This window comes from Pseudoalteromonas sp. DY56-GL79, from assembly GCF_041414765.1.
In the GTDB taxonomy this organism is placed as follows: domain Bacteria; phylum Pseudomonadota; class Gammaproteobacteria; order Enterobacterales; family Alteromonadaceae; genus Pseudoalteromonas; species Pseudoalteromonas piscicida.
In genome coordinates, this window is record NZ_JANHZS010000026.1 from 57672 (window position 1) to 98167 (window position 40496).

A 40496-nucleotide genomic window follows, 5' to 3' on the forward strand; every position below is an offset into this window, starting at 1 on the left:
CACTTTGTAAGCCCTTTTTGGTCTTTATAAAAACACGAGTAAATTCGTCACGCTTAACATGGCGCCAATTATGTCTTTGTTGCAATACTATCCAATCACTGGCATGAGGCTTTAGTTGCGTTCTAATTTCTAACGGTAAATGAGCGGTTGTGGTATGGGGTGGCAAGACTTCCAGCTCATCGATTTGTTGGTCAATCAACCAATTATGTTTTTCTTCAACTATTTTCATCCTTGTTCACCAGAGTTAGTTTTTTATACCATCCTTTCGTATTAAAAAAGACTAACATTTAACCACCTAATTGGTAAATAAAATTTAATAAAATCGTAAATAAAACGTCTTATGGCGGTAAGTTTTCAACACCTAGGTCTTTGCTATATCAGCCGCAAAAGTAATGTGTGAGTTAGCCAAACTTTTTACATCATTTGTCACCCATAAATGATAGGATCGCCGCAATTGTCAGTAATGAGTCAAATTTATGCTTTCGTGTAACAACATCACTATGCAGTTTGGTGCAAAACCACTGTTTGAGAATATTTCCGTTAAGTTTGGTGACGGCAACCGCTATGGCCTAATAGGCGCTAACGGCTGCGGTAAATCCACCTTTATGAAAATCCTAAGCAAAGAGCTAGAGCCAAGTGCAGGTAACGTAAACTACGATCCAAACGAGCGTATCGCTAAGCTAAATCAGGATCAATTTGCCTACGAGCAATATACGGTTGTAGACACAGTGATCATGGGTCATAAAGAGCTGTGGGAAATCAAGCAAGAGCGCGATCGCATTTACTCATTACCTGAAATGAGCGAAGAAGACGGCATGCGTGTTGCCGACCTTGAAACGCAATTTGCTGAAATGGATGGCTATTCCGCAGAAGCAAAAGCGGGTGAATTACTCCTCGGTGTGGGTATTCCAACCGAGCAACATTATGGCTTGATGTCAGAAGTTGCTCCGGGCTGGAAACTGCGTGTACTACTTGCACAGGTATTATTTGCAGAGCCAGATATCATGCTCTTAGACGAACCAACCAACAACTTGGATATCTATACTATCAAGTGGTTGGAAGACGTATTGAATCAGCGTGATTGTACTATGATCATCATCTCGCACGACCGCCACTTCTTAAACTCAGTGTGTACACACATGGCGGATATCGACTATGGCGATCTGCGTATTTACTCAGGTAATTACGATGAATACATGTTTGCTGCGACGCAAGCTCGCGAGCGCCTGTTGTCAGACAATGCCAAGAAAAAGGCGCAAATCGCTGAGCTACAGCAGTTCGTTTCGCGCTTCTCTGCAAACGCCTCAAAAGCGAAGCAAGCGACATCTCGTGCTAAGCAAATTGACAAGATCCAACTGGAAGAAGTTAAAGCATCAAGTCGTCAAAATCCATTTATTCGCTTTGAGCAGGAAAAGCCGCTATTCCGTAACGCACTTGAGCTTATCTCGCTATCACAAGGTTATGACGACACCCTATTCTCTGATCTAAGTGGCCTTGTTGAAGTCGGCGAGAAAGTTGCCATCATCGGTGAAAATGGTGCCGGTAAAACGACACTACTCAACACCTTAGCAGGTCGTAAAGCGCCACAAGCAGGTGAGTATAAATGGTCAGAAAACGCCAATATTGGTTACTATGCGCAAGACCATGCTGACGAATTTGAAAAAGATCTGGATCTTTTCCAATGGATGGAACAGTGGCAACAGCCTGGCGATGATGAGCAAGTCGTACGCGGCTTCCTTGGCCGTATGCTGTTCTCTCAAAACGACATCAAAAAGTCAGTTAAGGTGATCTCAGGTGGTGAACAAGGCCGTATGCTATTTGGTAAAATCATGATGCATAAGCCAAATATCCTACTAATGGACGAACCAACGAACCACATGGATATGGAATCAATTGAGTCTCTCAACTTGGCACTTGAACAATACGAAGGCACGTTATTCTTCGTATCGCACGACCGTCAGTTTGTCTCATCACTTGCAACGCGCATTTGGGAAATTAAAGACGGTAAGATCACCGACTTCCATGGTACGTACGACGAGTACCTCGCGAAGAAAGCCGCTGAAGCCGTATAGGATTAGACTGTTAAGGGCCAATGATTGGCCCTTTTTATTTTCTTAAAAACAGCAGATCATTCCCCCCTCACTCACCAGCACAAAAAATAGACAAACCTGCAATTTTGCTGTTAGGATTGTTCTCGCAAAAATTGGAATAATAAAAGGGTCGGCTATGGAACGTTTACAGAATATGTATTCAATAATGTTGCTGTCTAAGCTGAAAGCAAGCTTTCCAGAATCGTGCGATATCAATCACCACACTTTTTCACTCCCACACGCAGATCAACAACTACTTGAAGATGTTGTGACTACTCACCTCAATGAAGGGCTTATCCAAGCGGATGGCCGTGATCAGTATAGTTTGACGACAAAAGCGATTGCACTGTTTGGCGAAGACAAATAACGAAAAAAATAACTTAATAACAAAGAAATAAGCGCACCGAAGTGCGCTTCCAAGTTATTAACCTGAGATCAGGTTAACTAGGGACTGTGATGCTATCGTTAGCATCTGTAACCAAAGTGACTTGGTTACCTATGAAATCTACGTCTAAATCCGACAATACCAGCCAACAACATAAGGCCGGCAAACATTGAACCGCCAGATGAATCAGAGTCAGTTGAAGGCTTATCAGGCACTTGATCAATCAAGGTATTTGCTTTTGGACTTAAGCCTTGAGCTGATTTGGGGTCATCATCCAGCACAGTAATTGCGTTTATGGTTACAAAGTTAGCTGCCCCCGGCTCACTATTGCTATCTTTACACTGTTCATCAGTGAAGTTAACTAATGGCACATTACCACAACGAGGAATTTTTGCTATCGCTGCTAATATTTCCATGCCATCACCAGTCACTTGACCAAAAACTGTGAAGCCACCGTTGTCAACGTCCAAATTTTTACTGTTATCTACCAAATTAAAGAACCATTGACTTGTCGCACTGTCAGGTCTATTTGCTACCTTTGCCATTGCAATGGTGCCTTTTACGTTAGACCACTTTGGTTCATTTTTTACAGCATCGTAAGTAGCGATGGCGTCAAGAGGCACGTCTCCTTCATATTTGAAGCCGCCGCCTTGCACAACAAAATCTGGAATAACGCGGTGAATAACCGTATCAGAATAACGCCCGTTATCTACGTATTTCAAAAAGTTTTCCACGGTTTTAGGCGTGCTTTCATCAAATAGATTGACCTGAAAGCTACCATGAGAAGTTTGAAATTCGACAATCGTTGCATTAGCAGCGAAGCTTCCCAACAAAGTTGAAGCGAGCAATAGAGAGTTTAGCTTGAACATACTTTTCCACTTGGTTATTTTAATTCTCTTTGCAAACTAGAATAAAAATTTATTTATAAGTCGGCTAGCAATTCATTGCCAGTGGTAACAATTAAGAACATTTGCAGACTTAGATTTACAAAAACTGGTTAGGAACCCACCACACCTTGAGCAAGTTTTAGTCAAACAAACGAATTTCACCGCATAACTCCTCGGAGTAGACGGTTTATACATGCAACACTTCGTCATTTTTTATATGATGCGCCCGATTATAATTCTAAATCCAGGACAACAAGTATATGAGTAATTCCTCTGAAGCGACGATGGAGATGAATACCATCAGCGATGGGCGCTGGACCCAACACGACACCCATTGGGTGTTAAGTTTATTTGGCACTGCGGTCGGCGCAGGTATTTTATTCTTGCCAATTAACATTGGTATTGGTGGTTTTTGGCCACTACTAATCATGACCGTGCTTGCCTTCCCTATGACCTTTTTAGCACACCGAGGATTGGCCCGGTTCGTCCTTTCATCAAAGCAAAAAGATGCCGATTTTACGGATGTAGTAGAAGAGCACTTCGGCGCAGGGGCTGGCCGTTTAATTTCCTTACTTTACTTTTTCTCTATTTTTCCTATTTTGCTTATTTATGGTGTTGGCCTAACCAATACCGTCGACAGCTTTATCGTCAATCAACTTGGCTTTGAGTCACCGTCTCGTATTTTACTCTCTGGCGTGCTCGTTGCCGGGATGATTGCCATCATGTTAGGCGGCGAAAAGCTGCTACTGCGTGCTTTTGCTATTTTGGTTTACCCGCTGGTTGGGGTATTACTGTTTTTGTCACTCTATTTAGTGCCTAACTGGCAAATGCCAGTGGTAAGCACGCCTGATGTTGCGAGCTTAACCGAATTGCTTTGGCTATCCGTTCCTATCGTAGTATTTTCATTTAGCCATGCAGCCGCCATTTCTAGCTTTGCTAACGTGCAGCGTCGTCACTACAAAAGTGAGGCAGTTCAAAAATCAGAAGCGATCCTTCGTACGACCTCCATTATGTTGATAGTGTTTGTTTTGCTATTCGTATTCTCCTGCGTATTCTCTTTAACACCAGAACAAATGGAAGAAGCAAAATCGGCGAACGTGTCTGTTTTATCCTATTTAGCTAACGTGTATAACAATCCATTTATTGAAATGCTTGGCCCTCTTGTGGCATTTATCGCGATTACTTCGTCTTTCCTAGGTCACTTCCTTGGTGCACGTGAAAGCTTTAACGGCCTTGCAACCAAGCAAACGAGCATGAGCTACAAGCTTGCTGATAAGCTAGGCGTGGTATTTATGTTTATTGCTATTTGGGTTTGCGCCGTATTAAACCCAAGTATTTTGGACATGATGGGAGCTATCTCAGGCCCGATCATTGCGATGATCTTGTTTATCATGCCAACCATTGCCGTGTTTAAAGTACCGGCACTACAAAAATACAAAAGCCACATTGGCACTTATTTTGTGCTATTCGTCGGCTTGCTGGCGGTTTCTGCATTACTGTATAACATGCTAGGCTAACCAAAAGGGAGGCATCGCCTCCCTCACCTCTCTTTTTTCTTGTTGTTTATCTTCATGGCAGTTCAGACTAAATATAGTACTAGTTTTCAGTGTATTGAATGAACCACCATAACCGAAAAATGAACTTTGACTTTGTTTATCTTCATGGCAGTTCAACCTATATTATGGTAGTTTTCAGTGTCTTAAATTGAATACTACGACCAAACGATGAATTTTGACTTTCCATCAGCAATTAACGAAGAAATCGCAGCGCTAATCAATCAAGTGCATAACCTACCTGTGCATGAGCAAACGCTGTTGAGTGTGCTGGCGGTCGTCTATAAACCAGTTTCAGCAATCAAACTCAAACGCCTAGTTCAAGCGCTCGTGGCAAAAGAGATCATCCCCGAAAATGACTTTGAACAAGGTGTGAGTCATAGCCAAATTATGAAGTGGCGCTCAGACGGGTTAGTGACTTTTAACGAAGATGGAGTGCAAATAAACCTAAAACTCGCGACCAGTTTAAGCCATCGAGTCATGGCTGACGGCCAGTTTTTAGCAATCCTTAACATCGCAGAAGAGTTTATCCCTGTACTGAATGCTTATGAATGGGAACGCCAATTTGCCGATGAACAGCGACTCATTCGAGACTTTTTATTTATCAATCAACTACCAAAAGCCCGCAATCATTTAGGACTGGCGAAAGACCCACAGGCGGTGTGCCATAAGACCAATCAAGTGCTATTACCACTGTATTTTTATCCTTTTACAGTTGAAGGATTTTCGGCGCTTGCTGATGACTTACAATATCAAGCTTTTGCAACTTTGCTATATACCTTACTACAAGGTGGTCACAGCATTAGCTATGCACTTGAAATACTCACACAGGTTCAAGCCAAGACACAAAGCCCGCTACTGACCTGTTTATTAGCAGAATATCAAATCTATACCCTGCAATTGGATAAGGCTCAGGCGTTGGTGGCCAATATCCAAACCGCTTATAGTGCACAAATTATGGCAAGCATTGCTTTTTTACAACAACACGACGACCTTATCGTTTGTTTTGAACAAGCACTAAAAGCCAAAGACAAAATCACCAAACGTAAAAAGCAGTACCTAGGTAGAACACTGGGTTTGTTTCATAAGTTGGCGTTATTGCAGCAAGCCAATAGCCATGATGCCGCATTATTTGACACCCTCTCTCAACAGCTTGAGTTTGAAAGCCAAGACAGCAAAGCACCTTATAATAACTTCTTTGCCAATAACGTGCTGTTATACTGCGCAGAGAGCTTGTCGCAAAACAGTAGCTACAGCAGCGCCCATTTAAATTATTCAAGCCTGAAGAAATCTCATGTTTTTGACTATTACTTAGGTCGCTTGCTCGACTGCTTTGCACACTTCTGGTGTAATCAAAGTTTAGATGCCAAAACGCTTGCCAGTCTCGACGACTGCATCGCAACGTTTGAGCGCCTCTCTTTACCTCTTTTTGCTGGGCTTGCAAAGCAGTTGATGCTGGCAATGCACGGTGAGCAATATCCGCTTGCGTTTAATCCCGAGCTGAATATTAGCCATCTCGTTGCTAAAAAGACGGCATGGGATCTGGCATTGGACAAACTTATTGCGCTCAACCCGAATGCAAATACCAGCCAAGAAGTTGACGAACAATTTCGCCTGATTTGGCAAATTAGGCAAGGTCGCTTTGATATTGAGTTTTTAGCACGCGAGCAAAAGCGAGGTAAAACAGGCTGGGGAAAAGGTAAGCCAATTTCCTGCAAACAACTGAAACAGCACCCCGAGCAATTTAGTTATATTAGCCAGTCTGATAAAAAGCTGATCGATGCCATCGCACCACAGTCAGGTTATGGCTACAATGGTCGTGCGGACTACGCCCTTGCTGGAATTCCCGCGTTAAAAGCCGCAGTCGGCGCCACCAACCTATACCATGAAGAAGACTTAAAACAAGCCATTACCATTGCCGAGAAATCTCCCGAGTTACATATCCGTCAACATGGCGACGATCTGCTGCTCTCTATTCCTAATTTACCCAGCTATTTTGGTCAACCGCAAACCTACTCATTTATTCAGCAAGCTGAGCATCACTACGAGTTTATTGTGTTTAACCAATCACATATACAGGTCGCTGAGATTATTGGTGAATCCGGATTAACCGTGCCTGCTAGTGCAAAACAAAAAGTGCTGTCGAGTATTAAGGCCATCGCACCTTATCTTAATGTACAGTCTGATTTAGCTGACATAGATACTGGGCTGGATAGTATCGAGGCGCAATCAGCGCTTGTTATTAATATTCAACCTTATCATCAAGGCCTCGATTTTCACTGTGTGGTCATGCCCTTTGGCGAAAAAGGGCCGATTTTTCATCCTGGGCACGGTATTGCCACTGTCAGCGCCGAAATCGATGGTAAACGCTTATCCACCACCCGAAACTTGTTACTTGAGCAGCAAAGATTGGATGAGTTAGATACGCACTGTCCGCTATTTTTGGAGATGACGGATAATCGCTTAAGTTTAGCCGAAGTGGACGCAGCGCTAGAGGTGCTGCAAGAACTTGAGCTGGTGATTAATCAAGAGCCTTGCCCTATAGCACTCAAGCTCAGATGGCCTAAAGGTAAAAAGGTTAAGCTCAGTAGCAAGCTCGAAAGCCAACATTTGCAACTTGCCATGAGCAAGAAAAATGAATGGTTCGACATGACCGGCGAGCTACAAGTAAGTAATGACCAAGTTATCGAACTGAAACAGCTTCTCAAAATGGTTGCCACCAGCAATGGCCGCTTTATTGCGCTGGACGGTGAGCAAGTACTCGCCCTTTCAAGTGACTTAAAAGCGCAACTTGACCAGCTCAATAACGCGACCGAGGGCGGAAAGTTTCACCCGCTAGCCGCGCCGTTAATTGCGGAAGCCACCACTGGAATGCGGATGAAAACCTTGCCAGCCTGGGAAGAGCAAAACGAAAAAATGCAGCAAGCCGTCGGATTGACTCCAACGCTTCCTTCAACATTACAAGCCGAGCTTCGCGACTACCAGCAGGCGGGATTTGACTGGGCTATGCGACTTGCCCATTGGGGGGCAGGTGCGTGCCTTGCCGATGATATGGGATTGGGTAAAACCATCCAAGCGCTGGCGATGATATTGGCCCGTGCCAATGTCGGCCCGACGCTTGTCATCGCGCCAACATCGGTCTGCTTCAACTGGCAACAAGAAATCCAAAAATTCGCTCCAACTTTGTCGGTGAAGCTCTTTTCTGACTATCCACATTCTGATGCCAGAGCTGAGATGCTGAGCAACTTGCAACCACTGGATTGTGTAATTTTAAGCTATGGTCTGCTACAGCGCGAAGTTGATATCTTAAAGCCTATCGCTTTTGAAACTATTGTCGCCGATGAAGCCCAAGCGCTAAAAAATCCTTTAGCAAAGCGTACTCAGGCCGCCTGCGCGCTCAAAGGCAAGTTTAAGCTGATCACCACAGGGACACCAATAGAAAACAACCTCACAGAGCTTTGGTCACTCTTTCGTTTTGTAAACCCAGGATTGCTCGGTAACCTCAAGCGCTTTAGCGAGAAGTTTTCCGCTCCCATTGAAAACGCCAATGAAGATAAACTAGCAGCACACCGTGCCCGTAAAGGCCTCAAACACCTGATCCAGCCTTTTATTCTGCGCCGTATGAAGCATCAGGTATTAACCGAATTGCCACCACGCACTGAGATCAATGTACCAATTCAATTGAGCCAAGAAGAACAAACCTTTTACGAAGCGCTGCGCCAAAATGCCATTGACGAAATTTCACAGTCAACACAGCAAGACAGTGCCAACGAACAACGCTTTAAAATGCTGGCAGCACTAACCCGCTTGCGCCAAGCCTGTTGTCATCCAAAACTGTTAATGGCAGAAAGTCAGATAACCAGCTCGAAATTAGCGGCATTGGATGAGCTTCTGACCGAGCTGCAAGAGAACAATCACAAGGCGCTTATATTCAGTCAGTTTGTAGGCCACTTGCAACTCATTAAAGCTCGCTTGGAAAAACGTGGGATCAGGTTTCAATATTTAGATGGCAGCACCCCAAGCAAAGCTCGTCAGCAAGCTGTGAATGCGTTTCAAAAAGGTGAAGGCGAGGTATTTTTAATTAGCCTCAAAGCCGGCGGCTCTGGCTTGAATCTTACCGCAGCAGATTACGTTATTCACATGGATCCTTGGTGGAATCCTGCGGTTGAAGAGCAAGCGTCAGACCGCGCACATAGAATGGGACAAACACGCCCCGTTACTATTTATCGCTTAATTGCCAAAGGCACGATTGAAGAACAAATTGTCGAGCTCCATCATCATAAAAAAGACCTCGCGGATCAATTGCTCGCGAACACCGATAAGGTGATGAAACTAGACGTAAACGATGTACTATCCATGCTCAAGGAGACGCTTTAATACCAATTGAATTAATTCTCCAATCAATTTGAAGGGTGAAATAGCATATTAGCTTCGTTAAAAATTTCTCATTTAGAACAACTAAATAGCAAAATTTTTGCCTAGCTACTAAAGCTATTTCCCCGCTTCAAAATAGCTCATTTACTTAATACAATTGGTATAATACAGATCTCTGGCGCGCGATAAGGTAAATCTAAAAGCGAAAAATAGTTTTGACCTAAGGCGATCCGACGAAAGGCATTGTCGTCAAGTTCGGCGAGAATTCGACTATTGATATCGACTTCTTCTAAGTAATCGAAAAAGCGTTTATTTTTACTGGCGACGAAATCACTGCCTGGCAAAAAGCGCTCAGCATGGGCATTAATAAATTCAACATACTGCGCCTGAATTTTCGGGTCGCTAAAGTAATAGTCGTACAAAATCCGCCATGACAGATCGGCCTTTAGGTTTTTATATTGGGAGAATAACCGCTCCATGGTGTTTATGTGCAGCTCTGGATCAATTTGGTTTAACTCTTTTGAGACTCCCATGTGCATCCAAATGATATCGTTTTCTGGGTAGCGCTTTAGCACTTCCTCAAGCAAAGGCAAGTATTTGAGTGGCGCGGCGTTATCGCCTAAGTCAGCGTGCAGAGCAAGCGGAATACGCTTTTCTTTTAGCACAGCCATAAATGGCTGCCATTTTGCGATAGTCTCTTTATCTACCGCTTGATGGCCATTACCAAAGTGCGCCGCTTTGACTAAATTCACTTCTCCCATCCAACGAAATAAGTCACCAAACTCGTCTTCGAGAAGTGCCATTTTTGGCAAAATAGTCTCTGGTTTATGCAAGTCAGCAAAGGTCATAGACAAAGTAATATGCACGTTATCTGCGCCATATTTAAGATAATTGCTTGCATTTTTAAAGTCATTTTGAATGCTGGGTGAAATCAACTGGCTGTAGCAACCACGCTCACCAAAGCAGTCAGGCCTTCGCTCGTAAGTTTGACCAATGCCATAAACATTGATAAACACCACTTCCGCACGTTCTGCCCAAGTAACGAGCTTATCAAACGGGACCGCATCTCCCCTAAATGGCTGAAAATGGTGATGGGAATCAACGGCAAAATAACTAGGCTGCGTCTTGCGGTCGTAACATTGGGTATTATCTACACTAAAAGTTGCCAGCGTGCGTGTGCTAGTGGCCGAGACACTTTGACAACCTGCCAATAAAACGGCACAACTCATGGCTATAACACTTTGTTTTACATTCATTTTTATTATCTACTGAGTCTCCTTTACCAAGGTACTTTACCACGGATAATATCCTTGTACATGACCCAGTCACCCATCAAGCTATACAGCGGATATTGAAATGTCGCAGGCTTATTTTTTTCAAAAAAGAAATGCCCCACCCAAGCAAAACCATAACCCGCGATTGGCAACAACCACAGTAAAGACCAATGTGTCGTGACAAGCGCAAAGAGCAAAATCAAGAGCACTAAGGTTGAGCCAATAAAATGCAAGCGACGACAGGTTTTGTTTTTGTGCTCCGCGAGGTAATAGGGGTAAAACGATGCAAAAGAATTGAACTCTTTGTTATTATTTTTGGTCATGAGAGTATGCGATTCGTTATTCGACTGTAATACTCAGCATAGTGCAAAGTATTTACGTTGAAAATAAAAAAGGAATGAGCGTGGCAACAGGCTCAGAAACAGTATGTTGAAACCCCTAATGATGATCACCGCTGCGATGCTGCTTCAAGCTTGCAACGACACCGCCCCAACCACCAAATCAGAGGCAACGATGAATGCACAAAGTAACATTCAATGCAGTGTGAGTAAGGGTTCCGACTCAGGTATGACCTACCCCGTTAATTTCACTTTTACCAACGCAGGCCATAATGATGAAAAGTTTCTAATTTGGCATACCCCTTTTGAAGGCTGGTGGAGCCAATTTTTAGAGGTAACACAAAATGGCAAGCCACTTAATTATCAAGGACCCATGGCGAAACGACTCGCGCCGACAGCCAATGAATTTATGACCCTAAATGCAGGGCAAAGTAAAAGCGTAGAACTAGATTTAGCACTGGCTTATGAGATAAACACCACACAGCCCATTACCATCACCTATCACAATCAGCTCAGTCATGCCAATGCATTAAAAGCGTCATGTAGTACGGTATTAGAATAGAACCGATATCAGCACCGTGTCTCGGCTTGTAGGTCGGCTTTTAAGCCGACAACTTAACCAACAACCCACTACAAAACCAAAACCACAACATCAAGGTCTCGAAATTTGGATCACGACTCGACGGTTCTTACCGCGACCAATGGCGTTGTCGTTGGTATCAATATGGCGCTTTTCGCCAAAGCCATCGGTCATAATCTTATTCTCTTCAACCCCTAAGCTCGCCATATATGATTTAATCGCCTCGGCACGTTTCTTTGACAACCTCAGGTTGGTATCACGGCCGCCATAACTATCGCTATAGGCCGAAATATAAATTTGCTCAATTTTCGGGTCATTTTTAAGATATTCGCCGATCATATCCAAGCGTTTACGTGACGATTTTGTCAGTTCGCTGGAGTTTTTCTTGTAATTCATCACCGTAAAAGCAATGTCTTCAAAGCTATATGGCAACAAGTTATCGCGACATTGTAAGAACGCCCAATATGCCTGTTTAAAGTTCACTGACGACAAAGAAACCGAGATTTTATCTACGTCGTTGTGCCAATCTTTATAATAAAAAGTAGGAAAGTAGCCCTTTTCAAGCTCAGTCAGCAACTGCCACGCGACGTCATTTTCAAGTTCACCGTCAAATTTTTTCAGTAATTTCATTTGCCCGATACTTCTTGCCGGTTTGCCGGCTCGCCAAAGCGGTGGCACCGATTCAAGTCCTGCAAAATCGTAACTTTCAGGACGTACCATCATATCTAGGTTAAAGGTTAAGTCTTTATTTTTACTGGCATTACTTGAAAATATAGCTTCACCGTAATACGGAACTTCATGATTAAGCGCACAACTCAAACGATTGTTTTGGTCAACATTCCAATGTGATGAATCAGCTTCGGCAGCGTATTGCCGCATTGCAGCCTCGCTATTAAAGGTGATGGCGCATAACGATATACCAACCCAACCTACTGATTTATATAACTTGATCACCCCACACCTCACAACATCAACCATTAATCTACACTCGCTCAGCACGCCAAAAACTAGAGATTGTCTCTACCAATTCGCGCTATTTAGAGTTAAGCAATAAATGTACCATACTAAGCGCTCTCAAGCTGCTCGCTTCTTGTCTAGGTATCAGTATAATAGGCCGCTAAATTTCACAAACCAAGAAGATTATGTCTGATACCGAGCAAACGCTATTTTCAAAACGCTTTCGCGGCTTCTTTCCTGTAGTTATCGACGTGGAAACCGCTGGCTTTAATAAAGATACTGACGCCCTACTAGAAATTGCCGTCAGTATGTTAAAAATGGACGATGACGGGGTATTAAGCTTAGATCAGACAGTACACTTTCATGTTGCGCCTTTTGAAGGCGCAAATATTGAGCAAGCTGCGATTGACTTTAATGGCATTGATCCATTTTCACCACTCAGAGGCGCAGTTGCAGAAGATGAAGTGCTGAAAGAAATTTGCAAAGCCGTGCGTAAAGCCCAAAAAGCCGCAGGCTGTCAGCGCTCCGTTGTCGTCGCCCATAATGCCGCTTTTGATCACGGCTTTTTAAATGCAGCGATTGAGCGTAACAAGATAAAGCGCACGCCTTTTCACCCGTTTGTCAGTTTTGATACCACATCACTTGCAGGGCTTGCTCTAGGCCAAACGGTGCTTGCAAAGGCATGTCGTGCAGCGGGTATCGAGTTCGATAACAGTCAAGCACACAGCGCACTTTACGACACAGAACGCACCGCAGAGCTCTTTTGCTACATAGTCAACAAGTGGCAAGCATTAGGAGGCTGGCCATTACCAGAGCCTGAAGCCGAGTCAGAACCTGAGTCAACAACCGACACCGAATAATAAAAATGCCAGCAAATCCAGCTGGCATTTTTATAAGTGCTCGTTTTTACGCTATTTCTGCGGTTTTGGCAGTCGTAAACTGTTGCATGATCTTACCTTCATGCAATTTAACAAAATTAGGCGGGTAAATTCGCGAAAACAGCTTAGTGTCTTTCGCTATTTTTACTTCAGTTCCGGGGTGCATTAGCTCATTGACTGTGATTCGACTCAAGCGTGCTAATCGATGTATTTTTTGCTGTATTAAACCGATGTTACGCTGATTACGGCGATAATGCTTGTTTATCTGCGCTTCGCTGTGCTGCAACTTGGCAAGATATGCATCTCGTCTTTGCGATTGCGGCGACGCCTGTGCTTTATTCATAGCTTGTTTAATATCGATGACTTTAGACGCCAGCACCTTTTCCAGCTCCACTAATTCTCGGTGCTTATCGTGCAAACTATCCCAGTCTTGGGCTAGTGAAATACGCGTTCTTGTGCCTGAAGGTGCCCCAAGTTCACCCGTTTCTATACGCATGGCATCCAATACATTTCCGCCAATCAGTTTGCCTCTGGGGGTTTCACCTTTACCTACTTTGATTAAACGCTTGGAAGCCAAGTCACAATGCAAAGCTTGACGTTCAATGAGAATATCTTGTTCACTTTCAATTCGACAGTACTGCGCATAACCTAACGAAACACTGCGCTTTGCTTTAATTGAACATGAAAAAGGTTCACCTTCAGTGCGCTTACGGCCAATTGTGCCAAGCATTATCGTAACAGCGCTACCACTTTCAAGAATAGCCGACTCCACAAAACCAATAACAGTAATATCGCCCGAAGCCTTAACACGCATTCCATCTTTAATATCACCGCTCACAATCACGCTGCCATCAAACTCAACATGCCCTGTCGTCACATCAATGTTTTCATAGCACAGCACATCGTCAACGCGCATACCTCGAGGAATGGCTACTGGCACACCTTTTGAATCGGCAATAAGCAGGTTTTTATCGTTGGGGTCGAGCTTGGTGCCTTCTGACACCTCAAGTGGTGCGTCTTTGCCTGGTTTTGGATCAATCACATCACCAAACACGGTATAACCCGGCTCGCCTTCTGTTGGCGGAACTTTTTTCATTAATGGACTGCCCGGCTTTACGGTGATGATAGCACCTAAATTGCGCATATCGACCTTACCGCCGCTCGATTCTTGCGGGCTGAGCACCCTGTCCTGCGCTGTCATACACAAGCGCACAAAACGTGCGTCATTGCCATCTTTGGCTCGTTGACCATGCGCAACAATCCCATTGTAAGTGTGTCCAGGAGGGAGTTCTAACTGCTGACCGAGAAGATTATCGAGGGCTTTGCCACTGACGCCTTTTTTAATACCCGCTTGTTTTAATGCTTGTTTGGCCTTGTTCATACAAACCAGCTTACCACCACGGGCTGTGGTCACTCTCGCTTCAGCAAGCATGTTGCCTTCTTCAATACGCACCGAAATAGACGCATCGATAGCGCGAGCCACAATCAGCGAGTCCTGCTCGGGCGCCTCACTTGCGGTAAATAATTGGCCGATATTGGCATGAATGATTTCAAAATCCGCATATGGCGACCCCTCTATCATCTCAACTAGCTGAGACGAGCTCGCCGGAAATCCGGATTCCACAGGATGAGAGAGTAAGTAGACATAGCCCTCATCCTCATCAAAACGAAATAATGACATTCATCAACCCTGAAAAGTATGCACGATCTTATTGTTATGTTGTTATTTTTAATGCAGCAAACTAATTTGAGCATAACTTCGCCAAATTGTTAAGCTTAACATTACCTGAACTGCTACAAATTATAAATGAATGTAAATCATTCTGTGCATTAAAAATACAACTTATTATTTTCCTTGGATTTATCGACTTTACGGTGCAAAACTTTAGATAAACTTTAGGGTTTCGAGCCAAATGGCGGCAAATTCATAACTAAGTATTACTCTGTTTTACACTTGCCGCTTTATAGGGTAATTTCATCTTTCATGAAGGACATAACTTTTAGGGACAGCCATGACAAAGCACGTACATCTTAGTTTTATCGACACCAACTTTATTAACACGCTTACGCCTGTACTCGACCACAATATCGACTCAGATGAAATACTCTATTTAATAGAATCTCAACAACAACAAAATCTTGAAGATATTAAAAGAGTGCTGGGGCCAAGAGGGGTGAAAGTACATCATGCCCTTATTCCTACCAGCCGAGATAGTGACACCTTAATCGACAGCTTCCACCAACTCATTGACACCCTCATTAGTGAACAACCAGATACCCAGTTTGTGTTTAATGCCAGTTGCGGCGACCGCCAACACTTACTTGCAATGTATGAGGTGATCCGCGCCTATCCAATTGAATGTTTTATCATTGAGCCCGAGCGCGACGAACTCCACTGGCTTGTACCAACAGAGCGAACTAACACCATCCTTGCCGATAAACTAAAAATACGCGACTTTTTTAACCTCATCGACGGCGATATCACCGAAATTGCCAATGAGGGGGTGGTTGATATTCGCTATCGCCAGCTCGGTGCCAAATGGGCAACCAGTCAAACGGATTTTAGCCATGCCCTAGCCCAGCTCAACTACCTCGCTGCCAGCAGTGAAGATCATGCACTTATTAGTGAGCCTTTGAGTCGCAGCCAAATGAATAGCCCAAGTTTACAAACACTCATTGACGATTTAGAAGATGCTAACATCGCCACAAGGCAAGACGACAAATTAAAGTTTGCTAATGAAGGTGCTCGCTTTTTTGCCAACGGTGGCTGGCTAGAAGAATATGTTTACGCCACGCTCCTCAGCCTAAAAAAAGAACTCACCATTTTACAAGATGTCGCTCAAGGCGTTGCGATTAAACGTCGCGTGGGACAAGGCTATGTCAATAACGAGCTAGATATTGTAGCGCTCGCCAACAATAAGCTTCACCTCATTGAATGCAAAACCAAAAAGTTCAGTAAAGAGGAAGGTAATCAAGTGATTTATAAACTCGACTCACTCAGCGAGCTATTTGGCGGCGTACAAGCAAGGGGTCTACTAGTGAGCTATCAAGGTATTAGAACTTCAGAAAGACTACGCGCCAAAGCGCTAGAAATTGGCCTGATCTGCGAAGACGACCTTGGCCAACTCAAAGATAGACTACGCAACTGGTTGCGCGGAGCGTAAACACAAAAGGCAACATATCCAGCGTTTGTTGGCGCTGCGTTTATCGCCCCTACAAACACATAAAATACAAAGAAATGTGCCTTGTCTGCATGATTGAGCAATTTTTTAAGTTGTTTTTGTAATCGAGTAACCGCTCTCCAATTTTATGCCGTGCACCTTGATTCGTCCATAAGCGCTAACCGCTTCGGCCGTCCAATTCGTAGCAGATATCTGATTTAAGAGAGTCGCGACGTAAAGTCATAACCACGCCAGCCCCGTAGCAGCGGGTTTATCCCGCGATAGGAACTGTAAAACCAATTAAAGATATCTAATCTAAAAGATTCGCGACGTAAAGTCGCTGCTACGGGCTATGTGCCCAACTGCTCCCTCTACGTACATAGATTTAAACCCATAATATTAAACCAAACCAATACCCTAGGTTTATTGAGCCACTTTTGGGCATAAACTTTGCTGAAGTTGTTATACATATTTCAGAAGGATTTGCTAAATGAAAGTTCAACACCAAGCAATGCTATATAATCAGGCTCAGGTGCGACGCGCGCAATCAATCGAAAATGAAGCGAAGGGAAGCGTTTTGCCAGTATCAGAGGCAACAGATAGCCGTACCAAAGAAGCGCAATTCGACTTTACCCACATCACCAAGAAAGAGCTTTCTCAAGCATCCAAAGCGCTGTATGACGAAGGAATATTGGATTTAGGGCAGCATGCTTCGCTTTCTTTACATTATTTTGCTGTTGAGCAAGGTCTAAGTCAGAGGAGTGGACTCCCCTCTCCTGCCGACATTTCACAAGCCGAGAATGAAAAAATCGACGTTATCGCTATGCAAAAGGCCAAGTTAAGAGAGGCCCGTCGGAGTGGCCGATCAGAAACAGAAATTCAATTCTCTGAAAAGCTGCTCAATACTTTAGAGAACTATCAATATGGTAGCAAAGGCCGATTCTTCGCAAGTGCCTAGCCGCACAAATCAAAAGCCAACCCGTTATACATATAATCAACGCTTACGGCCTTGTTCAGCAATCGGCGAGTAATTAATCAAACACGCCTCTGCTTCGTGAAATCATCAGCAAATGGCATGATAAGCCATTGTAATGACATTAATCCTATGTATAATGCGAGACATAGTTAGTTGTTAGATGTATAAACACTAACAGTACTGAATTTATTCAGGGGCTGATTAGGATTCGACGGGATTCAAGAAGCCTAAGGTGCATGTCGAGGTGCGGCTGGCCTCGTAAAAAAGCCGTATTTAAAGTAATCGCAAACGACGATAACTACGCTCTAGCGGCATAATAGCCCGCTAGCACTCCTCCATGATATTCTTGTGGATCTGGTTCTGGAGTGTCACCCTACACAAGATCGCTACGGAAACCCTGGCCGGGGTTGAAGGGCTAAAACTAAGCGGCCTCGCCTTTACTTATCGTGTTCGTCCGAGATTTAAAGGTTAACCAAAAGACGATACTAAACATGTAGGACCGAAGGTCGACGCTTTCCGGACGGGGGTTCAAATCCCCCCAGCTCCACCAAATAGCGACACTGAAGCCCCATCAAAACACTGTTTTTGATGGGGTTTTTGTTTATCTATGGTTTGGGAATTGGTTCAATATGGGGTAGATCTGGGCGTGGAATGTCCCCAGTGTGCCCCCGAGAATAATGCACAAAAAAAGCCGCATATAGCGGCTTCCAATCAAGTATTTTGGTTTAGAAGAACAGTGGTAACACTGCTTTCAGCACTGCGGCAATCTCTGGGTTAGTTACTGCCAGAGCACCAGAAGCGGCCCTCAAAGTTGGAGAACATCTGAAGAGGAACAACTAAAAAATAGAAGAAAAACTATTACAGTCAATTTAAATTTTTCTTTAAACAGAACTAATAGTAACTTTAAAATTACCAAACGCCTAGCCGTTCGTACTGCTGTCGCTTCTGGTTCAGCTTTTCATCAGACTTAACTAACCTAAGTAATGCACGCAAGTAGCCTGCAGACGTGTTATAGTCTCTGAGCTGTTCACACACTTGCAGTAAACGAGTTAGTATTTTCTTTTGCATAGGGAACAGCTTATTCAGCTTTTCCAGCTCAGCTTTGGCTTCCTCATACCTTGCATTTAGACCAAGTAATGATGCGTAACACAAAGACACATTGAAGTTGTCCGCATCATTGATTCGAGCAATCTCAATAAGGTCCTTTGCTAGATCAATGTTTCGCCACTTCAACATGGCTTTTATAGCAATAACTCGTGCAGATTCAATGTCACTATCACCGCTATGAATAAAGACAGAGTGGTTATTTTCTATCAATTGCTCTAAGTCATTCCAACGTTCATCACGGTAAAGGGCGTGACATTGAAGGAACAGTGCATAGTTATTTTTGCTACGCTGATATTCTAGCTGAGCTCTCTTAGCAGCAGCTTTGTAATCAGTATCTTCTAGAGCCTGAGTAACCTCACTAGACCAATCTTTTCGAGTTGTTGTAGTCGTTTTAATTGTATTCTTTGGTGCAGTGAAGGCAAGCTGTCTTTGCTTAGAAGTTTGAAAATCCGCTTTCAATGCTTGAATAGAACTATAGCGTTCTTGTGGATGCTTATTCAAACATTTCAAGATCACAGCTTCTAATTCAGGACATACACCAGAGTTAATTTCACTCGGTTTTGCAAAAGGAGCGTGGCTCCTCACCTCAATCTGTGTATCGTGAGGCAAGCGCCCCGTCATTAGCTGATACAAAAGCACACCTAGACTATATACATCCCCGAAAAGCAATTCTTCCGTAGTTCCCTTACGCGAACCACAATCACAAAACTCCGGTGCTGAATAAAGCACCGTACCGCCATTTTCACGCGTTCTAACATAGAACTCTAAGGGCAGCGCTGAGCTACCAAAATCCGTTAATTTAACCAGATCATTTTGCCCAATAAGTATGTTGTGTGGCTTGATATCGCCATGTGAGATTGGTGGTACCAGATCAGAAAGGTATTCCACAGCATCTAGAACTTGCTCGAAAACATTGAAATAGTATTTCGGTGAGTTAACAGCGACACACTCATACTCGTTACCAGGAAAAGCTTTCTCGGAACGGTTTAAATGAAACTCTCGATTCTCTAGTTTCTGAGCTAACGTTTCGCTTGGAAAGTACTCCATCTCTATCACGTACAAGTGCTTCTCGGAGGGGATTCTCCCCATCTCAAATACTTGAATCACGTTTGGATGAGGGTCTAACCCTATTAACTCTTTGCCTTCTGCTAGTACACGATCCGGTTGCGAGTTTTGTTTTGGAATCTTAATCGCGACAGTTTGCCCATCTGCTAATCGTTCAGCTCGATAAACCCACCCGTGGGTCCCATCGCCTAAACACTCTAGCAAATAGTATTTGTCCCCAAGCTGTTTATTAGCTTTAGGCAAAAACAGTCCTGCTACTTGATTCATTGCGCCTCCCAAAAGCTAACAGATTGTAGAAACAATTTTTGGCTCACCGAGTCTTCAAAAAAGAAACGATTAATCAAAAGCTGAGCGTCTTCGATACCCGGAATAAAAACACCTTTGCTGTTCGTCGCGCCATATTTCGCTAATTGGTTTAACTCTCTAATATCTGGCGCAGAAACCACTTCTTTACTCCAAAAAGAAAGCACAAGTAATGAAGGCTTTCTATCCCAGCGATGGTAAGCCTCTAACAGGTTCATTAACTTTGCCATTAGCTTTGACTTGTCTGGTGTTGAACCATCATAACGCTCAAACTCAATGACTACTTCTGGTGATTGAGTCGCGTATGAGAACCATACAGAATCTGAACGAATATCATTACCTGCACCAGGTGGCACAGGAGCCTCGACAACGGCCATAAAACCAAGCTGGTGCCCCAATGTGTTCCAAACACTACACCCTAAGCTATGAACCAATACATCCTCATCTTTCACTCCCCAGCCCGTTAGCATAGGGAAAGTTTTATCGATAAAGGCGTTTTGATTTAGCTCCGCTTTGATCTTGGATACCGTATCAGCCATCAAAACGCTCCCAGACACTTAGTACATCTGGCGACTCACCACCATGGATAAGTGCTTTGGTTCCGACTTTAACTAATAGAGGAGCTGGTATCGAACGGCCACAAACCAAGGCTTCACCCGTTGAAAGGCTGGATAGCTCATCAAGGTCTGCTTTACTCACCATGTCGGATGCCTTGGCAATGAATCGTTGGTCATCAGGGTTCTTTAAGCGCATGGTTATTAGCGTATTACATTGAGAGGTCACATCGGCATCAAGCTTTGATGGACGTTGACTAACGATCCCAAAGCCCACGCCAAATTTACGACCCTCACCGGCAATCTTTTTAATAATGCGGTGACTGACAGCATTACCACCAGCTGGCGCAAAGTTATGCCCTTCTTCGTATACCAAAAAGCATGGGCGTGTCTTGTCTGTCTTACTGGATGCCGCGCTTAGAATCTCACTGGATAGTAAGCCACAAACCACCTGCTTAGCGGTATCGCTTAAACCCTGTAAATCAACAACAACCAATCGCCCTTTGCGGTTCGAAGCTCGACCAACCATCTGATAAATATCAGTAGGCTCTTTCATTGCTGCTGAGTAAAAGCTTTTCGCTTCATTCAATACACGGCTAAGCTTCATTGATGCTACAGCAGCACTTCGTCCGTTGAGTGCCTTAGCTTCAGCCTCAGATAAGTCATCCCAATCACGAAGCTCTTCGATGCCATCACCCAAGAAATAGCGCAAACGGTTAATATCGCGTGGGGTACTCTTATCAACACTACGCCAATAGCGAATCGCGACATCTAGTACACGTTGCTGTGGTTCTGTTAGCCCAGGTAAAATCTCTGAAATATCATCCATTTCAAAGTTATCAAACTGCAACGCCAATGGATGGTTCTTACCAGCATATTTATGATTGAAGGCATCATCCTGAGGTGTATAAACCTGAATACCAGCATCGGCAGCTTGAAGCTTCTCGATCATTGCCTTTATTTCAGGTAAGGCGGTTTGGTCTCGACTATCTTCTACAGAATCAAGGCCATCACTGAACTGCAGCTCACCTTTGGACAACGCACGCCCATATTCTCCATGGGGGTCGAACACCACAACGGTACCATTATTAAAGGCAACCAAGCGCTCGATAATCCTACCAACGGTATAAGACTTACCTGAACCGGTCATCGCCAAAATGGCCATGTGTTCTGTGACTAGCTTGTTGACATCAAGGTATACCGGTACCGTATTTTCACCTCTTTCATAACCAACAAGGTTACCTAGATGAAGGCTACTATCTTCCTTAAATTCATAGAACTTACTTAAGAACTTAAAATCAACGGTTTCAACTTTAGCGCCAGGATCAAGAGGACGACGAGGAATTTTTATCTGGTTCGTTGCTGGGTCTCGATATCCTACTAACTCTATAGTTGCATGCATATTCTCGCCAGTCATATTTGCGCCAGGGAGCAGTTCTAGCTCGGTAACACTGTCCCCGAAGCCCGAATTAAAGAGCATATTTGAGCGATGAATTTTATTTACTCTGCCCAGTACAGCGACATCGAGTTCATCTTTTCGCTCTTGGTGCATAATCCGGACAAACTCTCCTCTTCGCACAGAGAAAGAGTTTTCTACAACCATAGTGAGTTTGTTTGCGTCACCGGTATTACCTACCAATTTGCCTAGTACACTGTGTTTCATTTTTATTCCTCGTCCAACCCAGATAACCAGGTATCTTCTACATCGTTATTCTTGATTGCATCGCTTAAGCCCTGACGGTAATACGCTGCAAACTGGTCAAGCATTTTCAATTGCTGCATCGCTAAAAGTTGTGGTAGTGGCTTTAGCTTGCTTTGCCCTTGGATATCTAAAGCCATCAGTTTCCAAGCGACTGCATCAAGCTTTTTGGTGTCCCAGTCTTGAGCTTCACCCGCAAGCTGTACCATTTGAATTTGACTGGTTTGTCCACCTCGATAGTGAAAGCCAATAACACCAGCATCAACCGCTTCAGCTGGCTCCATTCTTGAGCGGTTCTCTGTCATCCGAAATGCCATCGTGCGCGTAAACGATCCCAAAATGCCATGGATGAATCGCTTATCACCAATACCCGCTAAGCGAGACTCTAAGTCAGCGAGCTTATCCAAATTTTTCTGCACGAGCTCATCTGTCGCTAACAAGTGCTTGCGACCTTCTTCTGTACGCAAATCTTGCTTAGCAATGTTAACGATGGCACTAAATCTTTCGGATACAATACTCGCTAATACAGGACCTTGAGGGTTCCACGGAAACAAGTGTTCTCGATAGCTGGACCAGAATTGAGCTATCACATTTTTTGTACGCTGGTACTCCTCAACGTGTTTTACATTACGATCCAATGGCGTCATTGCCCTATCCAAAAATAGTGGCGTATCTAATAGAATTAATTGACTAGGGTTTCCTTGCTTTAGCTGCTTCTCGACCAATTGATAGGCCTGGCGAATTTCCACCAAATCTAGACGTTTTCGTTGCGCTTCAAAATCGATATCATCCAACTCTGATACAGAATCGTTACTACCGGTCCCCACTTGGTTTTGTTCGATACACATATCTATGCGAACCGCACCAGACGCGTATATATAGCCGCCTAAGGCGTTTTTAATACAGGAATGGGTGGCAATCCCGGAGACCGTCAAGTCAATAACCTTTGGCCGTTCAACACGCTTAACGAGACCAGCACTTTTGAACAATGGTGCAACGGCAAGCACATCTCTGATTTGTTGTAACAATCGCCCTGCACTTCCCGGCAGACGGATTTGTGATTCAACCGCCAAAGATTGCGCTAAGTTTTGTTTTCTCATCGTGTTGCATCCTTTAGCTGTTCTGCGTAAAGCCAGTAAGCACTCTCTTTGAGTATTTCTAACCCCTCAGTGGTTAGCCCACTCGCGTTTACATATCCAATTGCTAACAATCGAGAAAAGCCCTCATCCATTTCATTCTCTGTAAACTGAAAAACTGGAAATGTTTGATTAGACAGATAGGCATTCAGTTCTCTCGCAGAGATCGCCTGCCATGCGTAAATACAGGCCATGATCGAGTAATCAGTCGCTACTAACTGGGTTGGTTCATTGTCGGCGTCAGTCTCGATAGCATCTGGTGTTCCCGCTAACCGGTCAAAGAACGCAAACCATTCCCGCACTAACTCAGTTTCATCAATTAGTGAGATTGACCATAATGGCAAACAAGTAACTGCAAACACTCCCGAGGCAGCATGATGTTTCAGGTAGCGAGTATTCGCCGCAGAAGCGCCCCAAAGATGACCCTGTGAACGATCACAAACACCTTGTCTACCTGCAATCTGCTGAGTTACCTCGGCCTCTAATCGTCGCGCCAATGGCGAATCAATAGAAGTCACTACCTCACTGAAGCCAATCTGCCAGTCTATATCCTCATCAATCATTCCGGAGGAGTAAGGGGGAAGCAACATCAACGTTCGTCCAGACAGCAACGCCCAATCGCGCCACTCTCTTTTATTAGCAGCTTCAAGCTGTTGAAAGTCTTTACCTAACATCAATACGCAACCTTGATGCGGTAATGTTTCAGTGACCGGCTCCGCACTAATTAGCGAACTTAAAAATCGCCCTCTGCGATGATTAGTCAGTGAAAGTGCTAAATAGAAAATCATTAAGCTCCTCCAAAGGTGATTTGAAGTTTAATGATTCCTTTGTCCACTAATTCACTTTGCTCCTGAGAAGTAAGACTCGGCTCTGAATTGCTGAGCATGAGCGAAGAAATTTCTACCCAACGATCAACTGAGATTGAGGTCCCCTGCAGTGCTTGCTCGGCAAGCTTGTGCCAAGCACGTTGACGGCATTCCAGCTCAATAGCCAATTCAGGCAGCGAAAGGTTAGCAACCTCTTCATCTTTAATCGTCGAAAGCGCAGGGCTACCTAACGCGATTAAAAGCGGTGTCACTTCCGGTCTTAGGGTTCGATTAGCCTTCTCAATCAGCCCATTGCGATAACTTTTTACTGCAGACTCAACACTATTCACTTTACCCATTAATACACCAAGCTGTGCAGTGATGGGCTTCATGAGTTTTACTGGTACATCTTTAATCGCTGAGAACTGCCCTGTTCGAGCGTCGGTTGAAAACTTCTCTCTGAATAGATCAACTTCTTCATCAAGGTCCTCCAATGCATCTTCGATATCACGTAAAGATTCTCGGTACATTAGAATCTTTTTGGGGTGATCAGCCTCCGGGTAATCAACAGGTAACATGTCACCAAGCTGAAACTTAATCTCAGAAAGCTTATTATCCAATTTGCCAAAATCAGCCTTTGTGTCTGCGAACATTTTAAGCAAGCTACGGTACGCCTGTACGATGTAGCCGCTAATATCGTCAAAGCTTCTTTGGCTGCCACTTCGGATGTCAACACCCACCTCTTTGGCCAAATCATCCAAACGACTAGAAACTTTATCTAATTGCAATGTGCGTAAGTAGAAGTTAAGCGTCTCTGTGGAGCCCTGATACTCTATTCGCTGTGTTTCAGTGACTTGTGACTGCTTAATTGCACCCTGAAGTATGTTGCTAATTGTTCCCAAAGAGAGCGTAAATAGCTTGCTTGGGAAAGGGGCTTGAGCTGCTGGCTCATCACTGATGTTCGATATAACATTGTCACACGCAACTTCGATTCGTTGCGCTGCTGTTTGTACAAACTGAGCAAACTGATATGCCTGTTCAATACGCGAATAAAGCGAACGAGAGTCGTCTTCCAATCGAATCCGTTGCTCCAAACGTAAGTCCGCGCTCGTCTCATGGATATCTCGCACTGCACGAATATGGTTAAGTACCTGATAACGTAAACGCAGCAGCTCTGGAAATGCATCAACAACAGCGCATAGCTCTGATTTGAGGTTTGTTTCCTTGTCGCTAATCTGAACCACCAGCTCAGCTGCCGCTTCCAAATGATTATGTGCTTTGGTGGTTTCAGTTCCATGCTTGCCCTGCATGCCGGCAAACAAGCCTGGGATCTTATCCTCTCCGAACACTTCTCTTAATGCTTCCACTCGCCCTTGATAGCTATCCACGCCTTTGCCATCAAACCAAGCTTTAGCAAAACCAAGCTCGCCATCTTCAATATCCGCGCGAGTAACCGGTAACCATTTTTCTTTTCTAGCTTGGCGATCTTCTATCTTCGCTAAGTTCAGTTGGCTGCAAAGCCACATCCAATCACTGAATACCGCTTTAGAAGATAAGCCTTGACTCGCTGGGGACCACAAATATCCCCAATACCACTTCTCTTGAGCGTCGTCCAATGTCCATGATTTGGCTTTTTTCGGGTTCGCTATCTCTGCCAAAAATGCAGGTACACGGGCCTGTGCCTGTGCAGGATGCTCAATGTCGCTAAAAAGACCAGCATGTTCGTTTGACTGATAGCCGCTTTGTAACACTTTACCGTTTAGTGATAAACGGCTGAACACCGCTCGAATATCTGCCGCATCAACACCATGCTCAGGCAAAATATCATTCAAGCTATTAACGTTGTTATCTTGGACCAGGAGTAAATGCCAAGCCTTAAAAAGCTTATTGCGATCATCATCATTAATACGCCCCGAAGGCTTAAGAGGCCAAGCGATCAAGCCACGATCATTTAGCCACTGTCGCCACTCATGAATTCGACTGTAGGTATAATCACGAATATTGTTTAAACGGTTCTTGAACTTTGAGGTAAACACCTGCTCATTAAGCTCAAAGCCCTCTTGCAGGCGTTGGTCGACACCAATTCTTTCAATCACATCAATTTCACTGGTGTTGAGATAATAGAGTAAGATGTTCTCTTTCAAATCGTCTTTAACACTGCCCTTGGCATAATCGTCCATCACCCCAATCGAGCCGGTAAATGCAACAACAGGCACACGCCCAATTGCCGCATATTGGCCTGTTATTTCATCGTTTAGACGTGTGAGTTCATCTTTACTATCTACCCAAGCAAACGCGGCTTTGCCCTGAGGATGAAGCTTTAAGCCCTCACAATACTGCAATCCAGAGCTTGCGCCTCGCCCTCCGCCCGCTTTAGTAAATTGGATAGCCAAGTTTTGCTTACTAACAAAGGCTTCTTGGTTGTAGTTCCAATCTCGATCCAATAAGCGAAATAACCCCAACAATCGAGTACGACGCCTTACAAGTGGTGAACGTTCCCATTCAGCCTTAAGCGCTGACATCGCTTTTTCATGACCGTCGGCATAGCCTACTTCACGGAAAATCATTGAGTTTTGTTGTTGAGAGCGATAACGCATGTCCAAACGAAGCAGCATCGCCACACTCGGGCCGATATGGGTTTTGTCTTCATCGTCTAACTGTTGTACATCACCAAAGAAACGTTTCCATAGTGCGTCAGCAGCAAATTCTGCAGCGGGGTGACTGTATAGCAGACTGATCAAGTGACGGAATTCTTGAACGTCTAGCGGTAGAAGAAAGGTATTTTCATCACCTGTTTCGTTAATGGCAAACGTGCGTAAATTCTGACGCAGGGCTTGAAGATTCAAGCCTTGATCTACGCTTGGGTAGAACCACTCATCACGATCACGGCGGAATTTTCCATCTTGCAATGCTTGGCGGCAATCAAGCATCGACCAGTCAACTTTACGATATAAGCTGACGATGGGCTCATCATATTCATTTTTCAGTGGCAATAACGCCAACAAATGTTGATGATCGACATCTAGCGCCTTAGGTAATTGAGCAAACAACAAATGACGTGCTTGTTTAAGAAGGGCTTTGTCCTCGGTTTGGATTCCACCAATCACATTATGATCCAAAACATGGCCAGAGATCCGCCCTGAATTTTGCAGGACTTGATCAAATAACTCCCCCACATTGCTAAACGCTTGGCTATTCCCTGCGAGCTTATCTAGCTCAACATCAATATTAGCCATCACCACGTTGAACCAACCAAAGTTAGCACCGCTCATGGCATAAGCCGCTTCAACTAGACCTATCGGATATTGATGACGTAGCTTGTTACCCTCTTGCAGCTTAGCGACATAATCTGATACATCAGCAAAGGCATTATTTTCGAGTTCCACTAGCTCAAAACGACGCGCCGTCGATTGAATTTCTCGCAGCTGCTGCCCCAATAGCGGGGAACAAAGTGCGACATAGCGCAACCATGGCAATTTACGGCGCGGGTCTTCTTCTTTAATCGCTTTACCAATCAAACGAATGGCCTCTCCATCCAGTTGGCAAGCATCGTCCCTATCAATGCCGTATGTAGCGGCCTCTGCCACTGTCTCTAGCTCATCAAGCACAATCAAGATGTATTGAATACCAAACTTTTGAAGGTATTGATAAGCCGAGTCAACCAATTGGGTGACTGTAATAGTGTTGCCATTCTCATCTTGAGCTTGATCGTAATACAGCTCCTCATCAGAAAAAGCGCGATCAAGCATTAACCGATTCGCTAACTCTGAAGTTTCAAAACCAAACGGCTCAATACGTTGCAGTGCCTGTTTAGCGATACTTGATTGAATAGAGCCATCAAACTGCTTTGTCGCCAACGGGATCAACGCTTGATATAAACCATAGGCAAACCAGTTATCGGTGTTTTGAAACTTTGACACAATTTGCGAGTAGCGGATATATAAGCCTAAGTACTCGTCTCGCTTACTCTCATCATCAAAGAGTTCAGCGTTTTCTAGCTCACCGCTGCCATTGCGCACGTACCAACCTTTAGAGCAATCATTGATCTGTGCAATTAACTCATAACCCAAACGAGACTTACCTCGGCCCCACTCGCCTTCAACGGCAAACACGTGAGCGAATTTATCGTCTTCATGGTCAATGGTTTTGATAAAGGTGCGATATCGATTAAAAAATTTACTTTGCCCAACAAGCGGGTCTTTTGACGGATAATCCGAAACACCTGTTGCCGCCCAGTTATGTTGTTCTGTCAGCGCTTTCCAAACATCTTGAGATTCATTGATAGCATTATTTTTTGTCATTATGTTACATCCTTTAAAAGCTGCGCTGAGGTATTACTCGTATTATTTAAATGAGCCTGGCTGATAAGCGACTCTTGCTCTTGTCGCCAACGCAATGCTTGGGTGCGAATCGCCTCTCGCAATCTTTTTCCATACAGAGCAAAAGCACGTTGGCCTTTCATTCGATAACAGGCATCAGCAAACTGCGGATTAATTTGGTAGTAATCCAGCTCACCGCTTATGCCGTCTCGATGTTGCCAAACTTGGCGTTTAATCAATAGCTCAATCACATCGCCCAGCTGTTGGTCAAGCTCTTGAGTGCTGATAGCAGCCGGGAATAACGCCATAGATAATTCAGCCAAGATCCGCGAAACAAACTGAGCCAAGCTACCGCACAGCACCTCATCACCCTCTCGGTTTAGCACCAACACCTGCACCAAACTAGGTTTATAGCCACTTTGACCAGCGGGCAGTTCAAGCATTAAACCGCCCAGCCCTTCACTTGACCATATATCCTGCTCATAGGTGATAGCCGCAAGCAGCAATGCCCAAGGCGAACTAAGCACCCAATCGAGCGCTAAATCACTTCGGGTCTTAGTTGCATCTAGGGGGAGATTATCAAATGCCTGTTGGTCAAAATCATTTTGCCCTCTCTTTTGTTGCCCAAGCTTATGATGATCACTGCCATCTGATTGACTGGTCTCGGGTGAACGAGAAGATGAGTGAGATGAAGGGAGCGAAACCAACAAATACGGGTTGTATTTAACCTTGGCTTTAGGCACCGGCAACAAGCGTCCTTTTACCCAATCAATATCTGGGCGCTGACCTTGTAATGCGGTTGATGCAATCGCGGGCAAGGCTTGTCCGCGCCATAAACTCAATTGATAAGCAGTGGTTAATACGCGCGTTAAAATAGGTAGCGCGCTGATACTGTCTGCTTGGGTACCCAATAGCTCACGTTCAATCACGCTATAGGGTGTCGCGCTCAAAGAGGCCCCGGCAAGTGAAGCCTCTACCCACTTGCTGGCGGCGCCAAGCTGGTGGATACGCTCAACCAATTGCAGTGGATCGCTCAGCTCAGACGCCTCTTGGCAGCGCGCCGCTATCAGGTTTAACCAGGGCTGACGGAATCGACTGTCACAAGCTAACACAGCCGCCACCAGCTGTGAACTTGAACCAAGCTCAGTCACACCATCAAGTAGCCGCTGACTGGCTACCCAATGTTTGCCATCATCACACGGGTAAGCCAAGCCAGTAAGCAACTCGCGAACGGCTTTCTCTTGAATAATGGCGCAACCACTTTCCAATAAACGTTCTAGCGGTCTGACCACGCTGGCCAATAAGAAGTTTTCGCTTTGCAGCAATTCGACACTCAAGACGTGTGATAATGACTGGTCCATTAGACCTCCGCTATCGAGTCTTCAGCGTCAAGCGCTTGTTCGGCTTGTTCTAACAGGTCATAGAGCTGCTCGATATCGTCAAAAAGTGGGTCACCTTCACCATCCACACCCTCAGCTGTCATACGTTCAAGTAACGCGCGATCCAATGAGTCATCGCCAGCTTCTAGTGCTTGCTGAGCGGAAACTATTTCAGCTTCACTTACAATCCCTTCTATGAGGTTTTCTACCAAGTGTTTAGCTAGATTGGTTAGCTTGTACGACAATCTTATTGAATATCTAGCATTTGATAGTTTATTAGCCAGCTCATCTTCTAGACTGTCATTCAACCGAGGAATCAATACCTTTGCAAGATCCGTTAATGAAGTGTGTTCTACCGTAGTCTTCACAGCCCACTGATTTAACTGAAGCTGTCCTTCAGGTCGATTTAGCCAATGAGTTAGTAACTCCGCACGAATTCCGTTGACTGCAAGCATTGCTACACGCTGGTTAATTAACATTGGTAACTCTTCAGGGATACAAAATTGGGCTTTAAAGTAGCCATCCATCCCTAAGACAATCATTCCTTCTTTTGCATGGTAGTTTGCTGCTTCATCATAAGTATGCTGGGTTATACCGATATCTAAACCTTTAAAACCTTCCTCAGCAATATTTCGAATTCTGACTAGTGGGATAGCAAAGTTTTCTTCAACAAAGTCATTACTTGATACTGGACAACCAGATGAAAAAATCACTAATTTCGATAATTTGTCATGGTCTAATGATTCAATACTGTCGACTAAATCAACAACATTGGATCTATAAGGCCTAGGGTCTAGTCGATCACCTAAGATCGATTTCTTTGCGTAACTAAACATGTCCGGTTTAGCATGTATGGGTAGTGCTAAATCGTCGAGCACAGAATTTACATCAGCTTTAAGCTGCTTCGCCCAAGCCCTCAAACGCTCTGCTTGGCGGACTTTTTCACCTATGTATTTTTGGGCTGAAGAATGACAAATTCGAACAGGTGTACACCTTACATGTTCGTTAACCATGTTTATTTGGCCAGTACTACCTGCGACACCCTGCTCCAATGCCCTCTCTGCATAGAAGCTACGAAGATAGGCCACTAAATAACCCTCATCGATCAGTTTGTTGGGTGACATTTTCGCAATATGCTGATTTGTTATTGGCAGGTCATCCCCGTAATAAACCGATACTCTCCCAATACTGCCAGCTCCGGTCAGATTAATAAGTAAATCACCCTTACCAACTTGTACTTTCGCTAGATCATTGATGCTCGATACATCAGCCCAATCGGCAGGAGAAGTATCGGCAATAAGATCTTGAACATTTTTAGTTTTCAAGCATGGGTAAGTACCATCGTACTTCGGATGAGGCCCAGGGCTTATCACATTAGAAACAAGTGATTGCAATGTACGCCATTCACCCTCTTTGATTTTATGGACAGCCGCAGTCACAGCAGGTCTATATGACTGCGCCGAAAGCAATAATCCAATTTCGTCAGGGTTCACTCTGTTTACGTGATAGGAGCCTCTTAGTTTATCAACACTCATCACTCACCTCGCTTATAAGCAGCGACGATTGGGTCTAAGTCATTACTTACACCAGCGGCATAGTCTTCAATGTTGTTCTTCACCAAGTAACCTAAGGTTTCTGCAACTGCCATAAATACATCGGTTTGCGGCTCTGGCAAAAACTGCTCTGGGTTCTTTTCGCTCGCGGGGCGCTTTTGCAGGTAAAGGATTGAGGTTTTTGCACCTGTACCAGAAAGCTTAAAGGTATCGGATGGTAGTGAAACCACGGCTTTTACAATGGCTTTACCGTCGCTGAACTCACCGGTTTTTTCATCTTTCTTACCCATGATGTATTCACGAACATAACGGTCGCCCGAGTTACACAAGATACCGTCTGGCAATACAATCATTAAACGGCCACCAGGTTTAAGAAGCTGCAAACAGCGATCGATAAACAGAACGGCTGGGTCAATCGAACCACCTTTAACTGGCTTCCACTCGCCATTTTTACTTGGTTTGCTGCCGAGAGCTAAGCCCGATACCGTCGGGAACAGCTCGTATTTAGGCTTCTTACCCGTAGACACATTACGTAAATCGGTACGGAAACCCGCCCAAACTGGCGAACCATCTTCGTTTAGTTCCAGTGGGCCAGTGTCTTCCCACGTCATTTTGGTGTAGTCGTAGTAGGCGTTGTAGGAATCGACAACCTCTTCAGCAGGGCGGAATCCACCCAACACTTGCTCCATATCCGCTTCATACGCTTTTTTCGACTCTTTACCACGTTTATCCGATTTAAACTTAGGGGTACCAAATGGCGGGTTGGTACAGATCAAGTCAAAACTATTTGGCTTTAGCGACGGTGTGGTTAGTGAGTTACCTGTATAGAAGATTTTTGCTTTTGGTGCGCCTTGCAGCGCCATATTCACACGTGCCAGCATCACCATACGCGGCGCAGCATCTGCCCCCACAAAGCCATTTTCCAGTAAGTGGTTAAATTGCTGTTCGCGCTCTTGATCTGATAGACCTGCGACCGTATGCAGGAAGTTTTTGACGCGGCTTAACGCCACAGAACCAAAGCCGTAAGAACCACATGTAGGGTCACAGAAGCGGAACTGGCCGGAGGTGATTTGCGCGACGGCATTAGTATCGTTTTCGATGTCATGGAAAACCATATCCAGCATTGCATCTTTTACTGGCTTCGGCGTTAGGTAAATACCCAAACCGCCTTTAGATTCAAAGTTCGCACGCAGGAAGACATCGAACACACGGCCCAGGAAGTCAGCTGAAACGTCGGCCAATGTGCCTTGACGAGTTTCACCGCTTTTCTCATCTGTGAACGGGCCTAAGTCTTGAATCGCTTTTAACAGGGTTTCGTAGTTGCGCGGCTTTTCTAAACGCAGGTGAGTTTTGGCATCAAATATTGGATTTGCTTCGCCCGCATCGTTAACAACAACATAGTCCGGATGTGATTTGAAATGGTCAAATGCAGCTTGGATCAGCTCAACGGCGTCTTCACCATGAGCTTGTAAATATTGGTAAGTAAAGATTTCTGGTAGCTGGTAAGTCTTACCCTTGTACTCAAAACCAAGGTCGCTATCTTTTTTGTGATGAACTCGGAATGACTCTAAGAACAGAATCTTCGCTACTTCCTCAATAATATCGTTTTTGTCCGACACCTTATCTTTAACGGTTTGGTAGACCTGCTCATGAAAGGCGTCAAGATCTTGCATTAGGTTACGGTATACCATAGCTGACCAAGCCAAGTTTTGCTCTCCACTCAAGCGTTCGTAATCGCGAATAAGCTCAATACCTGGAATTTCAGGTACCGCTTGGCTAAAGCCCTTAAATTCGTAGCTACGCTGGTTGTTCGCATCTGCCAAACAGATAAACGCTGGCCACTGACTCTCGTCACCAAGCATGTCGTTTTCACCCAGCAGCTCAAACACTAGCGCATCTAACGATTCTGGCTCTGAGTAATGCCAGTTATTATCACTAAGCACCAATAACAAAATCTTTGGAGTTTGGTTACCTTCAACAATGCCCCAAACAAGCTCTGCTTGATAAAAGTCTTGTGTAGCCTCTAACGGTAACGACTCACTAAATTGACGAAATTGTTTGCGAACTGATGTATAAATTGGAGCGAGTTCTGTAGCATTACTCATTATTCTTTTCCTAATACATGCCTCTTTCTTAGAGGCTATCTATTGAGCCAAGCTCAATATTCGAATTGATTTACAACAAGACAGGGCTAATCAAGCAAGCTTAATTAAGGGCCCCATCATGGTTAATTTGGGGTGTTCTTGCACCGCGCTTTTCAGCATGCCTTCTGTGGCGACGATATGGCTGGGCAGCTTACTGAGCGCTAGCTTTACCGGTAACGGGCGCTTCAGCTCGACGACCAAATCTAGCAAGATGTCTCCTAAGTTTTGGCTACTGTTATCCGCCGTAGATCTCCCTTCGGTTCGAAGAGAAAATAGGCCAGAATTCGCCTCTCTCACTACTGCTGACTGGCAGTTTAGCCATAACGACAACTGACTCTTCTGCCAGCCTAACTCTTGCCAAATATGGCTTTGTTTTGACCAGATATCGTCAAGAGCTTGTGGTTGACTCGTCAGGCCATCAAGGGTCTGTTGCAGCGCTTGCCGTAACTCGTTGTCAGTTAACATGGTTCACCTCGTCTAGATTTGGATGAACACTGCTATACACTTGTGCCATCTGTGTTTTTATCTGCTTCATCTCTGCCAGTGCTTGGCTTTGCTTTTTCAAGATATTGTCTAATTCATTGTGCCAACGCGTCGCCAGCTCACTGGTTAACGGTGGAAACGTCACCTTGGCAAGATCGGATAAGTTGATAAAGGCTTGCACACTGCCACTGACTAATTGAGACATTTGCCATTTGATTAGCGGCGTTTCCAACAGCAAGGTGTACGCCCCTGCATACTGGTGGAAAAACAGCGTTGCCAAATGCTCACTTGCCAGCGTATCTTGAGGCAAATTTTCGTTTATCCACAATACCTTACTTTCTCGCGCAAATGTTGAGAGCAGCACATCATTTTTTTGTACTAAACGCTTTTTAACTCGGCTGAGCTTAATCGTTTCGTCATGGTTTGAGTCGACCAGGGTAAGGTCATCAGACACTCGAAAGTTCGGCTTTAAATCTTTAATTTTAAGTAACTGATACCGTTCTGGCAGTGCTTGCTCTTGTTTCGGTTCAATAACAGCAAGTTCAGATAGATATTGGCCGCCGTTAGCGGATAGTTGATGGGTTACTTTATTGTGCTCTGAGTAACCAAAATCTAAACGCTCACTTAAGTCTTCAGATTTGAACCATGCCGCCTTTACCCTATTCTCATTCCACGAGATGGATAAGTTATCTAAGAAATCAGTTACCCAGGCTGAAACCTGTTCGCGCAGGTCTCGCAGCGACATTTGACTAAAGTAAAGCCGTTCTAAACACGAAAGGTAGCGCTCAGAAAGAGGAGTAAATTCATCAGGGGTTGGCGCTAAAGGCATATTCTTTAACTGCGACAGGCCCACACGAACCAGCTCGTCTTTTCGAATTCTGTTCTCTAGGTAGTCAACGTATAGAGGTTGCTGCAAGCAATAGGTTAACCAAAGCGCATCTTGGCGGTTTAAGCCACGTACGATTGCCATGTTGGCATCAATCGGATGTTGTCGATCAAACTCAGAAACATAAGCTGCAGATGCACTGCCGACCCTGCGTATTACAACGTCAGAAGGCTTAACGCAAGACTCGAATGAAAGTATCGGTGTTTGGTACTGACTACTCTCCGGATTCAACCTCATGTCAGCAACATGCCTCATTCGGTAATAGCGCTCTCCCACCAGAGTAGTTTCAATATCTATCGCTAGTTTCCTTGTTTCCTCATCAACCAATTTTGGCTGGTATTTGAGGGTTATAGGATCTCTTTTACTGGTATCCAGCAAAGAAACATTTGCCATATACCACTCTGATTCTGGGCTTTCGCTAAATCGCCAACCATCAACAAACTTGACTTTATGGTCCTTCAACTGTGCCCATTGTTTTTGTTTTGCAAGCACGGGAAGAATAGCCGCCTTTGACAGGTGATAATCAGCCCGCCAGTCCGTCGCCTCTTCAAACTCTTCTTTTGGTATTTTTTTAATACTAACGGCCTGCATAGTGCCCCCGATGCTTTTCTTATTTATGTACCTTAGTCGAACCGCCTGAAAAAATCAACAAATTAACATGCGAGTCAAAAGCGATGAGCAAAAAAACAAAACCAACCACAAAGCAACCTGAAATTTCAACTTGCGAGTTCAAAGCGAAAAAATAAAAATATTTCAAATTCACTGTTGACAGAATGCACAATCATGTTCAGTATACAAATGAAATCGCAAATTTGCGAGTCCAAAGCGAAAATAAATTTATTATTAGAAGGAGCAGCCATGCTTAAAGTTACACCACTATCGATATACCTATTAAAATCTGAAGAGAGCTCAAATACTTCAGCAATCAAACTCAATGATGCGAAAAGCCATAATGTTGAGATAGAAGGGACCACCAGTACGTTACATGTTCAAATACCTACTTCTAATCCCCCTGCTTTTACAGGATTATTTCATGCAGACAATCAGTTAAATGATGTCGATTTTGGCACTAATCAATCAACAGGAGCTGTATTAGAGGTACGCCATGCAGGCAAGACTTTTTTCATAGCCTTTGGAACTGGCTATCACATGCTAGAAATGAGTTGCATGGTTCCAGACTTCGGATTAAGAACAGCCCTCAACCTTGTAGAACGTAAAGATATCCGCGGAATTGATACAGCATCAAATAAACACACTCCACTGAACAACCGTATTCAAAGCGGTTTAGGTATTAAAGTATCTGATTTTCCAATTGATATAGACGAAGATTTCCTGTCTGCAATCGAAGGAGCCAGTAGTGAAAAAATATTTGGTTCTCGTGTAGCAGGCCGAAGAAAGGCTCTACGAATCAACTATAAAGGGACCTTAAATGACCTTCCATCGCTATTGCTTCGAGCATATTTAAAATATTGTGAGGAATTACCTAATGAATTTAAATGGGTGGACAATATTCGCGAAGTGACTGAAAGCTCAGTCACTACTTCTCTAGATATTGAGCTCATAAAGTGTTTAGTCAATTTATATAAAAACGGACCAACAACAGGCGATAACCTAATGCTAATCGCTCCTGAAGTATATGAATCAGAGCAGATCACAGGCTTTAGCTATGGGGCAAGAAATAAGGAGCGCTCGAATCTTTTATGTTTGGAGCGATACTTAAGCTACATAATGCAAAAAGAGAATCAATTAAACCTCAAGCATTTACAGGTTACCCATAAAATATATGCTAAAGATGATAATCACATAACCTTAAAAAGATGGTCTGGCTACGAATGTATTTACTGTGAGCTTATTCACAACGGTAAACACTATGAACTACGAGCTGGTGTATGGTATGAAATAAATACTGACTTCGTTAAAGAAATCAATACCGTTATGGGGAGAATCCCTATTTATCCAGTAGCTTTACCTGAATACAACCATGATTCAGAAGGTGATTACAATAAAGATGTAGCTGCTAATGACACAAATATTGAATGCTTAGATACCAAAAATATCTATATTGGTGGTGGACCAAGTCGATTTGAATTCTGTGATTTAGTAAATTTAAACAATGGCCATGACAAGTTAACCGATTTAATTCATGTGAAGCATTATACTTCGTCGGCAACTTTGAGCCACCTGTTCAGTCAAGGTATTGTTTCAGCTGAAATATTTAGGGCTAGCGAAGTAGCTCGTCAAAAATTATATACAAACCACCCTGGTGTTATGCCGCTAACAGACCCAAAGGTTATGCCTAACACTGATGAGTATCGAGTAGTTTATGCTATCTATGATATTGCAGAACTACCAACAAAACTGCCTTTTTTCTCTAAGGTTAATTTGAAAAATGCTTACAACCGCTTGAAGGTTTTAGGTTATGAAGTGGCATTAGCTCATATAAAAGTTTCGTCAGATAAAATGGCTAGTCTAAAATACAAAGGCCAAGCAAATAAAAAACAAGTAAGTGCGGCAGCTTAACAGAAGTTTACCTAGGGATTTGGGCTTAATTTAAGAGTGTTAGGCCCCCTTATTAATTTGCATCTCTCGCAGCCACCTTTGCCAAAATCCAATCTTCTACCTCACCCTCAACCCAAGCTACAGAATTTGCACCTAATGAAACGCTTTTAGGAAATTCATCTTTAGCCATGAATCTGTAAACAGTTGCTCTGCTTAAGCCTGTGATATTTAGTACTTCTGATAATTTAATTAACCTGAGCTGCGCATAAGAAAATGAACTAAAAGCCCTTGTGGTGATCAGATCTTTCGACCAAGAAACATAAGATTACCAAGGACAAGGGCATGAATAACTTAGACGCAATTTTCGTAGATGTCGATGACTTTTGTTTATTGTTTGAACCTCAGTGGCTGGCACACTTGCTCGAAACAGGTGAAAAGCAGCGTATTAAGCCATCAAGGCTGAGTTCTAGCGAAGTTATGACTATTCTTATCGCCTTTCACCATTCAGGCTTTAGAGATTTTAAAACTTATTACACCAAGTTCGTTTGCCAATATTGGCGGTGTTATTTTCCTGATTTAGTCAGCTACACGCGAATGCTGAAGTTACTACAAACCGTATTACCAGCCCTATGCAGCTATCTAAAACAGCGATTTGCTAAGCCTACTGGGCTCGCATTTATTGACTCAACATCGCTGAAAGTTTGCCACAACATGCGTATCCCTCGTCATCAAGTATTTTCAGATGTTGCGAAGCGAGGCAAAGGGTCTATGGGGTGGTTCTATGGCTTCAAACTTCACCTGATCATGAATGATGAAGGTGGTTTGTTAGCGGTTAAAGTGACGGAGGGTAATGTGGATGATAGAAAGCCTGTTTTGGATATGGTTGATAATGTGACTGGTAGTTTGTATAGCGACAAAGGTTATGTATCAGCAAGCTTAAAGACTGAATTAGCTGAGCAAGGCATTGATTTTATTACAGGCCAGCGAAGCAATATGAGGCGCCAACCTATTTCAGGTTGGGATAAGGCAATGCTGTCAAAACGGTTCATTATTGAAACGGTGTTTGATCAACTCAAGAACATAACTCACATAGACCACACAAGGCACCGTAGCTGTGTTTCATTTATGGTGAACTTGATGGCAGGCCTCATCGCTTATACTTTTCAAGCAAAGAAACCAAGCATAAAGTGTACTAGCTCAGACTTGATCTGACAGTTACCCGTTTTTCAATCGGTGACTGTCAGTTTAGATTTGAGCTAAATTCTTCTCAGCTGTTAACACCAAGCGATTTTGTCGTACTTTAATTACCACCCGACTTTGTCGTAGTCGCTAATTACCAAGGGAAGTTGACGGTTATCTTTAACCGTGTTCTTTGAATGTTTTGTATAAGCATTTGAGGAGCGCTAAGGGTGATTGTTTTGAATTCTAAAGCTCAATTAACAGTTGATATCATTGCTAAAGTGGCAGAGCGTAAAATTACGATAGCTAATGCCGCTAAGCTCCTCAATAAATCCAAGCGTACTATTGAACGTTATTTGCAGCGTTACCGAAGCCAAGGTCTACAATTCGTTGTTCACGGGAATACAGGCAGCGAGCCAATTAATAAAACTCCAGATAGGCTTAAGCAGCAAGTTCAGTCGCTGATCCGCGAGAAATACTATGACCTGAACCTGTTGCACCTCGCCGAGATGCTAGAGGCTCACGAACACATTGTTGTTAAGCGCGAGACACTACGTAAGTGGGCACATGATATCCACCATGTAAAACGAGCCAAGCGTAGGCGTAGCCGTGTTCACAAACGCAGAGAGCGGATGGAAGCACTAGGACTAATGCTGCAAATGGACGGCAGTACACATCGTTGGTTCGGTGATAAAAAGTCGTGCTTAATCGCTATGATTGATGATGCTAACAGCGATATCCATGCAGAGTTTTTTCCGTCAGAAACGACTGAAGGGTGTATGAAAGTTATGCGCTCAGTTGTTGAGAAGTACGGCATGTTTAAAACGCTGTATGTGGATAGAGCAGGCATCTTCGGTGGACCTAAGCGTTGTAATTTCTCTCAGATGCAACGGGTCTGTGAGGAGTTAGGAATTGAAATCATCTTTGCCAGTTCTCCTCAAGGAAAAGGTCGTATTGAACGTGCCTTCGATACTCTGCAAGACAGGTTGATACCAGAGTTACGGCTCAACAATATTACTGACATGATGGGCGCTAATAGCTACCTCCAACACGTCTTCATCCCGCAGTTTTGGCGTAAAAACCTGATGGTAAAATCTAAAATATCAAACACCGAATATACGCCTGTATCACGCTACATCAATCTAGATGATATCTGCATCACCAAGGTCTACCGGAGGATCCGCAACGACCATACGTTTAGCTTCAAGGGAAAGCTCTACTTCATCGACTCACCGCTTAAGCACTCAATCGCTAACCAGAAAATTGAAATTCGTACGGGTAAAAATAAGCAGTTCGATGCGTACTTCGCTGGGCGAAAACTACAGGTAACCGAAGTCAAGGAGCCTGATAAGCTATCCTCTGAAGACTATGAAATCCAGAAGAAGCTTGATGTATTGGCACTGGCTGACAAGCTAGGAAATGTGGCAGAAGCTTCACGCCTAAGTGGTGTCTCCCGCGATACTATTTACCGCCATCGTAAGCTGATAAAACAAGGTGGGATCGAATCGTTAAAACGTCAGGAAACGCCAAATCTTCACCACAAAAATCGTACTGACAGAGCTATTGAGGAAGTCGTCATAGAATTCTCACTGGCTAACCCACACATGGGACAATCCAAAGTGTCACGACTGCTCAAATCTGAAAAAAACGTCGACATACATGCCAGCGGCGTTCGCAATATCTGGCTAAGAGAAAATATGAATACTACTGCGTTACGGTTAGCAAAACTTGCCGAAACTCGGCAACATTGATAGTGTGATTACGTCAAAATCGCTTGGTACTTATACCGTCAGTATCCCTTGGTAATCACACTAATTCACATAAAGGTTACTCGGCTTTAGTTCTTATACAGATCTCATATATGGTCTCCTCCCTTATTGCAAGGTTTCTTTAGTAAATAACAGGGACAGGGTTGCTGTCATATATACGGT

29 protein-coding genes and 1 other RNA gene (1 of these 30 only partly in view) are annotated in these 40496 nt (G+C 44.0%); 12 read left to right on the plus strand and 18 right to left on the minus strand.

What is annotated here, in order from left to right:
* On the minus strand, window positions 1-229 hold the 5' end (the start) of the coding sequence (locus NO992_RS18225) for a DUF2235 domain-containing protein (RefSeq protein WP_371379656.1). Its footprint begins 1835 nt before the window's first position; 229 of the gene's 2064 nt are visible here — the first part of the coding sequence; it begins with the start codon at window positions 227-229; its stop codon lies off the left edge, out of view.
* Window positions 230-476: 247 nt separating this feature from the next.
* Here NO992_RS18225 and NO992_RS18230 point away from each other — a divergent pair, with 247 nt between their 5' ends.
* Both NO992_RS18230 and NO992_RS18235 read left to right on the plus strand, forming a co-directional pair.
* On the plus strand, window positions 477-2072 hold the full coding sequence (locus tag NO992_RS18230) for an ABC-F family ATPase (RefSeq protein ID WP_371379659.1): 1596 nt from the start codon (window positions 477-479) through the stop codon (window positions 2070-2072).
* Between the two features lie 154 nt (window positions 2073-2226).
* Window positions 2227-2457, plus strand: coding sequence for a hypothetical protein (locus tag NO992_RS18235; protein WP_010375451.1), 231 nt, complete (start codon window positions 2227-2229; stop codon window positions 2455-2457).
* Between the two features lie 125 nt (window positions 2458-2582).
* On the opposite strand, the gene NO992_RS18240 is transcribed toward NO992_RS18235, so the two are convergent.
* On the minus strand, window positions 2583-3344 hold the full coding sequence (locus tag NO992_RS18240) for a peptidylprolyl isomerase (protein WP_010375449.1): 762 nt from the start codon (window positions 3342-3344) through the stop codon (window positions 2583-2585).
* Window positions 3345-3622: 278 nt separating this feature from the next.
* On the opposite strand from NO992_RS18240, the gene NO992_RS18245 reads away from it, so the two are divergent.
* Together NO992_RS18245 and NO992_RS18250 are read left to right on the plus strand one after the other, a co-directional pair.
* Window positions 3623-4879 (plus strand): aromatic amino acid transport family protein, encoded by a 1257-nt coding sequence (locus tag NO992_RS18245; RefSeq protein WP_371379662.1) that lies wholly within the window; start codon window positions 3623-3625, stop codon window positions 4877-4879.
* A 207-nt stretch (window positions 4880-5086) separates the two neighbouring features.
* Entirely contained in the window at window positions 5087-9292 is a 4206-nt protein-coding gene (locus tag NO992_RS18250; RefSeq protein WP_371379665.1) for a DEAD/DEAH box helicase, read from the plus strand.
* Between the two features lie 137 nt (window positions 9293-9429).
* Here NO992_RS18250 and NO992_RS18255 read toward each other — a convergent pair whose 3' ends face one another.
* Together NO992_RS18255 and NO992_RS18260 are read right to left on the minus strand one after the other, a co-directional pair.
* Complete coding sequence (locus NO992_RS18255) at window positions 9430-10545, minus strand: amidohydrolase family protein (protein WP_371379668.1); 1116 nt, start codon at window positions 10543-10545, stop codon at window positions 9430-9432.
* Window positions 10546-10568: 23 nt separating this feature from the next.
* On the minus strand, window positions 10569-10886 hold the full coding sequence (locus NO992_RS18260) for a DUF962 domain-containing protein (protein ID WP_010375440.1): 318 nt from the start codon (window positions 10884-10886) through the stop codon (window positions 10569-10571).
* A 103-nt stretch (window positions 10887-10989) separates the two neighbouring features.
* On the opposite strand from NO992_RS18260, the gene NO992_RS18265 reads away from it, so the two are divergent.
* Entirely contained in the window at window positions 10990-11463 is a 474-nt protein-coding gene (locus tag NO992_RS18265) for a hypothetical protein (RefSeq protein ID WP_019647456.1), read from the plus strand.
* A 90-nt stretch (window positions 11464-11553) separates the two neighbouring features.
* On the opposite strand, the gene NO992_RS18270 is transcribed toward NO992_RS18265, so the two are convergent.
* On the minus strand, window positions 11554-12459 hold the full coding sequence (locus tag NO992_RS18270) for an OmpA family protein (RefSeq protein WP_010375438.1): 906 nt from the start codon (window positions 12457-12459) through the stop codon (window positions 11554-11556).
* 164 nt (window positions 12460-12623) lie between these two features.
* Between NO992_RS18270 and rnt the strand changes: the two genes are divergently transcribed.
* A complete protein-coding gene (gene rnt / locus NO992_RS18275) occupies window positions 12624-13298 on the plus strand; it encodes a ribonuclease T (RefSeq protein ID WP_010375437.1) in 675 nt (224 codons plus the stop codon).
* Between the two features lie 46 nt (window positions 13299-13344).
* Here rnt and NO992_RS18280 read toward each other — a convergent pair whose 3' ends face one another.
* Window positions 13345-14997: a DUF342 domain-containing protein gene (locus NO992_RS18280; protein ID WP_371379673.1), complete on the minus strand. Its 1653-nt coding sequence runs from the start codon at window positions 14995-14997 to the stop codon at window positions 13345-13347.
* A gap of 331 nt (window positions 14998-15328) precedes the next feature.
* Here NO992_RS18280 and NO992_RS18285 point away from each other — a divergent pair, with 331 nt between their 5' ends.
* The 3 genes from NO992_RS18285 to ssrA all read left to right on the plus strand — a co-directional run bounded on the left by NO992_RS18285 (window position 15329) and on the right by ssrA (window position 18003).
* Complete coding sequence (locus NO992_RS18285; RefSeq protein WP_371379676.1) at window positions 15329-16480, plus strand: Card1-like endonuclease domain-containing protein; 1152 nt, start codon at window positions 15329-15331, stop codon at window positions 16478-16480.
* Between the two features lie 487 nt (window positions 16481-16967).
* Window positions 16968-17435 carry a hypothetical protein gene (locus NO992_RS18290; RefSeq protein WP_371379680.1) on the plus strand — a complete coding sequence of 156 codons (468 nt, stop codon included), beginning with the start codon at window positions 16968-16970 and terminating at the stop codon, window positions 17433-17435.
* A 211-nt stretch (window positions 17436-17646) separates the two neighbouring features.
* Window positions 17647-18003: a transfer-messenger RNA gene (gene ssrA, locus NO992_RS18295) on the plus strand.
* Between the two features lie 359 nt (window positions 18004-18362).
* Here ssrA and NO992_RS18300 read toward each other — a convergent pair.
* The 11 genes from NO992_RS18300 to NO992_RS18350 form a co-directional block, all read right to left on the minus strand.
* Window positions 18363-19892, minus strand: coding sequence for a protein kinase (locus tag NO992_RS18300; protein WP_371379683.1), 1530 nt, complete (start codon window positions 19890-19892; stop codon window positions 18363-18365).
* The gene (locus NO992_RS18305) at window positions 19889-20467 is read right to left on the minus strand and encodes a hypothetical protein (RefSeq protein ID WP_371379686.1); all 579 of its coding nucleotides are present in this window, start codon (window positions 20465-20467) and stop codon (window positions 19889-19891) included. Before NO992_RS18305 ends, NO992_RS18300 begins: the two co-directional genes overlap by 4 nt.
* Complete coding sequence (locus NO992_RS18310) at window positions 20460-22145, minus strand: ATP-binding protein (protein ID WP_038887201.1); 1686 nt, start codon at window positions 22143-22145, stop codon at window positions 20460-20462. Before NO992_RS18310 ends, NO992_RS18305 begins: the two co-directional genes overlap by 8 nt.
* Before the next feature lie 2 nt (window positions 22146-22147).
* Entirely contained in the window at window positions 22148-23281 is a 1134-nt protein-coding gene (locus NO992_RS18315) for a hypothetical protein (protein WP_371379689.1), read from the minus strand.
* The gene (locus NO992_RS18320; protein ID WP_371379692.1) at window positions 23278-24105 is read right to left on the minus strand and encodes a hypothetical protein; all 828 of its coding nucleotides are present in this window, start codon (window positions 24103-24105) and stop codon (window positions 23278-23280) included. The genes NO992_RS18315 and NO992_RS18320 overlap by 4 nt, the downstream gene beginning before the upstream one ends.
* Window positions 24105-28424 (minus strand): hypothetical protein, encoded by a 4320-nt coding sequence (locus tag NO992_RS18325; protein WP_371379695.1) that lies wholly within the window; start codon window positions 28422-28424, stop codon window positions 24105-24107. The genes NO992_RS18320 and NO992_RS18325 overlap by 1 nt, the downstream gene beginning before the upstream one ends.
* On the minus strand, window positions 28424-29803 hold the full coding sequence (locus NO992_RS18330) for a hypothetical protein (RefSeq protein WP_371379698.1): 1380 nt from the start codon (window positions 29801-29803) through the stop codon (window positions 28424-28426). Before NO992_RS18330 ends, NO992_RS18325 begins: the two co-directional genes overlap by 1 nt.
* Window positions 29803-31356 (minus strand): hypothetical protein, encoded by a 1554-nt coding sequence (locus NO992_RS18335; RefSeq protein ID WP_371379700.1) that lies wholly within the window; start codon window positions 31354-31356, stop codon window positions 29803-29805. Before NO992_RS18335 ends, NO992_RS18330 begins: the two co-directional genes overlap by 1 nt.
* Window positions 31356-33479: a class I SAM-dependent DNA methyltransferase gene (locus NO992_RS18340; RefSeq protein ID WP_371379703.1), complete on the minus strand. Its 2124-nt coding sequence runs from the start codon at window positions 33477-33479 to the stop codon at window positions 31356-31358. Before NO992_RS18340 ends, NO992_RS18335 begins: the two co-directional genes overlap by 1 nt.
* 90 nt (window positions 33480-33569) lie before the next feature.
* On the minus strand, window positions 33570-33983 hold the full coding sequence (locus NO992_RS18345) for a hypothetical protein (RefSeq protein ID WP_371379707.1): 414 nt from the start codon (window positions 33981-33983) through the stop codon (window positions 33570-33572).
* The gene (locus NO992_RS18350; protein WP_371379710.1) at window positions 33973-35478 is read right to left on the minus strand and encodes a hypothetical protein; all 1506 of its coding nucleotides are present in this window, start codon (window positions 35476-35478) and stop codon (window positions 33973-33975) included. The genes NO992_RS18345 and NO992_RS18350 overlap by 11 nt, the downstream gene beginning before the upstream one ends.
* A 267-nt stretch (window positions 35479-35745) precedes the next feature.
* Here NO992_RS18350 and NO992_RS18355 point away from each other — a divergent pair, with 267 nt between their 5' ends.
* Window positions 35746-37407, plus strand: a complete 1662-nt coding sequence (locus NO992_RS18355; protein ID WP_371379713.1) for a TIGR04141 family sporadically distributed protein — start codon at window positions 35746-35748, stop codon at window positions 37405-37407.
* Between the two features lie 52 nt (window positions 37408-37459).
* Here the strand turns inward: NO992_RS18355 and NO992_RS18360 are convergent, their stop codons facing one another.
* Complete coding sequence (locus NO992_RS18360) at window positions 37460-37687, minus strand: AlpA family transcriptional regulator (protein ID WP_371379722.1); 228 nt, start codon at window positions 37685-37687, stop codon at window positions 37460-37462.
* A gap of 41 nt (window positions 37688-37728) precedes the next feature.
* On the opposite strand from NO992_RS18360, the gene NO992_RS18365 reads away from it, so the two are divergent.
* Both NO992_RS18365 and NO992_RS18370 read left to right on the plus strand, forming a co-directional pair.
* The gene (locus NO992_RS18365; RefSeq protein ID WP_371379716.1) at window positions 37729-38598 is read left to right on the plus strand and encodes an IS982 family transposase; all 870 of its coding nucleotides are present in this window, start codon (window positions 37729-37731) and stop codon (window positions 38596-38598) included.
* 197 nt (window positions 38599-38795) lie between these two features.
* Window positions 38796-40316 carry an ISNCY family transposase gene (locus NO992_RS18370; RefSeq protein WP_371379719.1) on the plus strand — a complete coding sequence of 507 codons (1521 nt, stop codon included), beginning with the start codon at window positions 38796-38798 and terminating at the stop codon, window positions 40314-40316.
* Window positions 40317-40496: the final 180 nt, after the last annotated feature.

What these genes read in the sequence shown, in the direction of transcription:
- NO992_RS18230 (WP_371379659.1), top strand. Translation starts at nt 477, where the DNA reads ATGCTTTCGTGTAACAACATCACTATGCAGTTTGGTGCAAAACCACTG.
- NO992_RS18235 (WP_010375451.1), top strand. Translation starts at nt 2,227, where the DNA reads ATGGAACGTTTACAGAATATGTATTCAATAATGTTGCTGTCTAAGCTG.
- NO992_RS18240 (WP_010375449.1), bottom strand. Translation starts at nt 3,344, where the DNA reads ATGTTCAAGCTAAACTCTCTATTGCTCGCTTCAACTTTGTTGGGAAGC.
- NO992_RS18245 (WP_371379662.1), top strand. Translation starts at nt 3,623, where the DNA reads ATGAGTAATTCCTCTGAAGCGACGATGGAGATGAATACCATCAGCGAT.
- NO992_RS18250 (WP_371379665.1), top strand. Translation starts at nt 5,087, where the DNA reads ATGAATTTTGACTTTCCATCAGCAATTAACGAAGAAATCGCAGCGCTA.
- NO992_RS18255 (WP_371379668.1), bottom strand. Translation starts at nt 10,545, where the DNA reads ATGAATGTAAAACAAAGTGTTATAGCCATGAGTTGTGCCGTTTTATTG.
- NO992_RS18260 (WP_010375440.1), bottom strand. Translation starts at nt 10,886, where the DNA reads ATGACCAAAAATAATAACAAAGAGTTCAATTCTTTTGCATCGTTTTAC.
- NO992_RS18265 (WP_019647456.1), top strand. Translation starts at nt 10,990, where the DNA reads ATGTTGAAACCCCTAATGATGATCACCGCTGCGATGCTGCTTCAAGCT.
- NO992_RS18270 (WP_010375438.1), bottom strand. Translation starts at nt 12,459, where the DNA reads ATGGTTGATGTTGTGAGGTGTGGGGTGATCAAGTTATATAAATCAGTA.
- rnt (WP_010375437.1), top strand. Translation starts at nt 12,624, where the DNA reads ATGTCTGATACCGAGCAAACGCTATTTTCAAAACGCTTTCGCGGCTTC.
- NO992_RS18280 (WP_371379673.1), bottom strand. Translation starts at nt 14,997, where the DNA reads ATGTCATTATTTCGTTTTGATGAGGATGAGGGCTATGTCTACTTACTC.
- NO992_RS18285 (WP_371379676.1), top strand. Translation starts at nt 15,329, where the DNA reads ATGACAAAGCACGTACATCTTAGTTTTATCGACACCAACTTTATTAAC.
- NO992_RS18290 (WP_371379680.1), top strand. Translation starts at nt 16,968, where the DNA reads ATGAAAGTTCAACACCAAGCAATGCTATATAATCAGGCTCAGGTGCGA.
- NO992_RS18300 (WP_371379683.1), bottom strand. Translation starts at nt 19,892, where the DNA reads ATGAATCAAGTAGCAGGACTGTTTTTGCCTAAAGCTAATAAACAGCTT.
- NO992_RS18305 (WP_371379686.1), bottom strand. Translation starts at nt 20,467, where the DNA reads ATGGCTGATACGGTATCCAAGATCAAAGCGGAGCTAAATCAAAACGCC.
- NO992_RS18310 (WP_038887201.1), bottom strand. Translation starts at nt 22,145, where the DNA reads ATGAAACACAGTGTACTAGGCAAATTGGTAGGTAATACCGGTGACGCA.
- NO992_RS18315 (WP_371379689.1), bottom strand. Translation starts at nt 23,281, where the DNA reads ATGAGAAAACAAAACTTAGCGCAATCTTTGGCGGTTGAATCACAAATC.
- NO992_RS18320 (WP_371379692.1), bottom strand. Translation starts at nt 24,105, where the DNA reads ATGATTTTCTATTTAGCACTTTCACTGACTAATCATCGCAGAGGGCGA.
- NO992_RS18325 (WP_371379695.1), bottom strand. Translation starts at nt 28,424, where the DNA reads ATGACAAAAAATAATGCTATCAATGAATCTCAAGATGTTTGGAAAGCG.
- NO992_RS18330 (WP_371379698.1), bottom strand. Translation starts at nt 29,803, where the DNA reads ATGGACCAGTCATTATCACACGTCTTGAGTGTCGAATTGCTGCAAAGC.
- NO992_RS18335 (WP_371379700.1), bottom strand. Translation starts at nt 31,356, where the DNA reads ATGAGTGTTGATAAACTAAGAGGCTCCTATCACGTAAACAGAGTGAAC.
- NO992_RS18340 (WP_371379703.1), bottom strand. Translation starts at nt 33,479, where the DNA reads ATGAGTAATGCTACAGAACTCGCTCCAATTTATACATCAGTTCGCAAA.
- NO992_RS18345 (WP_371379707.1), bottom strand. Translation starts at nt 33,983, where the DNA reads ATGTTAACTGACAACGAGTTACGGCAAGCGCTGCAACAGACCCTTGAT.
- NO992_RS18350 (WP_371379710.1), bottom strand. Translation starts at nt 35,478, where the DNA reads ATGCAGGCCGTTAGTATTAAAAAAATACCAAAAGAAGAGTTTGAAGAG.
- NO992_RS18355 (WP_371379713.1), top strand. Translation starts at nt 35,746, where the DNA reads ATGCTTAAAGTTACACCACTATCGATATACCTATTAAAATCTGAAGAG.
- NO992_RS18365 (WP_371379716.1), top strand. Translation starts at nt 37,729, where the DNA reads ATGAATAACTTAGACGCAATTTTCGTAGATGTCGATGACTTTTGTTTA.